Origin of the sequence: Micromonospora sp. RP3T, from assembly GCF_003027925.1 — a bacterium.
GTDB lineage: Bacteria > Actinomycetota > Actinomycetes > Mycobacteriales > Micromonosporaceae > Micromonospora.
On record NZ_PYPS01000001.1, the window covers coordinates 1 to 56,244 of the forward strand.

General features: G+C 71.4%; 57 protein-coding genes (1 of these 57 only partly in view). 38 read left to right on the top strand and 19 right to left on the bottom strand.

Going from position 1 to position 56,244, the window contains the following annotated elements; all coding sequences use genetic code 11:
* The first annotated feature begins 362 nt into the window (after positions 1–362).
* The 3 genes from C8054_RS31625 (at position 363) to C8054_RS31630 (ending at position 2,954) form a co-directional block, all read left to right on the top strand.
* Positions 363–971, top strand: coding sequence for a hypothetical protein (locus tag C8054_RS31625; RefSeq protein WP_146179823.1), 609 nt, complete (start codon positions 363–365; stop codon positions 969–971).
* The gene (locus C8054_RS00005) at positions 972–2,024 is read left to right on the top strand and encodes a DUF262 domain-containing protein (protein WP_107154581.1); all 1,053 of its coding nucleotides are present in this window, start codon (positions 972–974) and stop codon (positions 2,022–2,024) included.
* Between the two features lie 252 nt (positions 2,025–2,276).
* The gene (locus C8054_RS31630) at positions 2,277–2,954 is read left to right on the top strand and encodes a hypothetical protein (RefSeq protein ID WP_146179824.1); all 678 of its coding nucleotides are present in this window, start codon (positions 2,277–2,279) and stop codon (positions 2,952–2,954) included.
* Between the two features lie 97 nt (positions 2,955–3,051).
* Here the strand turns inward: C8054_RS31630 and C8054_RS33320 are convergent, their stop codons facing one another.
* A complete protein-coding gene (locus C8054_RS33320; RefSeq protein ID WP_158273770.1) occupies positions 3,052–3,462 on the bottom strand; it encodes a GntR family transcriptional regulator in 411 nt (136 codons plus the stop codon).
* Positions 3,463–4,000: 538 nt separating this feature from the next.
* Here C8054_RS33320 and C8054_RS32455 point away from each other — a divergent pair.
* The 4 genes from C8054_RS32455 (at position 4,001) to C8054_RS00030 (ending at position 6,398) form a co-directional block, all read left to right on the top strand.
* The gene (locus C8054_RS32455) at positions 4,001–4,342 is read left to right on the top strand and encodes a hypothetical protein (RefSeq protein WP_233219400.1); all 342 of its coding nucleotides are present in this window, start codon (positions 4,001–4,003) and stop codon (positions 4,340–4,342) included.
* Positions 4,343–4,376: 34 nt separating this feature from the next.
* Positions 4,377–4,679, top strand: a complete 303-nt coding sequence (locus C8054_RS00020) for a hypothetical protein (protein ID WP_233219401.1) — start codon at positions 4,377–4,379, stop codon at positions 4,677–4,679.
* Positions 4,680–4,818: 139 nt separating this feature from the next.
* Entirely contained in the window at positions 4,819–5,631 is an 813-nt protein-coding gene (locus C8054_RS00025; RefSeq protein ID WP_233219403.1) for a GntR family transcriptional regulator, read from the top strand.
* On the top strand, positions 5,619–6,398 hold the full coding sequence (locus C8054_RS00030) for a glycosyltransferase (protein ID WP_233219405.1): 780 nt from the start codon (positions 5,619–5,621) through the stop codon (positions 6,396–6,398). Before C8054_RS00025 ends, C8054_RS00030 begins: the two co-directional genes overlap by 13 nt.
* Here C8054_RS00030 and C8054_RS00035 read toward each other — a convergent pair.
* Positions 6,379–6,831 (bottom strand): hypothetical protein, encoded by a 453-nt coding sequence (locus C8054_RS00035; protein ID WP_107154919.1) that lies wholly within the window; start codon positions 6,829–6,831, stop codon positions 6,379–6,381. The genes C8054_RS00030 and C8054_RS00035 overlap by 20 nt on opposite strands.
* A gap of 727 nt (positions 6,832–7,558) precedes the next feature.
* On the opposite strand from C8054_RS00035, the gene C8054_RS00040 reads away from it, so the two are divergent.
* The 8 genes from C8054_RS00040 to C8054_RS00075 all read left to right on the top strand — a co-directional run bounded on the left by C8054_RS00040 (position 7,559) and on the right by C8054_RS00075 (position 13,974).
* The gene (locus tag C8054_RS00040; RefSeq protein WP_107154586.1) at positions 7,559–7,960 is read left to right on the top strand and encodes a transcriptional regulator; all 402 of its coding nucleotides are present in this window, start codon (positions 7,559–7,561) and stop codon (positions 7,958–7,960) included.
* 356 nt (positions 7,961–8,316) lie between these two features.
* Complete coding sequence (locus tag C8054_RS00045) at positions 8,317–9,855, top strand: FtsK/SpoIIIE domain-containing protein (protein ID WP_107154920.1); 1,539 nt, start codon at positions 8,317–8,319, stop codon at positions 9,853–9,855.
* Positions 9,852–10,106 carry a hypothetical protein gene (locus C8054_RS00050; protein ID WP_107154587.1) on the top strand — a complete coding sequence of 85 codons (255 nt, stop codon included), beginning with the start codon at positions 9,852–9,854 and terminating at the stop codon, positions 10,104–10,106. Before C8054_RS00045 ends, C8054_RS00050 begins: the two co-directional genes overlap by 4 nt.
* Positions 10,107–10,111: 5 nt before the next feature.
* Positions 10,112–10,303, top strand: coding sequence for a hypothetical protein (locus tag C8054_RS00055; RefSeq protein ID WP_089154624.1), 192 nt, complete (start codon positions 10,112–10,114; stop codon positions 10,301–10,303).
* Positions 10,300–10,845 (top strand): DUF2637 domain-containing protein, encoded by a 546-nt coding sequence (locus C8054_RS00060; RefSeq protein WP_107154921.1) that lies wholly within the window; start codon positions 10,300–10,302, stop codon positions 10,843–10,845. The genes C8054_RS00055 and C8054_RS00060 overlap by 4 nt, the downstream gene beginning before the upstream one ends.
* Positions 10,842–12,593, top strand: a complete 1,752-nt coding sequence (locus C8054_RS00065; protein WP_107154588.1) for a replication initiator — start codon at positions 10,842–10,844, stop codon at positions 12,591–12,593. Before C8054_RS00060 ends, C8054_RS00065 begins: the two co-directional genes overlap by 4 nt.
* The gene (locus C8054_RS00070; protein ID WP_069088959.1) at positions 12,590–12,772 is read left to right on the top strand and encodes a helix-turn-helix domain-containing protein; all 183 of its coding nucleotides are present in this window, start codon (positions 12,590–12,592) and stop codon (positions 12,770–12,772) included. Before C8054_RS00065 ends, C8054_RS00070 begins: the two co-directional genes overlap by 4 nt.
* On the top strand, positions 12,772–13,974 hold the full coding sequence (locus tag C8054_RS00075; RefSeq protein ID WP_107154589.1) for a tyrosine-type recombinase/integrase: 1,203 nt from the start codon (positions 12,772–12,774) through the stop codon (positions 13,972–13,974). The genes C8054_RS00070 and C8054_RS00075 overlap by 1 nt, the downstream gene beginning before the upstream one ends.
* 65 nt (positions 13,975–14,039) lie before the next feature.
* Here C8054_RS00075 and eis read toward each other — a convergent pair whose 3' ends face one another.
* The 3 genes from eis to C8054_RS00090 all read right to left on the bottom strand — a co-directional run bounded on the left by eis (position 14,040) and on the right by C8054_RS00090 (position 16,631).
* Complete coding sequence (eis, locus tag C8054_RS00080; protein ID WP_107154590.1) at positions 14,040–15,239, bottom strand: enhanced intracellular survival protein Eis; 1,200 nt, start codon at positions 15,237–15,239, stop codon at positions 14,040–14,042.
* Between the two features lie 51 nt (positions 15,240–15,290).
* Complete coding sequence (locus tag C8054_RS00085) at positions 15,291–16,010, bottom strand: PP2C family serine/threonine-protein phosphatase (RefSeq protein ID WP_107154591.1); 720 nt, start codon at positions 16,008–16,010, stop codon at positions 15,291–15,293.
* 93 nt (positions 16,011–16,103) lie between these two features.
* The gene (locus C8054_RS00090) at positions 16,104–16,631 is read right to left on the bottom strand and encodes a helix-turn-helix domain-containing protein (protein ID WP_107154592.1); all 528 of its coding nucleotides are present in this window, start codon (positions 16,629–16,631) and stop codon (positions 16,104–16,106) included.
* Between the two features lie 55 nt (positions 16,632–16,686).
* Here C8054_RS00090 and C8054_RS00095 point away from each other — a divergent pair, with 55 nt between their 5' ends.
* Positions 16,687–17,910, top strand: coding sequence for a benzoate/H(+) symporter BenE family transporter (locus C8054_RS00095; RefSeq protein ID WP_107154593.1), 1,224 nt, complete (start codon positions 16,687–16,689; stop codon positions 17,908–17,910).
* A gap of 359 nt (positions 17,911–18,269) precedes the next feature.
* Here C8054_RS00095 and C8054_RS00100 read toward each other — a convergent pair whose 3' ends face one another.
* The 4 genes from C8054_RS00100 to C8054_RS00115 all read right to left on the bottom strand — a co-directional run bounded on the left by C8054_RS00100 (position 18,270) and on the right by C8054_RS00115 (position 20,184).
* A complete protein-coding gene (locus tag C8054_RS00100) occupies positions 18,270–18,635 on the bottom strand; it encodes a hypothetical protein (protein WP_107154594.1) in 366 nt (121 codons plus the stop codon).
* A 29-nt stretch (positions 18,636–18,664) separates the two neighbouring features.
* On the bottom strand, positions 18,665–18,913 hold the full coding sequence (locus tag C8054_RS00105) for a hypothetical protein (protein WP_107154595.1): 249 nt from the start codon (positions 18,911–18,913) through the stop codon (positions 18,665–18,667).
* A gap of 77 nt (positions 18,914–18,990) precedes the next feature.
* The gene (gene mscL, locus C8054_RS00110) at positions 18,991–19,461 is read right to left on the bottom strand and encodes a large conductance mechanosensitive channel protein MscL (RefSeq protein WP_107154596.1); all 471 of its coding nucleotides are present in this window, start codon (positions 19,459–19,461) and stop codon (positions 18,991–18,993) included.
* Between the two features lie 39 nt (positions 19,462–19,500).
* Entirely contained in the window at positions 19,501–20,184 is a 684-nt protein-coding gene (locus C8054_RS00115) for a FadR/GntR family transcriptional regulator (protein ID WP_107154597.1), read from the bottom strand.
* A gap of 49 nt (positions 20,185–20,233) precedes the next feature.
* Here C8054_RS00115 and C8054_RS00120 point away from each other — a divergent pair, with 49 nt between their 5' ends.
* Positions 20,234–21,514: an MFS transporter gene (locus tag C8054_RS00120; protein WP_107154598.1), complete on the top strand. Its 1,281-nt coding sequence runs from the start codon at positions 20,234–20,236 to the stop codon at positions 21,512–21,514.
* A 10-nt stretch (positions 21,515–21,524) separates the two neighbouring features.
* Here C8054_RS00120 and C8054_RS00125 read toward each other — a convergent pair whose 3' ends face one another.
* Positions 21,525–21,881 carry an STAS domain-containing protein gene (locus tag C8054_RS00125; protein ID WP_053652127.1) on the bottom strand — a complete coding sequence of 119 codons (357 nt, stop codon included), beginning with the start codon at positions 21,879–21,881 and terminating at the stop codon, positions 21,525–21,527.
* A 159-nt stretch (positions 21,882–22,040) separates the two neighbouring features.
* On the opposite strand from C8054_RS00125, the gene C8054_RS00130 reads away from it, so the two are divergent.
* The 10 genes from C8054_RS00130 (at position 22,041) to C8054_RS00175 (ending at position 31,352) form a co-directional block, all read left to right on the top strand.
* A complete protein-coding gene (locus tag C8054_RS00130) occupies positions 22,041–22,901 on the top strand; it encodes an STAS domain-containing protein (RefSeq protein ID WP_107154599.1) in 861 nt (286 codons plus the stop codon).
* Complete coding sequence (locus C8054_RS00135; RefSeq protein ID WP_107154600.1) at positions 22,901–23,311, top strand: STAS domain-containing protein; 411 nt, start codon at positions 22,901–22,903, stop codon at positions 23,309–23,311. Before C8054_RS00130 ends, C8054_RS00135 begins: the two co-directional genes overlap by 1 nt.
* Complete coding sequence (locus tag C8054_RS00140) at positions 23,308–23,727, top strand: ATP-binding protein (RefSeq protein WP_107154601.1); 420 nt, start codon at positions 23,308–23,310, stop codon at positions 23,725–23,727. Before C8054_RS00135 ends, C8054_RS00140 begins: the two co-directional genes overlap by 4 nt.
* Positions 23,724–24,743, top strand: a complete 1,020-nt coding sequence (locus C8054_RS00145) for a SpoIIE family protein phosphatase (protein ID WP_107154922.1) — start codon at positions 23,724–23,726, stop codon at positions 24,741–24,743. The genes C8054_RS00140 and C8054_RS00145 overlap by 4 nt, the downstream gene beginning before the upstream one ends.
* Entirely contained in the window at positions 24,736–26,121 is a 1,386-nt protein-coding gene (locus C8054_RS00150; RefSeq protein WP_107154602.1) for a sensor histidine kinase, read from the top strand. The genes C8054_RS00145 and C8054_RS00150 overlap by 8 nt, the downstream gene beginning before the upstream one ends.
* 2 nt (positions 26,122–26,123) lie before the next feature.
* Entirely contained in the window at positions 26,124–27,662 is a 1,539-nt protein-coding gene (locus C8054_RS00155) for a SpoIIE family protein phosphatase (RefSeq protein ID WP_107154603.1), read from the top strand.
* A gap of 313 nt (positions 27,663–27,975) precedes the next feature.
* Entirely contained in the window at positions 27,976–28,542 is a 567-nt protein-coding gene (locus C8054_RS00160) for a TIGR03086 family metal-binding protein (RefSeq protein ID WP_107154604.1), read from the top strand.
* Between the two features lie 76 nt (positions 28,543–28,618).
* A complete protein-coding gene (locus C8054_RS00165; protein WP_107154605.1) occupies positions 28,619–29,155 on the top strand; it encodes a PadR family transcriptional regulator in 537 nt (178 codons plus the stop codon).
* Entirely contained in the window at positions 29,152–29,853 is a 702-nt protein-coding gene (locus C8054_RS00170) for an ABC transporter ATP-binding protein (protein WP_107154606.1), read from the top strand. Before C8054_RS00165 ends, C8054_RS00170 begins: the two co-directional genes overlap by 4 nt.
* Complete coding sequence (locus C8054_RS00175) at positions 29,850–31,352, top strand: FtsX-like permease family protein (protein ID WP_107154607.1); 1,503 nt, start codon at positions 29,850–29,852, stop codon at positions 31,350–31,352. The genes C8054_RS00170 and C8054_RS00175 overlap by 4 nt, the downstream gene beginning before the upstream one ends.
* Before the next feature lie 10 nt (positions 31,353–31,362).
* On the opposite strand, the gene C8054_RS31895 is transcribed toward C8054_RS00175, so the two are convergent.
* Positions 31,363–31,506, bottom strand: a complete 144-nt coding sequence (locus C8054_RS31895; RefSeq protein ID WP_158273771.1) for a hypothetical protein — start codon at positions 31,504–31,506, stop codon at positions 31,363–31,365.
* A gap of 123 nt (positions 31,507–31,629) precedes the next feature.
* Positions 31,630–33,723: a S9 family peptidase gene (locus C8054_RS00180; RefSeq protein WP_107154608.1), complete on the bottom strand. Its 2,094-nt coding sequence runs from the start codon at positions 33,721–33,723 to the stop codon at positions 31,630–31,632.
* Between the two features lie 99 nt (positions 33,724–33,822).
* Between C8054_RS00180 and C8054_RS00185 the strand changes: the two genes are divergently transcribed.
* The gene (locus C8054_RS00185) at positions 33,823–35,271 is read left to right on the top strand and encodes an FAD-binding oxidoreductase (protein WP_233219407.1); all 1,449 of its coding nucleotides are present in this window, start codon (positions 33,823–33,825) and stop codon (positions 35,269–35,271) included.
* Positions 35,272–35,289: 18 nt separating this feature from the next.
* Here C8054_RS00185 and C8054_RS00190 read toward each other — a convergent pair whose 3' ends face one another.
* On the bottom strand, positions 35,290–37,350 hold the full coding sequence (locus tag C8054_RS00190) for a SpoIIE family protein phosphatase (protein WP_107154610.1): 2,061 nt from the start codon (positions 37,348–37,350) through the stop codon (positions 35,290–35,292).
* Between the two features lie 181 nt (positions 37,351–37,531).
* Here C8054_RS00190 and C8054_RS00195 point away from each other — a divergent pair, with 181 nt between their 5' ends.
* A complete protein-coding gene (locus tag C8054_RS00195; RefSeq protein ID WP_107154923.1) occupies positions 37,532–41,896 on the top strand; it encodes a HAMP domain-containing protein in 4,365 nt (1,454 codons plus the stop codon).
* Entirely contained in the window at positions 41,893–42,450 is a 558-nt protein-coding gene (locus C8054_RS00200; RefSeq protein WP_107154611.1) for a two-component system response regulator, read from the top strand. The genes C8054_RS00195 and C8054_RS00200 overlap by 4 nt, the downstream gene beginning before the upstream one ends.
* Positions 42,451–42,454: 4 nt before the next feature.
* Here the strand turns inward: C8054_RS00200 and C8054_RS00205 are convergent, their stop codons facing one another.
* Positions 42,455–42,979 (bottom strand): GbsR/MarR family transcriptional regulator, encoded by a 525-nt coding sequence (locus tag C8054_RS00205; protein ID WP_233219408.1) that lies wholly within the window; start codon positions 42,977–42,979, stop codon positions 42,455–42,457.
* Between the two features lie 53 nt (positions 42,980–43,032).
* Here C8054_RS00205 and C8054_RS00210 point away from each other — a divergent pair, with 53 nt between their 5' ends.
* Positions 43,033–43,935 carry an ABC transporter ATP-binding protein gene (locus C8054_RS00210; RefSeq protein WP_107154613.1) on the top strand — a complete coding sequence of 301 codons (903 nt, stop codon included), beginning with the start codon at positions 43,033–43,035 and terminating at the stop codon, positions 43,933–43,935.
* The gene (locus C8054_RS00215) at positions 43,932–45,524 is read left to right on the top strand and encodes an ABC transporter permease (protein WP_107154614.1); all 1,593 of its coding nucleotides are present in this window, start codon (positions 43,932–43,934) and stop codon (positions 45,522–45,524) included. Before C8054_RS00210 ends, C8054_RS00215 begins: the two co-directional genes overlap by 4 nt.
* A 6-nt stretch (positions 45,525–45,530) precedes the next feature.
* Here the strand turns inward: C8054_RS00215 and C8054_RS00220 are convergent, their stop codons facing one another.
* Positions 45,531–45,848, bottom strand: a complete 318-nt coding sequence (locus C8054_RS00220; RefSeq protein ID WP_107154615.1) for an STAS domain-containing protein — start codon at positions 45,846–45,848, stop codon at positions 45,531–45,533.
* A 157-nt stretch (positions 45,849–46,005) separates the two neighbouring features.
* Here C8054_RS00220 and hemL point away from each other — a divergent pair, with 157 nt between their 5' ends.
* Genes hemL through ccsB form a run of 6 tightly spaced genes read left to right on the top strand, consistent with a single transcriptional unit; the run spans position 46,006 to position 52,025 of the window.
* Positions 46,006–47,346, top strand: a complete 1,341-nt coding sequence (gene hemL, locus C8054_RS00225; RefSeq protein WP_107154616.1) for a glutamate-1-semialdehyde 2,1-aminomutase — start codon at positions 46,006–46,008, stop codon at positions 47,344–47,346.
* Positions 47,347–47,349: 3 nt separating this feature from the next.
* On the top strand, positions 47,350–47,997 hold the full coding sequence (locus tag C8054_RS00230; RefSeq protein WP_107154617.1) for a histidine phosphatase family protein: 648 nt from the start codon (positions 47,350–47,352) through the stop codon (positions 47,995–47,997).
* Positions 47,997–48,572 carry a TlpA disulfide reductase family protein gene (locus C8054_RS00235; RefSeq protein WP_107154618.1) on the top strand — a complete coding sequence of 192 codons (576 nt, stop codon included), beginning with the start codon at positions 47,997–47,999 and terminating at the stop codon, positions 48,570–48,572. The genes C8054_RS00230 and C8054_RS00235 overlap by 1 nt, the downstream gene beginning before the upstream one ends.
* Positions 48,572–49,429, top strand: a complete 858-nt coding sequence (locus C8054_RS00240) for a cytochrome c biogenesis CcdA family protein (RefSeq protein ID WP_107154619.1) — start codon at positions 48,572–48,574, stop codon at positions 49,427–49,429. The genes C8054_RS00235 and C8054_RS00240 overlap by 1 nt, the downstream gene beginning before the upstream one ends.
* The gene (locus tag C8054_RS00245) at positions 49,429–51,048 is read left to right on the top strand and encodes a cytochrome c biogenesis protein ResB (RefSeq protein WP_107154620.1); all 1,620 of its coding nucleotides are present in this window, start codon (positions 49,429–49,431) and stop codon (positions 51,046–51,048) included. The genes C8054_RS00240 and C8054_RS00245 overlap by 1 nt, the downstream gene beginning before the upstream one ends.
* On the top strand, positions 51,048–52,025 hold the full coding sequence (gene ccsB / locus C8054_RS00250; protein WP_107154621.1) for a c-type cytochrome biogenesis protein CcsB: 978 nt from the start codon (positions 51,048–51,050) through the stop codon (positions 52,023–52,025). Before C8054_RS00245 ends, ccsB begins: the two co-directional genes overlap by 1 nt.
* A gap of 40 nt (positions 52,026–52,065) precedes the next feature.
* Here ccsB and C8054_RS00255 read toward each other — a convergent pair whose 3' ends face one another.
* The 4 genes from C8054_RS00255 to C8054_RS00270 all read right to left on the bottom strand — a co-directional run.
* Complete coding sequence (locus tag C8054_RS00255; protein ID WP_107154622.1) at positions 52,066–53,397, bottom strand: hypothetical protein; 1,332 nt, start codon at positions 53,395–53,397, stop codon at positions 52,066–52,068.
* Entirely contained in the window at positions 53,397–53,732 is a 336-nt protein-coding gene (locus C8054_RS00260) for a hypothetical protein (protein WP_146179825.1), read from the bottom strand. Before C8054_RS00260 ends, C8054_RS00255 begins: the two co-directional genes overlap by 1 nt.
* Positions 53,733–54,205: 473 nt before the next feature.
* Positions 54,206–55,552, bottom strand: coding sequence for a hypothetical protein (locus tag C8054_RS00265; RefSeq protein WP_107154624.1), 1,347 nt, complete (start codon positions 55,550–55,552; stop codon positions 54,206–54,208).
* A 76-nt stretch (positions 55,553–55,628) separates the two neighbouring features.
* Positions 55,629–56,244: the end of a DNRLRE domain-containing protein gene (locus tag C8054_RS00270; protein WP_107154625.1), read on the bottom strand. The gene runs 746 nt beyond the window's last position; 616 of the gene's 1,362 nt are visible here — the last part of the coding sequence; its start codon lies beyond the right edge, outside the window — the gene reads right to left on this strand; it ends in the stop codon at positions 55,629–55,631.

Genomic DNA, 56,244 nt, shown 5'->3' on the forward strand with positions numbered 1-56,244 from the left:
GACCCTGGCCATCGACCTACCCGACGGCGACACCAAGGTCATCCGACGCACGACCACCCAGCCAGTCCGTAGCATCAAGGGCCAGCGACCGCGGATCGCTACCCACGTTTCCTAGACCACCCGTCGCGCATCACCTGGCGGAGCTGCGTCGCACATCAACTGTCGGATCACAAGTGGGAGCGGGAGCGGGATGAAAAGCAATCTGGCCTGCTGAGGGCTGGTAGCCCCTAGCCGCTTCGATGACCATCCAACGGCCTCGCGACGGCCAGAGTGCCCCGAGGCGGCGTCGACACCTTTGAGGCGTTGAATCTATGGTTAGGATGGCGGTCACCCCTCAGCATGGCATGCCAAGGAGATCGCGAATGGTTTTCGCTGCGACTGTCGGTGCAGAGCCGGGGAGCAGAGTTGCCAGCTTCACCGCCGCTATGGGAACCACGCTCGACGATAGTGCCATAGTGGATCAATACGTTCTACATGGATCCTGCTATGCCATACAGGAAGAGCAGCACTATGCGCTTAAACGCGAAGTTGCGCATCAATTCAATCTTGAAGTGAGTCGAGACATATTTGTTGTCGGCTCCGCGAAACTTGGATTCAGCATCGCGCCCAACAAGCGCTACCGGTACTTTGGTGATCGCTCAGATATAGATATCGCAATCGTGAGCCACGACCTGTATCAAAAGGTATGGCACGAGGTGCACTCATATGCGGAGTCGGGCGCGGATTGGCCCCGCCGGGAATCTTGCGAAGGGTATCTTGCCTGGGGATGGATACGTCCAGACAAACTTCCTTCCGGAAGAAGTTTCACTTTTGCTTCTGAATGGTGGGAGTTTTTTCGGGCGCTGCAGCGCGGCGGGAAGTTTGGGCCCTACAAAGTGGCGGCCGGCTTGTATCACGATATTGAGTTTTTGCGTAGATACCAGATGCGCGCTGTCGGCTCGTGCCGAACGGCGTTAATTGAGGAGAATTAAGTGCAGACATCGGCGACCAACAAGAAGCTGCGCACTCTGTTGACGGGAATTCGCGATAAAACGCTTATTCCGAACCCTCACTTTCAGCGTCGACTCGTCTGGTCTAATGCTCACAAGTTGGCCTTTCTTTCAACGGTGCTAGATGGTTTGCCTTTCCCCGAGATTTTTATCTCTGCGGGTGAGGTGAACCCTAATACTGGTGATGGAACTGAACTAATTGTTGATGGGCAGCAGCGGATGACGACTCTCCATCAATACTTCACTGCCTCTGAAGAGTTGCGGCTCAGCCCAGGCGGCATAGTGCCTTACCGCGATCTAGAGGACCGGGAGAAGGTGCGGTTCTTGGAGTATGAGGTCGTTGTGCGCGATCTCGGTCCGCTGACTGAGGATGAAACCCGCGACATCTTCCAAAGGATTAACTCTACTAAGTATTCGCTGAATGCGATGGAGGTTAATAGCTCTCGGTTTGACGGAGAACTGAAGAGATTTGCCGAACGGCTAGCCGGAAAGAAATTCTTTGAGGATCACAAGGTCTTCTCGGGTCTTGATGGCCGTCGCATGAATGACGTGCGCTTCGCACTTACGATGGTGATTACGGCTTTAAGTGGATACTTTAACCGCGACGACGAACATGAATCATATCTGGAGCGCTACAACGATAGCTTCCCTGATGCGAATCGTCTTGAGTCAGAAATTGTCGCTGTCCTTCGATTCATTGAGGATTGCGACTTTGATGACAGGTCTCGGGTTTGGCAGAAGGCCGACCTTTTTACCTTGTTTGCTGAACTTTATCGACTGCTGATGATTGACAAGATGAAGCTTGACCCCCGAATTGTCGGTCGCACACTTGCCGACTTTTACGATGAGGTCGAGTCTGTTACGAGGTCTCCCGACCCTCGTCCTGACGCCGCTGAATATTTCCGTCGCATGCGTGCCGGGATCAATGATCGTATGAGTAGAATTAATCGGGGCCTAGTTGTCAGGGGGCGCATTACCGATGCTAGCCTGCTTGACCTCGATCCAGGAGCCCTTCTGCCTCGACCGCGACCGTAGTGCGGGGCCATCCCGACGATCCTGCAGATTGCCAAGCCGCTACTCGCCCACTAGGCAACCAATCGTCGCGGCACGCTATCGCTCCACGGGAGGTAGGTCGCTGCGATAAGTTCTCGGACCTCCGCGACAGTCTGCCAGTGCTCTTCTTCGATCGTCATCTAGCCCACCTGAATGCCTCCTAGTAGCAGCGTGCCGCGCGATTGTCCAACAGCCGACAATCTCAATAGGTCGCGGCTGCGGCATCATGTCGGGATGTTCTTCCATCGGCACCGCACGTCGCTCCTCTTGGGCAGCATTGCTGCAAGCTTGCTTGCTATGGTTTTAAGTGGGCTTGCCATCTTTGTCAAGTTTCGACCGGTTGCTGGTACTGAGAAGCCCAAAGTTACCGACTGGGTACAGGCTTGGGCCGGCGGTGCGAGCGCCCTCTTCACAGGCGCTGCGTTCGCAGCTGCCGCCGTTGCCCTACTGGTTGAGCGCAAGCGGCGGCGAGAGGATATTGAGAGGCTTGAGAAGCAGCGGGCGGAAGATGTCGCTCGACTAGAAGCGGATCAGGCTGACCGTGATGTAGCACAGGCGCGCCTTGTTATGACTACAGCCAACTTCGATGAGAGAACGATGCAGATCGTCTCGATGGAGGTGACTAATCATAGTCAATACACCATATTGGATGTTCAGCTATGGCTTGGTTTTCCGAGTGAAGCACTGAAGCCTGACAAGAACCGCTGGATGCATGTTATACAGGCGCTTCCGCCTGGAAAGACCTTTCAGCTGGTTGACCCCCCTCAAATCTTCCGAGCGGGCCCCATCGGTTCGGATCACTTCGTGCCTTGGGTTGAGTTCGTGGATGCGCGAGGGCTGCGTTGGCGTCGGTTCAATATCATGCGGCCAATCCGACTATTTGACGGGGCCTACGATATCTCATCTAAATGAGAATAGGGGTCTCGTCTGTCACCCACCGCGTTTCTTCGAAGCGCCGGCCGTCGTCCGAGTCGCCACGCACGGAGATGCAAGGAAGTCCTTGCTATTTCTAAGGGAGCTGGTAGATCCTCGCCACTGTTTTCACCGCTCCATCTGCTCGGGTAATGGTCTGTTCTTCGATTACGGGCGAGCCGACCTCGACGGCGAACAGTGAAGCTAGCTCGATGTCGGCGGCGACATGGCGTTTTTGCGTTTCTAACTGGGGCCCCTCGCCAAGCGCGCTCTCGCCTCGGCGGGGGGCCGCATAAGTGCCGCGACCGTGTTCGGTAGCGACTGTGCATTCCTCCCGCAGAACCGCAATGGCTTGGCGGATTGTGCCGCGACTGGCCCGAAACTCCGAAGTGAGGGCGCTCTCTGGCGGTAGTAGAGCACCCGGCGGGATGGCGCCGCTCGCTATGCGTTCTCGCAGCTCGTCGGCGATGGCGCGGTAGCGGGGCTGTCCGTAGTGCGGGGTGGGCACCTGCTCACCGTACCTGGCACTTGTCTTACCAAGTGCCAACCAGGCGATCTGTTTCGACGTCTAGACAACTCGTCCACTTGTAGATACGTTTCGTGGTGTGCGGCCAGGGTGACGGCTCGTGTCAGGGGTGGTCTCGCGCCGGCCCTGGTCGCACCTGACGCGCGGCGTCCTGTCGGACCGGTTGCGGTAGCCGCGCGGACAAGTTGGCTCGGCGATACCCGACCCGTCCCCGTCGGGCGGTGCGCCGTGCCTTCATCCGAGCCGGTGGCCGGCCGCATTCCCCCGTGGTCGGTCGCCGGCTCTCTTCTACCTGTGGAGGTGCGATGTCCAGCCGTCCCCATCGACGCCGCCGGCTCTCCCTATGGTGGCCCCGAAAGCGGTACCCGACGCGATCAGCCAAGGGCGATGTCCCACCGGATGCGTGCCCGGCGGTCCCGCTGCCGGCGCGATGGTCGGTCGAGCAGGCGCGGGAGTCGTCCGCGTTGCCGCCTACTCCGCCGATCACGCGAGTCCAGGTCTACCGGGGTGGTGCCGGGCGGTGGCCGCGGTGACGCCTACGAACAAGGGCGCCGACGTTACGAGCCACCCGGACTGGTGTGCCCCCGATCGCTGCGGGCACCTCGTGCCGCCGCTGATGGCGGAGATGACTCGCAGCCATCGCGGTGCGATGCACCGGATCGGGAGCGCTCGTGCGGGCGGCATGGTGGTCGCGTACCTCGTCGGCGTTGACGCTCGGACGCCCCTGATTGCGGTGCATGCGACGTGCCGGGCTGGTATCGGCTGGGCTGAGCTGTCCCCGGCACAGGTCGTTCGACTGGTCGATTGCCTGAGCGGCCTGGTGATCGAGGCGGGCGGAGATCCCGGGAGCCGTGATGACTGATTCAAGGAGCATGCCGGAATATGCCCTGGGGTCGGTGACCGGCGTCGTCGGATGCCCCGCGTGGTGCCAAGGGTGCGGACCGGACGACCCGATGCACCGGGGCTTCCTCGCCACCGTCGGCCAGGAGCGGACGGGCTGGGTCAGCGTTCAGATGCTGCTCGACCGGTTCGGGCGACGGGACCTGGTCGTGAAGCTCGACGCCACCCGCGACGGCGTGATCCAGCCCGTTCTGCTCGATCAGATCCGTCTGGACCGGCTCATCTACGAACTGACCTACGTCCGCCTGGTGATGATGACCAAGGGCCTACATCTGGAAGACCACGATGAGCACCCCTGAGCGTCGGCACAGTCGGACTCCCTCGCCGGCCGGGCGGCAGACCAGGCGGCCTGTGCCTCCGGTCGCCCCGGTCCCGGAACGTCCGGCTAGGGGGACCACCTGGCAGACGTTGGAACGTCTTGGGGGTACGGTGTCCGGTATGCAAGGTCGGGACTGGCGCCCTCGCTACCTGCAACTCGCGGAAGAGTTGCGGGCAAAGATCATGGGCGGTGAACTGGCCCCGGGCACTCTGATGCCGAGTGAGACCGAGCTTGCCGACTCATCCGGCCTGTCCCGTACCAGCGTGCGCAACGCGATCCGGCAGCTCCGCGAGTGGGGCCTGGTCCGCGCCGAACAGGGACGCGGCACCTACGTACGGGCACCCCGCCAACGGGTACGCCGACGCAACGCCGAGCGGTACCAGTGGGAGAAGAATCGGGTCCTGCTCGACGAGGGTGAGCGGTTGAAGACCGGTGCCACCGAGCACGACACCGGCCTGACCGTCGACGACCTCAAGTTCCACGCCGAGTACACGCGCGTGGAAGCCGATGCGGAGATGGCGGCGGCCTTGCAGGTCGACCCGGGTACGAAGCTGCTACGCCGCGTCTACTGGACGTCCTCCCGGCATGAGAACGCGCCGCTGACGGTGTCGTACTCATACCTGCCGTACGACCTGGTGGCCGCGAACCCGGACCTGCTCGACGAAAGCAAAGAGCCGTGGCCGGGCGGCACCCAGCACCAGCTCTACACCATCGGCATCGAACTGGACCGGATCGACGACCAGATCCGCGCACGCCCACCGTCGCCCGACGAGGCCGAACTCCTGGACATCGACCCGGGCGTCTCCGTCCTCACCGTCCGGAAAACCTCCGTCGACACCACCGGCCGCGTCGTCGAGGTCGCCGACATAGTGATGCCAGGTGACCGCGCCGAGCTTGTCTACTCCCACAAACTCCAGCGGTGGAAAACGTGACGCAGCTCGTCTCAGTCGTCACCCCCGTCCACGCGCCCAGTGTCGAGCACCTGGCTAGCGCTTATGAGTCGCTGGTCAAGCAGGAGATGCCACCCGGGTGGGACTGGCAATGGCTCGTCCAAGAGGACGGGCAGGCCGGCGCCCTGGTCGATAGGCTGCCGGACGACCCCCGGATCAGTCTCGGGACCGGTCGTCCCGGTGGGCCTGGCGTTGCCCGCACCCTCGCCCTTTCCCGAGTCTCCGGGCAACTCATCAAGGTCTTGGACGCCGACGACCAGTTGACGCCCGGGGCGCTCACGCGGGACATCGCCGCGTTCGACGCGCATCCGCAAATCGGCTGGACGACCTCGCGAGTGCTTGACCTGCTGCCCGACGGGTCTACCGCCGGCTGGGACAAGGACCCGGCCGTCGGCCTCGTCGCCCGCGGCTCCGTCCTGTCCTTCTGGCGGGCCAACGGCTACCGGGCTTCGGTGCACCCGGCGACCCTCTGCCTGCGGCGCGATCTCGTTTTGGCCCTGGGAGGCTGGATGGCGTTGCCCGCTTCAGAGGACACCGGCCTTCTCCTAGCGGCCAACGCGGTCACCGACGGCTACTTCACGCGGGAATACGGTCTGCTCTACCGGAAGTGGCCTGGACAGGTGACAAGCCAAACGGCACACCGGGAGCCCACCGAGTACCACGGACGCATGAAAATTATCGAGGCCAGAGCCGAAGCCCTGACCTCGATGCTGCCCGATGGGCTGCCGCTCATGCCTCTGCTGGCGTAGCTTCATGTCCCGGCATGCCATGAGTGCGGCGCCGCTGCTTCATCTCGGCCTCATAGATGTGCCGACGGCCACCGGCTAGCTCTTCCCGTGCGTCTCGCTCGATCTCCTGGAAGGCGGCGAAGTAGCCGTCGTCGAACTCCTCCATGATCTGGAACGTCCAGCGCCCGGGAAGGAGGTTCCGCCCCAACAGTTCGCGTTTCACGCGGTCAGCCACCTCATCGTGACCTGCCTTGCGCATCAGCTCGACCACCCGATCGAGAGTCAGGTCAGCGCCGCCGACCAACTGATGGGCAGAATAGAGGTGGCCCCGCACGCGGTGAACGGTCTCCAAAGCCTTGCTCAACTCGCCCAAGGCCTCAACCGTGGTGTCGTCGAGGCCGTCAGGGCGCCGGTGATCCTCCTGGACCGCTTGTTGCAACTCCTTGTCTGGCATGCTCACCAACTACCCTGCGAGGCGGATGCATCACGTCTTTCCTCGCAGGCGATCAAGCCGGTGAGCAACGGGCGCGCTAAGCCAGCAGGGGAAGACAGCCAACCCCGCCGATGATGACCAAGATCAGAACGATGACCCGGTAGAGGATCCCGCCCGGCATCTTGATGGTGAAGTTCAGCTCGAACACATCCGACTCCCTCGATAGCTGATGTCTCTCTGGAGAAAAACTGTAGCGATTGGTGCCAAGCCCTCGATGCCCGGAGTCGCTCTGCTGCATGGAGTATTTACTACACCCTTCTCCGGTGATACTGTCGCCGCAAGGTTGCGCCATTCATAACCACATGCTTGTCGTTATGAATCAGCGTTTTCCCAGCTTGGACCCTGTCTCGCCTGTTGCTTGAGTCGAGAGCTCCGGAACTAATCGGACCGATATCCGAAAGCGCTCAAACTCCTAGCTGTGTGTCAATCTGGGCGAGTATTCGTTAATTCGTGTTCCCCATCACATTGATCTTCGGGGTCAATTTTCGGGCACCGGCGACCCTGGGTTCGCGGTCCCGAAGTCCAAGTTGGCGCAGAGTTCCGCGCTCCTGGCCCGGCGAGGGTTCTGATCGGTCTGCTCACCTCTTGGGCGCCGACGTGTCGGCGGCGGTTGTTGACTTGTCTGCCAAGTGCCGTCTACCTTGGAGTCTCAACTTGGCAGACATGCCAACAACCCGGAGGTTGAGCGATGGCTCTGCGTGGCGGTACGAGGTTCGCCGTGCGTTGTGAGGACGTGTTCCCGGCGGGATGCGCCCTGGTCCCCGAGTCCCTGGGTGAGGTCGAGGACTTCGACGAGAAGACGGGCCGGCGCAGCCCGGCGAAGGACAAGTTGACCGGTCAGCGGGTGTGGCAGGTGCGGGTGATGGATCTGGACCCGGAGCTTGGGAAGCGCTCGCGGGAGACGACGGTGAAGATCTCGGCGGACTACCAGCCGGTGCCGCCGACGGGTGCCCCGTTCGAGGCGGTGGAGTTCGACGGGATGACGGTGACGCCGTACGTGGCGAACAACGGCCGGATGGCGTACTCGCTGCGGGCGACCGGCATGCGCGCTCCGGCAGGTGTGGCCAGCAACAAGAAGGCGGCGGCGTAGCCGCATTTGGTGGGGGCGGGGCTGTCAGGTCTTGGCGGACGGCAGCCCCGCCCCTGTGTCTCTTTCCCCTGCTCTGTCGAGAGAGGTAGTGACGTGTCCAAGCGTAGGCGTTCGGCTGCCCCGGCCCAGCCTCGGTGCGGCGTGTGTCAGTCCCGGTTCGATCCGGCCACGGGTGCCGATGGCCGGTGTGAGGGCTGCGTGGGGCAGCTCGTGCTTCCGTTTCCTCCGGTGCGGGATGCGTCGGGTCGGTTCGTGTCGCTGCGGGGTGCCAAGTGATTGGGCGGCCTCGCGGTGAGGTGGTGTCGACCTCGGCCGGTGACCTGATCGTGTTCCGTCCGAGGCGCTTCGAGCTGCCGATGTGGCTGGTGGTGCTCGGCCTGGTGCTGCGCTGGTCCGGGCGGGTGCTGTGGTGGTGCCTGCGTCATCCGGTGGCAACCGGCTCAGTGGTCCTGGCGCTGTGGCTGTACGTCGAGTTCGACTGGCTCGGCCTGGTGGTGCCGCTGGTGATCGCGTCGGCGGTGTCGGCGGTGTGGCGCTGGCGCGATGAGTCGTCCTGGTGGGCGTGGCTGGCGGGCCCGCTGCTCGGCTCCTTCCGGCGGGTGTTCGTCTACCGGCGGGTGTGGCGTGAGGCCATGACGCTCTGCGGGCTCGCCGAGACGTTCGACCGCCGGCACGTTCTCCCTGAGCTGCTGCGGGTCCGCTCGGATCAGGCCCTCGACGTGCTGACGGTCCGGATGGTGCGGGGGCAGACGCCGGAGCAGTTCCAGCGGATGAGCGCGAACCTGGCCTACGCCTTCGGCCGGCGCCACGCCCGGGTCTACGCGGAACGTCCCGGCGACCCGCCGACCCGGACTGGTCGGGGTGCGTGGGTGTTGCGGTTGGTGGATCGGGTGCGGTATCGGGACCGGCCGACGGTGGTCTACGTGGCGTTGGTGCGGAGCGATGCGTTGCGCACGCTGGTGCCGCCGTTCCCGGTGCCGGCGGTGCCGGACTTCACCGCGCTGCCGTTGGCCCGGCGGGAGGACCTGCGGACCTGGTCGCTGCATCTGCTCGCGACTCACGTGCTGGTGGGCGGCGCCACCCGGTCGGGGAAGGGCTCGGTGCTGTGGTCGCTGGTCCGGGTCCTCGGCGGCGGGGTCGCCTCCGGGCTGGTGCGGCTGTGGGTGGTCGACCCGAAGGGCGGGATGGAGTTCGCGCTCGGCCGGCCGATGTTCGCCCGGTTCGCGTGCAAATCGTTCGAGGCGATAGCGGACCTTCTCGACGAGGCCGTGACCGTGCTGCGGGAGCGTCAGACCCGCCTGGCGGGAACGGTGCGGGTGCACACGCCGACCGAAGTGGACCCCCTGGTCGTGGTCGTCGTCGACGAGATGGCGGCGCTGACCGCCTATTTGCAGGATGTCGAGCTGCGTAAGCGCATCGCCGCCTCGCTCGGGGTGCTGCTGTCGCAGGGTGCCGGCGTCGGTGTGCTGGTGGTGGCGGCGTTGCAGGACCCGCGTAAGGAGGTGCTGCCGTTTCGGGACCTGTTCCCGACCCGCATCGCGCTCGGCCTGACCGAGGCGTCACAGGTCGACATGGTCCTCGGCGACGGTGCCCGCAACCGTGGCGCGCTCGCGGACCAGATGCCCCGGTGGGCCAAGGGCGTCGGCTACGTGATCCTCGACGGCACCCCCGACCCGATGCGGGTCCGGTTCTCCTACGTCACCGACGACGACATCCGCGACATGGCCCAGCGGTTCCCGGCACCGGCTGACGCATCGGACATCCTCGCCCAGGTCGGCCGGGAAACCGCCACCGAACCGGTACGCCTTCCCTTGCCGCGTAAGCCGTCCGGGCCGCTGCTGCCCGACGCGCTACGCAACCTCCTCGACTCCGACGGCGGGGGTGAGCCGCGGTGACCACCCCTGCGAACGGTCGCCGGTTCTACCGGCTGCGCACCCCCGAACCCGTCACCGCCGTGTCCGTCCGCGTCGACCCGCAACGGCCCGACCCGTACCCGGTCTATCTCGCGGTCGGTGCCGGCCGGCGACGGATGTCCCTGACCCCCGACGAGGCATGGGCGCTGTGGCGCTGCCTCTCCGAAGCCGTCGCCGCCCTCGGCGCCCCTCCCGACTACATCCGCACCGACATCCGACCGGCCAGGAGGTAACCGCGATGACCACCCTCACCCGCATCGTCAACCGGCTCCGCCGCCCGCTGCGCATCCGCCTCGTCGGCCCGGCCGACCAGACCGCCGCCGCCCTGCACGGCCTGGCGCACATGGTCAACCGCCGCCCCGACATGGCCGACCGGCGAATCCGCATCGACCTGACCATCCGCGACAAGCCCATGCGGGAGTGGCGATGACCGAGCGCACCGAATCCGCCATACGCCTGGTGATCCTGCTCGCCATCGCCGCCATGGCCGGCGCCGCCGCCTTCACCCACGTCCACGACCTGTCCGTCACCCACGGCCAACCCGACTGGATCGGCTGGGCCAACGCCGTAGCCGTCGAGCTGATGACCATCTACCTCGGCCTGGAACTACGCGCCCGACGCCGCGCCGGTCGACCCGTCGGCCTGGTGGGCTCGCTGCTGGTGGCGTTCGCGTTGCTGTCCCTCGCCGCTCAGGTCGCGGAAGCCCATCCGTCGGTGTGGGGCTGGGTCGTGGCGGCGGTGCCGTCACTGGCCTTCCTCGCCCTGGTCAAGGTCGTCCTGTCCAACGCCCCGGTCACGCCGCCGGCTGTCGAGCCGAACCAGCCCGACGCGTACCGGTACGAAGAGCCAGAGCAGGCCACCGAGGTTGAGCCGGTCCGCCCGACCGCGCCGGCGTCGCCCGTCGTGCCGGCGGTGCTGCCTCCGCGTGCTGTCCCGCCTAACCGGCCGCACGTCGTCGGAATCATCCGATGACCGCGCCGACCCTGCCCGGCCTTGCCCCCGTCCCGACCCCGGCTGCTGCTCCTCGGCCGGGGTCGCGGGCGGCCCGCATGGCGCTACCCCGCTCCGTCGATGTGCTCAAGGAGATCGCCGCCGAGTACGGCGTCTGCGTGCGCCCCCTGGCCATGCGCCGCACGGACCTCGACACCGGCCTGACCGAGGTCATCGACCTGCCCTGCGGCGCGACCCGGGAAGACAAGTGCGCGCCGTGCGCGAAGAAGAACCGCCGGCTGCGCCAGGCCCAGATCCGGGAGGGCTGGCACCGCGACGACGAACCGCTACCGCCCCCGCAGCCGGCGACCGAGGAACAGTCGTCCCTGATCCTCTTCCGCGCACACCTGGAGTTCTCCCGTGACGAGGCTTCTCGGGCGTGCCAGTGGGACCAGGTGGAAGACCTCGACGAGGCGATCCGCGAAGTGGAAGAGGCGATCGCGGCCGAAGGGCTCCGGGGACGGGTCGCCCCGCCGCACGCGACCGGCGACGAGGACCAGGGCGACGACGACACCGGCCCGCGCCGCAAGCGCTCCACCCGACGGCGGCAGGACGCCCCGGAACTGCCTCGCCGCAAGGTGGAGGCGCGCACGGTCGGCAGGACGTACACCGCTGCGGACGGGGCCACCTACCGGCCGTCGATGTGGCTGACGCTCACCCTCGACTCCTACGGCCCCGTCCGCCCCGACGGCACCCCGCTCAACCCCGACCGGTACGACTACCGCCGGGCCGCGTGGGACGCGGTGCACTTCCCTCGGCTGCTCGATCGGTTCTGGCAGAACCTGCGGCGGTGTGAGGGCTGGAACGTCCAGTACGCCGGCTGCGTCGAGCCGCAACGCCGCCTCGCCCCACACGCCCACTTCGCCATCCGGGGCACCATCCCCCGGGACATCCTGCGCACCGTCGCGGCGGCCACCTACCACCAGGTGTGGTGGCCGGCGGTCGACGCCCAGCGGTACACCGTCGACCGGCCCCCGGTCTGGGACGAGGACGCCTCGGCGTGGGTCGACCCCGACACCCGCCAGCCGCTGACCACCTGGACGGAAGCCCTCGACACCATCGACGCCGACCCGGACGCGGAACCGGTGCACGTGGTCCGCTTCGGCGCCCAAGTCGACGCCCGCGGCGTCATGCCCGGCACCGCCGACGCCGAACGGACCATCCGGTACGTCACGAAGTACATCACCAAGCACACCGGCGACTGCCACAAGGCCACCACCGACCGGCAACGGGCACACCTGGACCGGCTGTGGCGGGAACTGCGCGTGACCCCCTGCACCGACCGTTGCGCGAACTGGCTGCTGTACGGCGTCCAGCCGAAGAAGGCACACGCGAAGCTCAAGCCGGGCCGCTGCAAGGGAAAGGTCCACCAGCGCGACACCCTCGGCATCGGCGGCCGGCGCATCCTCATCTCCCGCGACTGGTCCGGCAAAACGCTCTCCGACCACAAACACGACGTGCGGGCCTGGGTGCGGGCGCTGCTCGGCGTCACCGTCGGCCTTGATGGCGTCGACGACCAGGGCGCCGCCGTCGAACCGGTCCGGCACGCCTGGGAACTGGCCCGCCCCGATGATCCGGACGTGCCGGCGATGGCGCACCGGCTGCTGCGGTCGATCAGCGAACGCGCCCGCTGGCGCTCCGAACTGCTCGCCGCCAAGGACCGCGCGGCCCAGCTCCCCGACAACGCCTCGACGACGGAAGCGCACTACAAGACGGGGGAGGGGCTGTGATGGCCAAGGACGAGCTGTGGACGGTTCGGGACGTGTCGGCGTACCTCCGGGTCCCGCAGGAAACGCTGTACCGCTGGCGCAAGGTCAAGTACGGTCCGCCGGCGGCCCGGGTCGGCCGACACCTGCGCTACGAGCCGGAAGCGGTCCGGGCCTGGGTACGCGAGCAGGCGGCGGCCTGATGGGACACGTCGAGGACCGCTGGTACAAGACGCTGCGCCACGAGGGCGGACGAAAGGAGCGGATCAAGACGCAACTGTTCGGCAAAGGGCTGCGCTACCGGGTCCGCTACATCGGCCCGGACGGCAAGGAACGCAAGAAGTCCTTCCCCGACCGGGCCAAGCGCGAGGCTGACGCCTTCCTCGTCTCCACCGAGACGGACAAGCTACGCGGCTCCTACGTCGACCCGGTCGCCGGCCGGATCACCTTCGCCGAGTACACCGAACGGTGGCTCACGACGCGCTCGGTCGACGAGTCGACTCGCGAGACAACCGAGTTCCGCGTACGCAAGCACCTGCTGCCCTTCTTCGGTGCTCGGCAACTGGCGTCGATCAAGCCCGGTCACATCCGGGAGTGGAACGCCGCGATGGTCGGCAAGCTGGCCCCGGCGACCCGGGCCGTCGTCTTCGCTCACCTGCAAACCATCCTCGCCGCGGCTGTCGACGACGAACGGATCGCGAAGAACCCGTGTTCGGCAACGTCGGTCAACCCTCCTCGTCCGGCTCAGCGCCGGGTAGTGCCGTGGCGGTACGACCAGATCTCGGCAATCCGCAGCGGCCTCGCCCCGCGGTACCGGGCGATGGTCGACCTCGGCGCTGGCTGCGGTCTGCGGCAGGGGGAGATCCTCGGCCTCAGCATCGACGACATCGACTTCGACAACGGGTGGATCCACGTCTCGCGACAGGTCAAGATCGTCCGGTGCCGGTTGGTGTTCGGGCTGCCCAAGAACGACCGTGACCGCCGGGTGCCGCTGCCGGACTCCGTCGGCCAGGCGCTCCGGCAGCACATCGAGGCTCGCTACTCGCTGACGCTCACCCTGCCGTGGGAGCACCCCGCCAACGAGGAGCAGGTCACGGCGCGACTGTTGTTCACCACCACCCACCGCAACGCGATCAACCGCTGCCGGTTCAACGAGACGAGCTGGCGGCCGGCTGTCGTGGCGGCCGGCATCACGCCGACCCGGGCGACCGGCATGCACGCGCTACGGCACTTCTACGCCTCCTCGCTGCTCGACGCGGGAGAAAGCATCAAGGCTGTCGCGTCGTACCTCGGCCACGCCGACCCCGGGTTCACGCTCCGGGTCTACACGCACCTGATGCCGGCCAGCGAGGAACGCACCCGGAACGCGATCGACGGCCTGTTCGGGACGCCGCCAGAGTCCTGACGCCCTGGCGACGCCCTGCGGGGCTTTCCGGGACACATAGCGCCTGATCAGAGCGGGTGTCGGGATCAAAAGTCGGCGAACAGGTACGGCAGTTCACGTGGGAAGAGTCGACGCAGCTCGACGGCGGCGTCCACCGGCACCTCGCCCAGCCCGCGTACCGCCACCTCGACCGGGTCGAGCACGCCGTACGCCAGGGCGGACAGTCCGGCGGCGGTCAGCCGGGTCGCCGGCACGGTGCCCTCGGCGGCGCTGTCGGCCGGCACCACCGCCAGTTTGCCGGTGGTGCCGTCGAGCAGGTGCCGGCCGGCGAGCCAGCGGTCGCCGACCAGCTCGACGAGCACCCGGCCCACCCCGACCGGCTGGTCGGCCAGCGCCTCCAGGCTGAGCAGCCGGGCCATCGGCGCGGAGGAGTCGGGCCGGTGCGCCCGCGTCTCGACGCGCACGTCGAAGTCGGTGAGCCACACCTCGGGCAGCTCGTCGGGGCCCAGCTCGACGCTGACCCGGTTCACCTGGTCGACGTGCCGGGCGAAGAACTGGAGCAGCGACGCCCGGGCGTACGGGTCGTCGAAGAGCAGGTCGTCGGCGACCAGCGTGCCGGCGTGGTCGTCGATCCGGTAGGTCACCGCGCCGACCGTCTCGCCGTCGCGTACCACGCTGAGCAGCCAGCGGTCGTCCCGCTCGCGCAGGCCGACCGCCCGGAAGTCGGGGAAGACCGCGAAGCCGTGGCGCTCGCGCAGGCACCTGTCGGTGTAGGCGCGCCACCGCGGGTAGCCCGCCCCGATCCGCTCCCAGACCAGCTCGTCGGGCAGCTCGGCGCGCAGCAGCGGCGCCAGCTCCGCGGGGGCGAACACCGCGGTACGCCGCCGGGGCAACCCGGCGTAGCCGAAGCGCTCGTAGAACGAGGGCCGGAACGGGTACAGCGCGCTGAGCTGGTGCCCCTCGTCCCGCATCCCGTCGAGGAGCTGGTGCATCAGCGTCCGGACGTGCCCGCGCCGGCGGGCCAGCGGATGGGTGGCCACCCCGGCGACGCCGGCCATCGGCAGCACCGCGCCGCGCAGGTTCTGCCGCATCGGGATCGCCGAGGCCGCGGCCGTGGTGACGCCGTCCTCCTCGACCACCAGCGTGGTGTTCCCCGCGTTGGTCGGCAGGTAGGCGCGGAACTCGTCGGTCCGGGCCGGCGTCATCGGCGACGCCTCGAACGCGTACGCCTGGAGCGGGAAGCTGGTGGTCGGGCGTTCCTCGGCGCTCAGCCGGCGAATGTGCATTCGTTCATCCCAACGTGCCCGTCCCCGGGTCGCAACCCGAATGGGTCGCCGTCAGGCCTCGGCGACGTCGGAGATGACCACCGTGACGTTGTCCGGTGCGCCGGCCTGGTGGGCCAGCTTCACCAGCTGCTCGCCGCACTGCTGCCGGTCCCCGTAGGTGGCGAGCGCGGCGGCGATGGCGGCGTCCTCCACGTAGTCGGAGAGGCCGTCGCTGCACAGCAGCAGCCGGTCGCCGGGGAAGACGGTGAGCGCACCCACCGCCGGCGGCGCGTCCTGGCCCTGCACCGCGCGGGTGACAAGCGAGCGCTGCGGGTGGTGCCGGGCCTGGTCGCGGGAGAGCGCGCCCTGGTCGACGAGCGCCTGCACGAACGTGTCGTCGCGGGTGAGCTGGGTCAGCTCGTGGTCGCGCAGCAGATAGCAGCGGGAGTCACCGACCTGGGCGAGGACCAGCCGGTCACCGGCCAGCAGCGCCGCGGTCAGCGTCGTGCCCATGCCGTCGCGGGCCGGGTCGACCGTGATGGCCGCCCGGATCCGCTGGTTGGCGGTGCTGACCACGGCGCGCAGCGCGTCGGCCGCCTCCTCGGCGCCGGTGGGCGGCGTCAGTTCGTCCAGGATCCGGATGACGATCTCGCTGGCCACCTCGCCGGCCGGAAGGCCGCCCATGCCGTCGGCCACCGCCACCAGGCGGTCACCGGCGAGGGCGGAGTCCTCGTTGTTGGTCCGGACGAGGCCGACGTCGTTGAGGATGGCCGAGCGGAGGATGAGCGTCATGGGGACAAGCTTGCCAAGAAGACCCGCTCCGCGTCTCTACGCGCTGCCGGGTCGGTGGAAAGAAATGTCACCGACTTGCATCCCGGGTATCCGTCAACCGTCCTTCCCGGATGGACGCGGATAGCGCAACAGCAGGCTGGCCCGGACCTGCTCCTCGCCCACCGCGGCGTAGCTGTGCGGCACGTCGGAGGTCCAGCGCAGATACTCTCCGGGGCCGCCGGTGAGCGGGGCGTCCACCGGGCCGGCCCGGAGCACGCCGGAGAAGACGGTCACGTGTTCGGTGACGCCGGTCTGGTGGGCGGGGGAGAGCTGCGCCGGCCCCGGGCTGACCCGCATCCGGTACAGCTCGTACGTCGCGTCGCGGTCGTGGAACACCTCCAGCAGCGTCGCGCCGACCGCTGCGCCGCGTACGGTCGGCGTCTGCTCGGGGGCGGAGAGCACGGCGGTCAGCGGCACCCCGAGCTGTGCGGTGATCGCGTACAGCGTCTCCAGGGTGGGGTTGCGGACGCCGTTCTCCAGACCGGAGAGCGTGGCCTTGCCGACGCCGGCCAGCCGCGCGAGTGCGGAGAGGGAGATCCCCCGTTCCATCCGGAGGGCGCGGATCCGCGGGCCGACGTCCATGGGGCTATCGTGCTACATCATGTCGTTCCGTAAACGGAACACCGGAGGAGGAAGCGTGGCTGGTCGACTCCAACCCGTACTGGCCGGCGTGGTGACCGCCCTGGTCGGCTTCGCCAGCTCGTTCACCGTCGTGCTGGCCGGGCTGCGCGCGGTCGGCGCCGACCCGGCCCAGGCCGCCTCCGGCCTGCTCACGCTCTGCGTGGCCAGCGGCGCCTGCGCGGTCTGGCTCGGTCTGCGGCACCGGCTGCCGCTCGCCGTCGCCTGGTCCACGCCGGGCGCGGCGCTGCTGGTCGCCACCGGGCCGGTCCCCGGCGGCTGGCCCGCCGCCGTGGGCGCCTTCCTGCTCACCGGTCTGCTGATCATCGCCGCCGGGCTGATCCCCGCGCTCGGCCGCGCGGTCGCGGCGATCCCCGCCCCGGTCGCCTCCGCCATGCTCGCCGGGGTGCTGCTGCCGCTCTGCACCGCGCCAGTACGCGCCCTGGTGGAGGTGCCCCGGCTGGCCGGGCCGGTGGTGCTCGTCTGGCTGCTGCTGCACCGGTTCGCGCGTCGCTGGGCGGTGCCCGGCGCGCTCGCGGTGGCCGTGGTGGCGATCGCGCTGACCACCTCCGGCCCGGCCCGGCTGGACGTCGCCCCGGTCGTCGCGCTGACCGCGCCGACCTGGACGCTGCCCGCCGTCGTCGGGCTCGCGCTGCCGCTGTTCCTGGTCACGATGGCCGCGCAGAACGTGCCCGGCACCGCCGTGCTCGCCGGCTACGGCTACCGGGCGCCGCTGGGCTCCGCGCTACGCGTCACCGGGCTCGCCACCACGCTCGGCGCGTCGGCCGGCGGGCACGCGGTGAACCTGGCCGCGATCACCGCCGCGCTCGCCGCCGGCCCGGACGCCCACCCCGACCCGGACCGACGCTGGATCGCCTCGGTCACCGCCGGGATCGGCATGGCGCTGCTCGGCCTCGGCGCCGGCGTGGCGACCGCCCTGGTGCTGCTCTCCCCGCCGGTGCTGGTCGAGGCGGTGGCCGGGCTCGCGCTGCTCGCCGCGCTGGCCGGCGCGGTGTCGGCGGCGGTAGCCCGGCCGGAGACCCGGGAGGCCGCCGTGGTCACGCTGGTGGTCACCGCGTCCGGGGTCAGCCTGCTCGGCATCGGCGGCGCGTTCTGGGGCCTGGTCGCCGGCTGCCTGATGCTCCTGCTCTTCCGCCGCCCGCCGGCCGCCTCGCCGCCGGCTGATCCCGACGGACGTCCCGAAGTCGGCCCCGATCTGGCAGTGTCACATCGGCCGGGCTGACCATCCGGCCGGCTCGCGCCACAAGGGCCTGGCCGCGTCCTGGCTCCCGGCCGCGTCCTGGCGCTGGGCTCGTCGACCGCCGGTCACGGGTCCTGCTTCCCGACGCGCTGAAGTGTGCCCGAAGCGCCTACGAACTTGATGGCGTGAACGGTTCACCGGTCGTGAGCCATCTACGCCATCAAGTTTGTAGCAGTCACGAGCAGGTGTCCGGGGCCGTGCGGAACTGGCTCGGATGAGCCGACCCATGCCGCCGCATCGCGGCCACCCCGACTCCGACCCGCGCACTGGTCCGTGACCTTGCGGCACCTCGCGAAGGCTTGCGGCACCTCGCAAAGGGAGACGTCGGCGCCTATGCGGTGTCACTCCTCGGCGGGCAGTTCCGCGGCCGGGACGGTGAGGCGGACCGCGCCGTCGGCCACGGCCGCGATCCGGTCGGCCAGCACGTAGACCGCGCCGGTGTCGGCCAGCTCGGTGGAGACCTTGAGGTAGCCCTCGCGCAGCAACCGGGCGGCCAGGTCGGCGGGCACGTCCGGCTCGTCGACGGCGGCCGACTCGATCAGCTCGTCGAGGCTGCTGCCCGGGTCGACCGGGGCGGGCGCCTCCACTGTCACCGCGGCGGGGTCGCCGCGCTGGACGAGATCCACGGTGCCCACCTCGACGCCGGTGGAGTCGACCACCCGCATGCCGGTGGTGACCCGGGAGACGGTGTCCTGCTGCTGGCTCATGCCGAAGCGGTTCCCGGGGCGCGTGGGCGCTAAACGGAGGGGGCCCAGCCGCCCGGCGGGCGGGGGGACAGCTCGCGCCAGGTGTCCGGCCCGTCGAGCAGCGCCCGGACCGTCTCCTCGGCCTCCTCGACACTGGTGTGCTCGTAGAAGCGGGAGACGCCCTCGGCGCCACCGGCGCGCTGCTCCACGTGCCAGCGGTCGCCGTCCACCCGGAGGAAGACGTCCCGCCGGGCGAGCCGGCCCCATTTCCCGTTCCACCAGTGCCTACGCTGCTCCATGCCGGGACTCTATCGAACATGTGTTCGATTCGGGTCGGCCCCCGCGGAATCTCCGCGGGGGCCGGTGGGCTATGGCGTCAGCGCGGGGCCGGCGGCTCCTGCCGGCGGCCGAGCACGTCGTCCAGCGCGCCGCGCTGGGCGGGCGTGCCGTGGTTGCCGGCGAGCAGCGCGTCCCGGATCTCGGTGAGCAGCTTCACCTCTTCGCTGGGCGCGGAGGGCGGCGGCTCCTCGCCGCGCTTACGCCGCTCGGCGAGCTTGTTCATCGGGTAGACGACCAGGAAGTACAGCGCCGCCGCGGTGAGCATGAACGTGATCAACGCGTTGATGAACGCCACCCAGTCGAACGGGATGCCCCGGAAGCTCGGGGTCGAGCCGGTGAGCCCGTTCTTGTTGCCGGTGATCAACACGATGAACACGCGGACCAGTGGTTCCAGGAACGACTTGGTCAGCTGCGTGACCACGCCGGTGAACGCGGCACCGATGACGACGCCGACCGCGAGGTCGACGACGTTGCCGCGCATGATGAAGTCTTTGAAGCCCTTGAGCATCCGCTCTCCCGTGCTGTCCGAATCTGCGTCCGGCACAACCTATGCCTCGGCCGGCCCCTCGAGAAACGCACCGGCCTCGATCGCTGCCCGCGTCGGGTCGCCGGCCCGGATCGCCGCCACCAGCCGGCCGTGGTCGACGTACCGCTCGGCGGTCAGCGCCGGCCCCATCGCCTGCGCGACGGTGCGGCGCAGCGCGGCGCCGACGGAGGCGTACAGCTCGGCGAGCATGGCGTTGTGCGCGGCGGCCACCACCACCGTGTGCAGCGCGGCGTCCGCCTCCACGAACTCGTCCACCCGGCCGGAGCGCCACGCGGCCTCCCGGGCGTCGAGCGCGGCGTCGAGCGCCGCCAGGTCCTCGGGGGTACGCCGCAGCGCGGCGAGCCGGGCGGCCTCCACCTCGAACGCGCGCCGGACCTCGACCACCTCGGTCGTCCGGTCGTCGGTGAGCCGGCGGGCCACCACCGGGGCCAGCTCGTCGGTCGACACCACGTAGGTGCCGGAGCCCTGCCGGCACTCCAGCACGCCGGCGTGCACCAGGGCGCGGACCGCCTCGCGGACCGTGTTCCGCCCCACGCCGAGCGCGGCCACGAGCTGCGGCTCGGTGGGGATGCGGGCGCCCACCGGCCACTCGCCGCCCAGGATGCGCGCCCGGAGCTGCTCGATCGTCCGGTGGACCCGGTGACCGCGCGGCGGCACGACGACGGAATCCACGGCGGGTGTCACCGGTTACACCTGCTGCCGAAATTCATCCCATGATTGTAGGTTCGAGGTCATGACGCCGCCACCCCCGCCCACCGCGACCGCGCCCACCGCCGACGTCACCCCCGGGCCGGCCCCGGCGGCCACCCCGGACCCGCCGGGGGTCTCCCCGGCGCGCGGCGGACTCCTGGTACTGGTCGGGATGCTGCTTGTCGCGTTGAACCTGCGGGCGGCGGTGACCAGCCTCGGCGCGCTGCTCGACGAGATCCGCGTCGGGCTGGGCCTCTCCGGCACCATGGCCGGCCTGGTCACCACGCTGCCCACCATCGCGTTCGCCGGGCTCGGCGCGCTCACCCCGTGGCTGGTCCGCCGCTGGGCGGCGCCCCGGGTGCTGGTGCTGGCCATGATCGCGCTCGCCGCCGGGCAGGTGCTGCGCGCGGTCACCGGCTCGGCGGCCGTCTTCGTGCTCACCAGCGCGCTCGCGCTGGCCGGCATCGCGGTGGCGAACATCCTGCTGCCGATGCTCGTCAAACAGCACTTCCCGCACCGCACCGGGCTGGTCACCGGTGCGTACACGATGGCGCTGACGGTGGGCACGACGGTGGCCGCGGCCTCCGCGGTGCCGGTGGCCCACGCCTTCGGCTCCTGGCGGGCCGGGCTCGGCGTCTGGGCCGGGCTGGCCGCGCTGGCCGTGATCCCGTGGGTGCCGCTGGCGCTGCGGGCGCGCGCCGCGCGCCGGGCCGCTACCCCGGCGGTCGTCGCCGCCCCGGCGCGGGTACGGCCCGGCCGGACCCGGCTCGGCTGGGCGATGGCGGTCTACTTCGGGGCGCAGTCGCTCAGCGGGTACGCGATCATGGGCTGGCTGGCCCAGCTCTTCCGGGACGCCGGCTACCGGCCCGAGGCGGCCGGCCTGCTGCTCGCCGGCGTGACCGCGCTCGGCGTGCCGGTGGCGCTGACGATGCCGGCGCTGGCCGGCCGGCTGGCCACCCTGCGTCCGCTGGTGCTGTCGCTGACCGCGTTCTCCACCGCCGCGTACGTCGGCCTGGCGCTCGCCCCGCGCGGCCTGGCCCCGCTCTGGGTGCTGCTGCTCGCGCTCGGCCAGGGCGCGTTCCCGCTCATCCTGACCACGATCGGGCTACGGGCCCGGACCGCCGAGGGCACCGTGGCGCTCTCCGCCTTCGCGCAGAGCACCGGGTACGTCATCGCCGCGCTCGGCCCGCTGCTGGTCGGCATCCTCTACGAGGCGACCGGCGGCTGGACCGCCCCGCTCGGCTTCCTGCTGGTGGCACTCGCCGTGCAGACGACAGCGGGCATGGTGATCGCTCGTCCCCGCTACATCGAGGACGAGCGCTGAGCGGAGTCGGTCAGGAGGAGGCCGGGGTGGGTTCGCCCGCGACGGCCTCGTCCACCGTCGGGTACGTGTGCAGCACCTCGACCAGGCCGCTGACCTCGAGGATGCGCAGCACGCCGCGCTGCGGGGCGGCCAGCCGGACCACGCCGCCGGCCTCGTCGCAGCTGTTCTTGGCGCGGACGAACACCGACAGCCCGGTCGAGTCGCAGAACGACACCTCGGCCAGGTCGAACACGAGGCGGCTGCGCCCCTTGTCGAGCAGGTCGGTGATCTGATCCTGGAGCTGCGGTGCGGTGGCCATGTCCAGCTCGCCCGCGACCGACACCACGACCACGTCGCCGCGCTGTTCCGTGTGCACCGTCAGGGACATTCGTCGACCTCCTGTGTTCGGGGGAACGGTATCCCACAATGACCGCGCCGCGCAGAACGGGAGCCGGCACAGGTGCTGTCGATCATTTCTTTGTCCCGTGGCAAGTAGTGCGGCAACCCCCGGTGATAGAGTCCGCCCGTCCAGATCTGGGAGGTCAACGTGGCATTGGGCGCAGAGCAGGGCGGTCGGCTCGCCGAACTGCTGAGTCAGCACGAGGACCGGTTGACCAACCGCTGGATCGAGATCGTCGCCGGCTCGTTGCGCGGCCGGCTCAGCCGGGCCGAGCTGGCCCGCCAGGTGCAGGAGCTGCACCGCGCGGTGGCCGACGCCGGCCGGCAGGGCATCGGCGACCTGGCCGACGAGCACGGCGGGGAGCTGCGGGCGGTGCTCGCCGAGATCTCCACCAACCGGGCCCGCCAGGGATTCAGCGCCACCGAGACCGCGATCAGCGTGTTCGCGATCAAGGACGCCCTGCTGGAGTTGATGGAGCAGGAGCGGGGCGAGGACACGCTCCGCGACTTCGTCGCGTTCTCCTCGCTGATCGACCAGATGGGGCTGTTCACCTTCGAGACGTTCGTCCGGGCCCGGGAGAGCCTGATCGCCGACCAGGCGGAGCAGTTGCTGGAGCTCTCCACCCCGGTGGTCAAGCTCTGGGAGGGCGTGGTCGCCGTCCCGCTGGTCGGCACACTCGACTCGGCCCGTGCCCAGGTGGTGATGGAGCGCCTGCTCCAGACACTCGTCGACACGGGTTCGCCGTACGCGATCATCGACATCACCGGCGTGCCGGCGGTGGACACCCAGGTCGCCCAGCACATCCTCAAGACCGTGGTGGCCGCCCGGCTGATGGGCGCCGACTGCATCATCTCCGGCATCCGCCCGCAGATCGCCCAGACGATCGTCGCGCTCGGCATCGAGTTCGGCGACATCGCCACCAAGGCGAGCCTGGCCGACGCGCTCCGTCACGTGCTGCGCCTGACCGGGGTCGAGACCACCGCCCGCCGCGCCCGCCGGGAGTCGTGATGGAGCGGGTGCCGATCCTCAAGATCGGCGACATCCTGCTGGTCTCCATCCTGGTCGACATGTCCGACCAGACGGCGGTCCAGCTCCAGGAGGACCTGGCCGAGCGGATCGTCGCCACCGGCTGCCACGGCGTCATCATCGACATCACGGCGCTGGACATCGTCGACTCCTTCGTCGGCCGGATGCTCTCCACCATCGCGTCCATCTCGAAGGTGCTGGACGCCGAGACGGTGGTGGTCGGGATGCGTCCCGCGGTCGCCATCACGCTGGTCGAGCTGGGACTGTCGCTCAACGGCATCCGGACGGCGCTGAACGTCGAGCGCGGCATGGAGCTGATCGCGGCGAGTCGCGCCGACGACTGGGACGCGGTCCTCGTCGACGACGAGGACACCGAGACGGCGACGCCATGACCACGGGCGTCGACCTGGGGGTGCCGGCGACGCAGGCGATCCGTAGCGACGAGGACGTGGTGCGGGTCCGGCAGTTGGTACGGACCACCGCGGTCGCGGTCCGGCTCTCCCTGGTCGACCAGACCAAGCTGGTCACCGCCGCCAGCGAGCTGGCCCGCAACACGCTGATCTACGGCGGCGGGGGCAGCGCCGAGGTGACCACCGTCTCCGACGGCCGTCGGCGCGGCGTCCGGATCGTCTTCGCCGACCAGGGCCCGGGCATTCCCGACCTCGACCTGGCCCTCACCGACGGCTACACCACCGGCGGCGGGCTGGGCCTCGGCCTCAGCGGCGCCCGTCGGCTCGTCGACGACTTCGACATCCGGACCGCCGTCGGCGAGGGCACGGAGATCACCATCACCAAGTGGTCGCGATGAGCACCGACGTGGTCCCCGACCACGGCGTGTGGTTCCGGGTCGACAACGGCGCCACCGCCGGCGGCGTACGCCGGGTGGCCGAGCGGCTCGGGCGGCAGCTCGGGCTCAGCACGGAGCGCATCGCGGACCTCGCCATCGTCACCGCCGAGATCACCAGCAACCTGGTCAAGCACGCCCGCGAGGGCGCCCTGCTGCTCCGTCCGGCGCGTCGGGACGGGCGGGCCGGGGTGGAGCTGGTGGCCATCGACTCGGGCCCGGGCATGGCCGATCTCACGGTCTCCTCGGCCGACGGGCACTCCACGGTCGGCACGCTCGGCATCGGCCTCGGCGCGATCGCCCGCCAGTCGAGCCGGTTCGACGCCTACTCGCGACCCGGCCGGGGTACGGTCCTGACCGCCCAGCTCTGGGACGGTCCGCCACCGGCGCCGGACTGGGCCGGCGGGTTGGCCCGGCCGATCACCGGCGAGCAGGACAGCGGCGACGGGTACGCGGTCCGGCTGGTCGAGGGCCGGCGGCAGGTGCTGGTCTGCGACGGGCTGGGGCACGGCCCGCTCGCCGCCGCCGCCACCGGTGCCGCGGTCGCCGCGTTCCGTTCGGCCCCGGCCGGCCCGCCGGACACCGTGGTGCGGCACCTGCACGCCGCCATCTCGCACACCCGTGGCGCGGCGCTCGCGGTGGCCGAGCCCGATGCCGGGACCGGGCAACTGCACTACGCCGGCCTGGGCAACATCGCCGCCATGATCGTGACCACCGGCGAGCGGCGGCGCGGCCTGGTGTCGCTGCCGGGCATCGCCGGGCACCAGCGCCCCACGGTTCGTGGGTACGACTACCCGTTCCCGCCCGGCGCGACGCTGGTGATGCACAGCGACGGCGTGGTGGACCGCTGGGACCTGGACGACTACCCCGGACTGGTCGCCCGCCCGCCGCTGCTGGCCGCCGCCGCGTTGCTCCGCGACGCCGGGATCCGCCGTGACGACGCCTGCGTCCTGGTCGCCCGGCCGGCACGGCATGAGTGAGCGCAGCGAGCGGAGCGAGGGCCGTGAGCGCAGCGAACCGCTCCTGCACCTGGCGCTCCGGGTCGAGCAGGACATCTTCCTGGTCCGGCAGCGGGGCCGGGAGGTGGCCGCGGCGATCGGGCTGGAGCACCAGGACCAGGTCCGGATCGCCACCGCGCTCAGCGAGGTGGCGCGGGAACTGCTGCACGGGGTGGCCGGCGCCGACGTCACGTTCGCCGTCGACCGGGCCGGCCCGGCCGGTCGGGCGGAGCTGCGGGTGGACCTGTCGCCGGTCCGTCCGTTCCCCGGCGGCCGGTACGAGCCGCGGTCCGGCGCGGTCGCTCGTCTCGTGGACTCGTTGCGGGTGATGTCGGTCGAGGGCGTTACCGTCGTGAGGATGTCCCGACGAGTACCGGACCACGCCGAGGAGCTGACGCCGGAACGCGCCGACCAGCTCCGCGCCGAGCTGGCGGAACGCGCTCCGGGTTCCGCGCTGGACGAGTTGGCCGCACAGAACGCGCAGCTCATCGCCGCGCTCGACGAGGTGCGCTCGCAGCGGGACGAGCTGGCGGTGCTCAACGCCGAGCTCCAGGAGACCAACCAGGGCGTGATGGCGCTCTACAACCAGCTCACCGAGGAGCTGGAGGAGACCAACCGTGGCGTGGTGGCGCTCTACGCCGAGTTGGACGAGAAGTCCGCCCAGTTGCGGGCCGCCAGCGAGTCGAAGAGCCGGTTCCTGGCCAACGTGAGTCACGAGCTGCGGGCCCCGGTCACCGCGATCATCGGTCTGGGGCGGCTGCTGGCCGACTCCGCGTCCGACCCGCTGACCGGCGAGCAGGCCCGCCAGGTGGGGCTGATCCGGTCCTCCGCGGGTGACCTGCTGGCCCTGGTGAACGAGCTGCTCGATCTGGCGAAGGCCGAGTCGGGCCGGATCGAGCCGGACTGGTCCGAGGTCGACCTGCGGGCCGTGTTCGGGCAGCTGCGCGGCACGCTGCGGGCGTTGGCCACCCGGCCCGAGGTGGAGCTGGTGGTGGAGGAGCCGCCGGCCCCGGCGACGGTCCGCTCGGACGAGGTGCTGCTCGCCCAGGTGCTGCGCAACCTGTTGCACAACGGCCTGAAGTTCACCGAGCGGGGCGAGGTGCGGCTGCGCGCCGAGCGCCGGGACGAGGTGTGGTCGCTCGCGGTCACCGACACCGGCGTCGGCATCCCGCCCGAGTTGCACGAACGGATCTTCGAGGAGTTCTACCAGGTGCCGGGCACGACCCGGGTCGGCGGCACCGGCCTCGGACTGCCGTACGCCCGGCGGCTGGTCGCCCTGCTCGGCGGCACGCTGAAGCTGACCAGCGAAGCGGGCCGGGGCAGCACATTCACCGTGGTCCTACCCGTGGGCGGAGCGTGACGGTGGAGGGCGGGCCGGCGACGGTGCTGGTGGTCGACGACAGCGGCCCGAAGCGTTACCTGCTGGTGAACTGGCTCACCCGGGCCGGGTTCGTGACCGTGGAGGCCGAGAACGGCACGGCGGCGCTGGAGCGGGTGGCCCGGGAGCCGGTCGACCTGGTGGTGCTCGACGTGCGCCTGCCGGACATGAGCGGCTTCGAGGTCTGCGAGCGGATCAAGGAGGCGCATCCGTCCGTGCCGGTCATCCACGTCTCCGCGCACGCGGTGGACGTGGTCGACCGGGCGCAGGGGCTCACCCGGGGCGCGGACGCGTACCTGGCCGAGCCGATCGAGCCGGAGGAACTGGTCGCCACCGCGCACGCGGTGCTGCGCTACTACCAGGCCCGGCGGCGGGCCGAGCAGCTCGCCGAGCGGTTGGCCGCGCTGGCCGACGCCACGGTGGAGATGCACGCGTCGCCGAACTTCGTCCGGCTGCTGGAGGCCGCCGCGTCCGGCGCCGCGCGGATCTTCCGGTCGCCGGCTGCGGTGGTCGCCGAGACGTTCGACGGGGACTGCCTGGCTGGCGTGGCCGCCGACCCGCACACGCCGGCCGGGATCGTGCCGTGGGTGGTGGACGACACCGGCGTGCCGATCGGCACCCGGGTGTGGGTGGATCAGCCGGGCAACTGGCCGTTGACCGACTGGCCGGAGGGGGACACGGTGACCGTGGCCGCCTCGCGGCTGCGGGAGGACCGGGCCCCGCTCTACGTGGTGGTGCCGACCGCCACCCAGACCGTGCGCACGCCGGTGCTGGTGCAGCTCGCCCAGGCGGTGGCGTCGGCGGTGGAGGCGCAGCGCTCCTTCGACGAGGAGCATCGGATCGCGGTGACGCTCCAGCGCAGCCTGCTGCCGCGGCGGCTGCCCGAGGTGGCCGGCCTGGACCTGGCCGTCCGCTACGAGCCGGCGAGCGCCCAGACCGAGGTGGGCGGGGACTTCTACGAGCTGGTGATGCTCGACGGGCACCTGCTGGTGGCGATCGGCGACGTGGCCGGGCACTCGCTGCACGCCGCCACCGTGATGGCCGAGCTGCGGCACGCGGTCCGGGCGTACGCGGTCGAGGGGCACCAGCCGGGCGTGATCCTGGACCGGGTCAACGAGCTGATGCGGACGCTGCTGCCGACCGAGCTGGCCACCATCTGCGTCCTGCTGCTCCACCCGGGCACCGGGCTGATCCGAATGGCCAGTGCCGGGCACCTGCCGGCGCTGTTGAGTCGGGACGGGCGGGTCGAGTTCGTCTCGCAGTCCGCGGCGTTGCTCGGCGTGCGCGCCCCCCGCCCGCCCGACCTGGAATTCGTGCTGCCGGCCGGCGCCACGCTCGTCCTCTACACCGACGGGCTGATCGAGCGTCGGGACGCCACCATCGACGACGGGATGGCCGCGCTCGCCGTGGTGGCCACCCGGGTGGACGACGACCTCGACCAGTTCTGCCAGCGGCTGCTGATCGAGCTGGCGCCGCCGGAGATCCACGACGATGTCGCGGTGGTGGCGGTCCGCCGCCGCTGACTCCCGGTCGACCACTCACCGTAGTTGTCGGCGTGGTTGCTGACGGTGTCCGTCGCCTCGGGCGGTGGATGAGGGCTTCCGCCGCCTTTGCTCTGCAGCCACCGACGCAGCTCGGTCTTGAGCAGGGCTTGCGCGCCGAGTGATGCTGCGACGATCGGGCCGGCGTCGTCACCTTCCGTGCCTGATGCCTCTGTGGCTGCAGAGCAAAGGCGGTTCGCGGTGACCTCGACGGTGCCGGCCGCAGCCACGCAGCGCAACGCGTTGGCCGGTTCGTGTCGCAATTCTTCAAGACCGCCCTCATACCCTGGGTCCTATGAGTACGAAAACTAGTGAGCTGCTGGCCCTCACCGAGCCGGGCACGGTGGCGGTGGTGCGCGGCATCTCCGACGACCACCTCGACCGACCCACGCCGTGCCGTGACTACACGGTGCGTGACCTGCTCAACCACCTGTTCGACGTGGTGGTCAACTTCGAGGCGCTGGCCCGGCGCGAGGAGGTCGACTGGTCGGTCCGGACCGATCATCTGACCAGCGGCTGGCGGGACCGGTTCCCGAAGGAGGCGGCGCGGCTGATCGAGACGTGGTCGGATCCGGCCGTGCTGGAGGGCGTCTCGGCGGGCATGGGCGTGCCCCAGAAGACGATCGGGTCGATGGCCCTGATCGATCTCACCGTGCACGGCTGGGACCTGGCTCGCGCCACCGACCAGGAGTTCACCATGGACCCGTCGGTGGTGGCGGCCCTGCACGAGTTCCTGGACGAGCGGGGCGACATGGGTCAGCGGATGGGTGTGTTCGCCGCGCCGGTGCCGACCGACGCGGCCCCGGGCACGGTGGACGCGCTGCTGGGCCGGACCGGGCGCGACCCGGCCTGGAGTCGCTGAACCGACCGGCCCGTGTCGGCCCGGGCCGACACGGGCCGCTCTTGACACTGCTATTCGCTCAGCGAATAGTGATGCCGTGTCCACTCAGCACGTTCTGCTCGGGCTGCTCGCCGCCGGCCCACGCCACGGCTACGAGCTGAAGCGCGCCCACGACGAGCGGCTGCCCCGGGCCCGGCCGCTGGCCTTCGGCCAGGTCTACGCCACACTGGCCCGGCTGCACCGGGACGGCCTGGTGACGCCGGCCGGCCAGGGCCGGGAGGGCGGCCCGGACCGCACCGCCTACGCGCTCACCGACGACGGACGGGCCACGCTCGAGGCGTGGCTGGCCACCGTCGAGCCACCGATGCCGTACGTGGCCAGCACGCTCTTCGCCAAGGTGGTGGTCGCGTTGCTGGTGGCCGACGCCGACCAGGCCCGCGCCTACCTCATCGCCCAGCGCCGGGCGCACACCGCACGGCTGCGCGAGCTGACCGCTGTCAAGACCGCCCCCGGTGCCCACCTCGACGAGGTGGTCGCCGCCGACTTCGCCATCGCTCACCTCGACGCGGACCTGCGGTGGCTGCACACCACCCTGGACCGGGTCGCCGACTGGCACCGGGAGGTGCACTCGTGACGTTCCTGGAAGCACGCGGCGTGGTCCGGGCGTACGGTCCGACACCGGCGCTGCGCGGCGTGACGCTCGACGTGGCCGAGGGCGAGATCCTCGCGGTGACCGGTCCGAGCGGCTGCGGCAAGTCCACGCTGCTGCACTGCCTGGCCGGCATCCTGCGCCCCGACGCGGGCCAGGTGACCTGGCGGGGGGAGCGGATCGACACGTGGTCGGAGTCGGCCCGCTCCCGGCTGCGCCGTACCGAGTTCGGGGTGCTGTTCCAGTTCGGTCAACTCGTCGCCGAGCTGACCGCGGCGGAGAACGTCGCGCTTCCGCTGCTTCTCGCCGGCACGGGACGACGGGCGGCGCGGACGGCGGCGCTCACCTGGCTGGACCGGCTCGGCGTGGCCGAGGTCGCCGACGTCCGACCCGGCGAGATGTCCGGCGGGCAGCAGCAGCGCTGCGCGCTGTCCCGGGCGCTGGTCACCGAGCCGCGGGTGCTCTTCGCCGACGAGCCCACCGGCGCGCTCGACACGCTCGCCGGCGAGCAGGTGCTCACCCAGTTGGTCCGGCTGGCCCGGGAGCAACGCACCACGGTCGTGCTGATCACGCACGAGCCGCGGATCGCCGGGTACGCCGACCGGGAGGTCAGCCTGCGCGACGGCATGGTCGACCACAGCGGGCTGGGTCTCGATCCGGCGTTGCCGGGCGGCACGCGGTGAGGCCGGGCACGCTGCTGCGGCTCGCGCTGGCCGGCACCCGCACCGACGGCGCGCGGGTGGCACTGACCGGGTTGAGCGCCGCGCTGGCGACGCTGGCCGGGCTGGCCGCGCTGACCGTGCTGGCGGTGACGAAACCGCCCGGTCACGACTGGACGGAGTCCGAGCAGTACACCAACGGGCTGCTGCGCGAGCCCGGCCTGCGGCCCGGCGTGGCGTTCGCGTTGCTGCTGCTCTGCGTGCCGGTGCTCGGGCTGGCCGGGCAGTGCGCCCGCCTCGGTGCGCCGGGGCGCGACCGGCGGCTGGCCGCGCTGCGGCTGGCCGGGGCCACCCCGGGCCAGGTCACCGGGCTCGCGGTCGCCGAGACCGGGATGGCGAGCCTGCTCGGCACCGGCACCGGCCTGGCCGTGTTCGAGGTCGGCCGTCGCCTGCTGCACCGGCCGGACGCCGAAGGGCGGCTGCCGCTGCCCACCGACGTGCACCCCGGTCCGGGCGCCGTGGCCGCCGTGGTGCTCGGCCTGCCGTTGGTCGCCGCGCTGACCAGCGCGTTGCTGCTGCGCCGCGTCACCACCACCCCGTTCGGCGTGGTACGCCGGGTCCGCACGCGGGTGCCGTGGCCATGGCCGGGCCTGCTCATCCTGGTCGCGTTGGCGTCGTTCGCCGCGATCCGGCCGATCGGGCTGTGGTACGAGCGGCGCGACCAGGCGCCGCCCGACTCGGTGGTGCCGCTGCTGCTGACGCTCGGCGGGCTGACCGCCATGATCGGCGTGGTGTCGGGCACCGGCTGGATCTCGTACACCACCGGGCGGCTGCTGCACCGCCACGGGCGCGGTCCGGCCGCGCTGCTCGCCGCGCGCCGGCTCACCGCCGACCCCTGGGCCGGCAGCCGCACCTTCGCCGCGCTGCTGGCCGCGCTGATCTTCGGGGCCGGGGCCGCCGGGGTACGGGCCGACTTCCAGGCCGAGGCGGAACTGTTCCGTCGCACCGGCGGCGGCCTGTCCAACCCGGACTTCTATGTCGGCGCGATGGACCTGGTCGACCTGGCCGTCGCGGTGGCCATGGCGATCGCTGCGGGTGGGCTGCTGGTGGCCGTGGTCGAGGGCATCACCAGCCGACGGCGGGCGTACGCGGCCCAGGTGGCCACCGGCGTGCCCCGCGCCACCATCGGTCGATCGCTGCTCTGGGCGGCGCTCGCCCCGGCGGTGCCGGCGATCGGGCTCGCGCTGGCCGTCGGCTACCTGCTGGTCGCCGGCCTGATGCCGGCTCCCAGTGGCGGCGGCTTCGTGCAGCAGGTCTGCGCCGCCGGCACACCGGGGTGCGGCACGAACGGCGGCGAGCCGCGTACCGAATGGGTGCCGAAGGTGACGGTCACGCCGGACGTACCGTGGGAGCAGCTCGCCTGGTTCGCGGCGGGTGGGCTGGCGGCGGCGTTGGTCACGGTCGTGGCCGGCCTGCTCTTCCTGCGCGCCGCCACCTCGGTGGAGGAGCTGCGCACCACCTGAGCCGGCGAGGTCAGCGGCCGAGCAGGCCGGCGGGGCCGGCGACGGCCAGGCCGATCGCGGTCGAGCAGCAGCAGACCACCAGCGCGGCGGCGACGACCGCGAGGATCAGCCAGGTCGGCCCGCGTCGCGCCACCGGCTGATCTTCCCCGCTCACCCGGGCAGTCTAGGGCCGGGCTCGACCGCACGTGCTGTCCGCGGCGCTGAGGGCCCCTTCCTCACCGGCAGGTGTCAAGAAGGGGCCCGGCCTATGCAGAAGGCGTCAAGAAGGGCCCCCTCCTTACGCGCGGCCGAGGCGGTCCAGCGTCCACGCGTTGACGAACGCCTCCTCGCGCCAGGAGTCGTACCGGCCGCTGGGCCCGCCGTGGCCGGCGCCCATCTCGGTCTTGAGCAGGTAGTCGCCCTGCGGGGCGAGGGCGCGCAGGCGGGCGATCCACTTGGCCGGCTCGTGGTAGAGCACCCGGGTGTCGTTGAGGCTGGTCACCGCCAGGATCGCCGGGTAGTCGGCCGACGTCACGTTCTCGTACGGGGTGTACGACTTCATGTACGCGTAGACCTCGGGGTCGTCCAGCGGGTTGCCCCACTCCTCCCACTCGGTGACCGTCAGCGGCAGCGACGGGTCGAGGATCGAGGAGAGCGCGTCCACGAACGGCACCTGCGCGACGATCCCGGCGAACGCGTCCGGGGCCAGGTTGGCCACCGCGCCCATCAGCAGGCCACCGGCCGAGGCGCCCCGGGCGACCAGCCGGTCGCTCGCCGTCCAGCCGGCCTTGACCAGGTGCCGGGCGCAGGCCACGAAGTCGGTGAACGTGTTCTTCTTGGCCAGCAGCTTGCCCTCGTCGTACCAGCGGCGGCCCAGTTCGCCACCGCCGCGGATGTGCGCGACCGCGAAGACGACGCCGCGGTCGAGCAGGCTCAGCCGGGCGATCGAGAACCACGGGTCCATGCTGGCCTCGTACGAGCCGTAGCCGTAGATGACCGCCGGCGCGGAACCGTCGCGCGGGGTGTCCCGGCGGCAGACCAGCGAGATCGGCACCCGGGTGCCGTCGTCGGCCAGTGCCCAGTCCCGGTGCTGCTCGTAGTCGGCCGGGTCGTACGCCCGCCCGTCCGGGCCGGGGCGTACCGGCTTGCGTCGCAGCAGCGTCAGCTCGTGGCCGGCCAGGTCGTAGTCGTAGATCGACTCGGGCGTGACCAGTGAGGCGTAGCGCAGCCGGATCGCGCCGGTGCGGTATTCCGGGTTCGCGTCCAGCCCGACGCTGTAGATCGGCTCGGGAAAGTCGATGTCCCAGCTGTCGTCGCTGCCGACCGGCACCACCCGCAGCCCGGTGAGCCCGTTGCTGCGCAGCGAGACCACGAGATGGTTCTCGAACGCGTCGACCGACTCCAGCCGGGTGCCCGGCGTGTGCGGGATCAGCGGCGTCCAGTCGCCCGGCGCGTCGGCCGAGGTGTACGCCAGCGCGAAGTCCTCCGCGCCGTCGTTGTGCAGGATCAGGAAGCGGTGGCCATGGTGCTCGACCGCGTACTCGACGCCCTGTCGCCGCGGGGCCACGATCGCCGGCTCGCCGGTGGGGTTGGCCGCCGGGATGACCCGGACCTCGCTGGTGATCTTGCTGTGGATGTCGATGAGCACGAAGCGCTCGGAGCGGGTCAGTTCGACGCCCACCCAGAACCGCTCGTCGTCCTCCTGGTGGACCACCACGTCCTCGTCCGGGCCGGTGCCGACGGTGTGCCGCCACACCCGGTTCGGCCGCCAGGCGTCGTCCACAGTGACGTAGAACAGCGTGGAGGCGTCGCCGGACCACGCCGTGCCGTAGAACGTGTCGGGCACCTCGTCGGGCAGCAGCTCACCGGTGGACAGGTCCTTGATCCGCAGCGTGAACCGCTCGTCGCCGGAGAAGTCGGTGGAGTAGGCCAGCCAGCGACCGTCCGGGCTCACGTCGAACGCGCCGAGCGAGAGAAAGTCGTGCCCCTCGGCGAGCTGGTTGCCGTCGAGCAGCACCTCCTCGCCGTCGAGTGGGGCGCCGTCCGCGCTGACCGGGGGCGTGGTCTCACCGGGGCGGACGGCACGCCGGCAGCGCACGCCGTACTGCTGCCCCTCGACCGTGCGGGTGTAGTACCAGTGGCCGTCCTTGCGGGTCGGCACCGACAGGTCGGTCTCCTGGGTGCGTCGGCGCGTCTCCTCGAACAGCTCGGCCCGCAGCCCGGCCAGGTGCGCGGTGCGCGCCTCGGTGTAGGCGTTCTCGGCCTCCAGGTAGGCGATCGTCTCCGGGTCGTCCTTGGCGGCGAGCCAGGCGTACTCGTCGACGACGGTGTCACCGTGGTGGGTCCGCTCGGCCGGAACGCGCTTCGCCGTGGGCTGTGGGGTCGTGGTCACGGCGTCACGTTACCGGTCGGCGGACCGCCGCCGGGCTCCGCGCCGCGCGGAGCCCGCGACGCGCCGCCAGCGTTTTCGAACATGTGTACGATTGCCGCCATGGCGGCTGCTGCGCGTTCCACCGACCGACCCGGAGCCCTCGAGATCACCCGGAAGCTGGCCGAGATCTGCGGCCGTCCGTTCGCCCGTTTCGCCGGCCCGGCCGACGAGGTGGCCGGCCGCACCGCCCGCTGGGTGGCCGTGCCGGGCGGCCCGCGTGCCGCCGCCGAGGTGCTCCGGCTGGCGGCGGCGCACGACCTGACCGTGGTGCCGCGCGGCGCCGGCACGAAGATCGACTGGGGTGCCGCCCCGGGCCGGGTCGACATCATGCTCGACACCGGCCGGCTGGCCGGCGTCTGGCACGAGCCGAGGGACGCCGCGGTGGCCGAGATCGGTGCCGGCACGCCGCTGCGGGCGGTCCAGGCCACGTTGGGCCGCACCGGCCGGCGGCTCCCGGTCGACGCGCCCTCGCCGGGGGCGACGCTGGGCGGGGTGCTCGCCGCCGACGAGGCCGGCCCGTTGCGCCACCGGCACGGCAGCCCGTGCGCACAACTCGTCGGCGTGCGTTACCTCGACGCCGACGGCGAGCTGGTCAGCGTCGGCGAGTCCGGCACGGCACGCCTCGAACGCGCGGCCCCGACGGGTGGCTTCGACGGTCTGTTCGCCGCCGGTTCCGCCGGTGGCGGTGACGCGGTCCTCGGGCGCGGCGACCTGCCGGGGCTGGACGTGGCCCGGCTGCTCTGCGGCTCGCAGGGCGGCCTCGGCGTGCTGGTCTCGGCCACCATGCGGGTGCACGCGGCGCCGGCCGACCGGGTCTGGGTGTCCCGCCCGCTCTGGTCGCCGTTGGAGCTGCCCGACCTGGTCCGTGCGGTGCACGCCGCCGGGGTCGACCCGGCCGCCGTCGAGCTGGACGTGCCGGTGCCGGTCCCCCTGCCCCGCCGCCGGATCCCCGCCAGCCATCCCTCGGTGGCCGGCCGTCCCGACCATCCGGCGGTGACCGGGCGGCCCGCGGTGGGCAGCCTGGTGGTGCTGCTGGAGGGCGGCCCGTCCGACGTGGCGGGACGCGCCGAGCGACTGACCGCCGTGCTCGGCGGTGGGGCCGTGGTCAACCACCAGGCACCCGAGTGGTGGGGGCGCTACCCGTTCGCCCCGGGCGACACGGCGCTGCGCATCGACGTGCCGGCCACGGACCTGCACTCCGCGGTCTACGCGCTGCGCGACGCCGCCGGCGCCTCGATGCCGGTGCGTGGCTCCGCCGGGATCGGCTCCGCCTACGCCGCCCTGCCCGGTGGGTTGTCGCCGGAGCGGGTCGCCTCGATCCTCACCGCGGTCCGCGACGTGCTGATCGCCCGGCAGGGGCGGTGCGTGGTGGTGGCGGCGCCGGCCCCGGTGCGCCGCAGCGTCGACCTCTGGGGCGAGCTGCCCGCGCTGCCGCGACTGCGCAGCGCCAAGGCGCACCTGGATCCGCACCGTCGACTGGCCCCCGGCCGCCTTCCCGGCGGCCTCTGACCCGAGCCGCGTGGGCGGTCAGGGGATGTCGTTGCGGAGCACCAGGACGGCGATGTCGTCGCGCGGAGGCTCGGCGGAGAACGCGATGGTGGCGGCGCGCAGGCGGGCGGCGACCACGTCGGCGGAATAGCCGGCCAGCGGCGCCGCGGACTCACGTAGCCGCTCGGTGCCGAACAGCTCCCGGCCGCGCCGCCGCTCGGTCACCCCGTCGGTGTAGAAGATGAGCGCGTCGCCCGGCTTGAGCGCCAGCTCGGCCGTCGGGGTGGTGATGGCGTCGAGCAGGCCGAGCGCGGTGCCGCTGGCGCCGACGAACGTCGCGCCGCCACCGCCGTGCAGCAGCACCGGCCGGTCGTGGCCGGCCAGGTGCAGGGAGACGTCGAGCAGGTCACCGTCGCCGGGCGTGACCGCCGCCAGCGCGAGCGTGCAGTAGCGCCCGCCGCCCCGCTCGACGAGCGTCTCGTTGAGTCGGCCGAGCACCTCCGGCAGCGGCTTGCCGTCGCCCACCAGCACCCGGATCACGTCGCGGACCAGGCCGGTCACGGCGGCGGCCTGCACGCCCTTGCCGGAGACGTCCCCGACCACCACCAGCCAGCGACCGTCCGGCAGCGGCACCACGTCGTAGAAGTCGCCGCCGACCTCGGCGTCGTCGCCGGTCGGGACGTACTCGGCGGCGAAACCGATGCCCTCGACCACCGGCAGCACCGGCGGCAGCAGCGACTGCTGGAGCGTCTGCGCGACCCGGCGGCGCTCGGCGTGGATGCGGGCGTTCTCGATGGCCAGCGCGGCACGCCGGGCCACGTCCTCCAGCACCGAGACCTCGTCGGGGTCGTGCCGGTGCCGCTGGTGCCGGCCCACGGCGAGCGTGCCGAGCCGCTGCCCGCGGGCGATCAACGGGACGGCGAAGCCCTCCATCGGCCCGCCCAGCGGCACCTGCGTCTGGCTGCGGGACGCCTCGCGCAGCCGGGACTGGATCGAGTCCGGGCCGGTCTCGGCGAGGACCCGGTGCAGGTGGGGCAACATCGCCTCGTCGGCGTGGCTGGACGCGGCGAGACGCAGCCGCCCCCATTCGTCGGTGGTGTGCACCGCGCACCACCGACCGAGCCGGGGCACCACGAGCTGCGGCACGAGCGCCATGGTCAGCTCGACGTCGAGCGACTGGGCGAGCAGCTCGCTCGCCTCGGCGAGGAAGGTCAGCCAGGCGGACCGACGGACGTCGGCGCGACGCAGCCGGTCGTTCTCCAGGTGCAGCGACAGCCGCTCGGCGGCCAGCACCGCGAGCGGCCGGGCGTACGCCGAGGGCGCCGCGTCCAGCTCCAGCTCGCCGGCGTACGGGCGGTGCACGGCGAGTGGGACGCGCAGCAGCTCGTTGCCCTCCCGGGGGGCCCGGCCGTAGCGGGCGAACACCTGGGTGCCCAGCCCGTCCCCGCGGTCGAGTCGGACCGTGCCGCCGGCCGCGCCCACCATCTCGCCCACCCGGGTCAGCAGCCCGGCGGCGAACTCGGGCAGCGGATCGTCGGCGTACGCGTCGGGGGTGGTCTGCATCAGTTCGCTCATCGCCGCGGCGCTCGGCGTGCCCTGGTCCGGGCGTTCCGTGCCGGCCCGGGCCGGTGCGGCGGACAGCCGGGCGGGCCCGCCCCGACCGGGCCGGTCCAGGCGGAACCAGACGCCCTTGCCGGTGGGGAGGTACGTGGTACCCCACCGGCTGGCGAAGTGGTCGACGAGCAGCAGGCCACGACCGCGCGCGGCCACCTCGGTGATGTCGGCGGTGGTGTTGCGCACGCCGACGACCAGTTCGTCGACCGGGCCGGAGGCGAAGTCGGTGACGGTGACGGTGAACCCGGCGGGGTCGGCCTCGACCTCGATGTCCAGTTCGGTGCGGGCGTGCTCGACCGCGTTGGTGGTCAGCTCGGTGGTGAGCAGCAGTGCCTCGTTGAGCAGTTCGGGCAGGTCGGCTTCGAGGAGCATGGCCCGCACCAGCGCCCGGGCCGCCGCGGGGGTGCGCCGGTCGGCGGGGAGGCGGACGCGACGGACGTGCTCGTCCGCGCCGCCGCTCAGGGCCGGCCCTGCCTCCGCTGACACCTCCGTATCCTCTACCGCCGCCGCCCCGGGTGCCAAGCGCCTCGGCCGAACCCGGAAACTCGGGCGGATACCGTCCGTGACGCGCCCCGAGCCCGCCGTGACCTCGACGGATCGCGCGGCAGAATGATGGGATGGCCGCGTGTCGGCACGAGCCGGTGGGCCCCGAGCTGAGCGAGGAATGATGACCACGGCGAAACAGTCGGTGAGCGCGGATCCGTCCGCCACCGACCACGAGGTGCTCCTCGGCGAGCTGGTCGAGGCGTTGCAGCGGGTGGCTCGCGGCGACCTCCGGGTCCGCCTGCCGCGACGGGCGGGGCGCTCCGGCGAGGTGGCCGACGCGTTCAACGACGTGGTGTCGCTCCAGGAACGGCAGCAGCTGGACCTGCGCCGGATCAGCCGGATCGTCGGCCGGGACGGCCGGCTGACCGAGCGCCTCGACGACGAGGGCCTGGAGGGTTCCTGGGCGGAGGGGCAGCGGGCGGTCAACTCGCTGATCGACGACCTGGGCCGGCCGGCCACCGAGATCGCCCGGGTCATCGTGGCGGTGGCCGACGGCGACCTGTCCCAGCACATGGCGTTGGAGATCGACGGGCGTCCGCTGCGCGGTGAGTACCTGCGGATCGGCCGGACCGTGAACACCATGGTCGACCAGCTCTCGTCGTTCGCCGACGAGGTGACGCGGGTGGCCCGGGAGGTGGGCACCGAGGGCAAGCTGGGCGGCCAGGCCGACGTGCGAGGCGTCGCCGGCACCTGGAAGGACCTCACCGACTCGGTGAACACCATGGCGTCGAACCTGACCGGCCAGGTGCGGTCGATCTCCCAGGTGGCGACCGCGGTGGCGAAGGGCGACCTGTCGCAGAAGATCACCGTCGGCGCGCGCGGCGAGGTGGCCGAGCTGGCGGACACCATGAACTCGCTCACCGACACGCTGCGGCTGTTCGCCGAGCAGGTGACGCGGGTGGCGCGTGAGGTGGGCACCGAGGGCAAGCTGGGCGGGCAGGCGCAGGTGCCGGGCGTGGCCGGCACCTGGAAGGACCTGACCGACAACGTCAACTCGATGGCGTCGAACCTGACCTCCCAGGTCCGCAACATCGCCCAGGTCTCCACGGCGGTGGCGAAGGGCGACCTCAGTCAGAAGATCACGGTGGCGGCGCAGGGCGAGATCCTGGAGCTGAAGGACACCGTGAACACGATGGTGGACCAGCTCTCGTCGTTCGCCGACGAGGTTACGCGGGTGGCCCGCGAGGTCGGCATCGAGGGCAAGCTCGGCGGCCAGGCCCAGGTACGCGGTGTCTCCGGCACCTGGCGCGACCTCACCGAGAACGTCAACCAGCTCGCCGGCAACCTGACCAGCCAGGTCCGGAACATCTCCCAGGTGTCGACAGCGGTGGCGAAGGGCGACCTGGGCCAGAAGATCACGGTGGACGCGCAGGGCGAGATCCTGGAGCTGAAGAACACCGTGAACACGATGGTGGACCAGCTCTCGTCGTTCGCCGACGAGGTGACCCGGGTGGCGCGTGAGGTGGGCACCGAGGGCAAGCTTGGTGGTCAGGCGCAGGTGAAGGGCGTCTCCGGCACGTGGCGGGACCTGACCGACAACGTGAACTCGATGGCGTCGAACCTGACCAGTCAGGTCCGCAACATCGCGTCGGTGACCACGGCGGTGGCGAAGGGCGACCTGTCGCAGAAGATCACCGTGGACGCCCGGGGCGAGATCCTGGAGCTGAAGTCCACGGTGAACACGATGGTGGACCAGCTCTCGTCGTTCGCGGACGAGGTGACGCGGGTGGCGCGCGAGGTGGGCACCGAGGGCAAGCTCGGCGGTCAGGCCCAGGTACGCGGCGTGGCCGGCACCTGGCGGGACCTCACCGACAACGTGAACTCGATGGCGTCCAACCTGACCGCCCAGGTGCGGAACATCGCCCAGGTCTCCACTGCGGTCGCCAAGGGCGACCTGTCGCAGAAGATCACGGTGGACGCGCAGGGGGAGATCCTGGAGCTGAAGTCCACTGTGAACACGATGGTGGACCAGCTCTCCTCGTTCGCGGACGAGGTGACCCGGGTGGCGCGTGAGGTGGGCACCGAGGGCAAGCTTGGTGGTCAGGCGCAGGTGAAGGGCGTCTCCGGCACGTGGCGGGACCTGACCGACAACGTGAACTCGATGGGGTCGAACCTGACCAGTCAGGTCCGCAACATCGCGTCGGTGACCACGGCGGTGGCGCGGGGCGACCTGGGTCAGAAGATCACGGTGGACGCGCAGGGCGAGATCCTGGAGCTGAAGAACACCGTGAACACGATGGTGGACCAGCTCTCCTCGTTCGCCGACGAGGTGACCCGGGTGGCGCGTGAGGTGGGCACCGAGGGCAAGCTTGGTGGTCAGGCGCAGGTGAAGGGCGTCTCCGGCACCTGGCGCGACCTCACCGAGAACGTCAACCAGCTCGCCTCGACGCTGACCACGCAGCTCCGCGCCATCGCGCAGGTCTCCACGTCGGTGACCCGTGGCGACCTGACGCAGCGGATCAACGTGAAGGCGCAGGGCGAGGTCGCCGAGCTGAAGGACAACATCAACCAGATGATCGTCACCCTCCGGGAGACGACCAAGAAGAACGCCGAGCAGGGCTGGCTCGACTCCAACCTGGCCCGCATCGGTGGCCTGCTCCAGGGCCAGCGGGACCTGGGCGAGGTCTGTCGCATGATCATGATGGAGGTGACCCCGCTTGTCGACGCGCAGCTCGGCGCGTTCTTCCTGGCGGACAGCTCCGAGGGCAGCATGCGACTGCGGCTCACCGCCTCCTACGGCTACGTGGCCCGGGGCCACGACGTCACGTTCGGCCCCGGCGAGGGGCTGGTCGGGCAGGCCGCGCTGTCCCGGCGCACCATCCGGGTCAAGGCGCAGCCGGGCGGCCGGCTGGTGGTCCGCTCCGGGCTGGCCGACACGCCCCCGGCCGACCTGGTGGTGCTGCCGGTGCTGTTCGAGGGGGAGCTGCTCGGCGTGATCGAGTTCGCCGGCGTGACCACCTTCTCCGAGCTGCACCTGTCGTTCCTGGAGCGGCTGGTGCTGACCATCGGCGTCGCGGTCAACACCATCCAGGCCAACCGGCGTACGGAGGAGCTGCTGGCGCAGTCGCAGCGGCTGGCGCACGAGATGCAGGACCAGTCGGCGGAGTTGCAGCGCACCAACGCCGAGCTGGAGGACAAGGCGAAGCTGCTGTCGGAGCAGAAGGCCAACATCGAGACGCAGAACCGGGAGATCGAGCTGGCCCGGCTCGGCCTGGAGGAGAAGGCGCAGCAGCTCACCCGCGCGTCGGCGTACAAGTCGGAGTTCCTGGCCAACATGAGCCACGAGCTGCGGACGCCGCTGAACTCGCTGCTGTTGCTGGCGCGGCTGCTGGCGGAGAACCCGGAGCGGAACCTCAGCGCGAAGCAGATCGAGTTCGCCCGGACCATCCACGGGGCCGGGTCCGACCTGCTGTCGCTGATCGACGACATCCTGGACCTCTCCAAGATCGAGGCGGGCCGGATGGACGTGGAGCCGGCCGAGATCCAGTTTGCCGAGATCCGCAGCTACGTCGAGCAGGCGTTCGCGCCGCAGGCCGAGGAGAAGGGGCTCGACTTCCAGGTCCGGGTGAGTCGGGAGCTGCCGCCGGCCCTGGTCACCGACGCCCAGCGGTTGCAGCAGATCCTGCGCAACCTGCTGTCGAACGCGGTGAAGTTCACCGACAACGGGGCGGTGACGTTGCGCATCGGGCCGGCCGCCGAGAACGCGGTCTTCGACGTGCCGGCGCTGACCAACGCCCAGCGGGTCATCGCGTTCACCGTCATCGACACCGGGATCGGCGTCTCGGACGACAAGCTCTCGCTGATCTTCGAGGCGTTCCAGCAGGCCGACGGCACCACCAGCCGGCGCTACGGCGGGACCGGGCTGGGCCTGTCGATCAGCCGGGACCTGGCCCGCCTGCTCGGTGGCACGATCACCGTGTCGTCCGCGCCCGGCCAGGGCTCGACGTTCACGCTCTTCGTACCGGATGTGCTGGCGCCGGACGCGGTGGTGGCGCCCGCGCCGCCGTCGCCGAGCCGCGCGGGCCTGTCGTCGTCGCTGCTCATGCCGATGGAGCTGCCGCAGCCGCAGGAGACACCGGCGACCCGCCGGCTGGACGGCGTGACCGTGCTGATCATCGACGACGACGTCCGGAACGTGTTCGCGCTGACCTCCGCGTTGGAACTGCACGGGATGACCGTGTTGTACTCGGACAACGGGGTGGACGGGGTGCGCCAGCTCGCCGAGCATCCGGAGGTGGACATCGTGCTGATGGACGCGATGATGCCGGATCAGGACGGCTACGAGACGACCGCGCAGATCCGTCGTAACCACCGGTTCGCGGACCTGCCGATCGTGTTCCTGACCGCGAAGGCGATGCCCGGCGACCGGGAGTCGGCGCTCGCGGCCGGCGGCAGCGACTACATCACCAAGCCGGTGGACCTGGACGAGCTGATCGGGCTGATGGCGTCCTGGATCGGCCGCAGCAGAGGCGAGGAGAACGCGTGACGCAGACGGCCAAGGCCCTGCTGGTGGACGACCGGCGGGAGAACCTGATGGCGTTGGAGGCCATCCTCCAGGGGCTCCCGGTGCAGTCGGTCGCGGTGGAGAGCGGTGAGGCCGCGCTCAAGCAGTTGCTGGTGGACGACTTCGCGGTGATCCTGCTCGACGCCCAGATGCCGGACATGGACGGCTTCGAGACCGCCACCCACATCAAGCGGCGGGAGCGCACCCGGCACGTACCGATCATCTTCCTCACCGCGGCGGACAAGGACGCCCAGCTCGCGCTGCGCGGCTACGCGGTCGGTGCGGTCGACTACCTGACCAAGCCGTTCGATCCGTGGGTGCTGCGGGCCAAGGTGACCGTCTTCGTCGAGCTGTGGGTGAAGACCCGGCAGCTCGCCGCCCAGTCGGACCTGGTGCGGGAGCGGGACCTCCAGTGGCGTCGCCTCGCCGAGGCGGTGGACACCGCGACCGCGCTGTTGCGCGCCGACGACGACCCGGCGGCCCGGGAGCGGGCGGCCGACCTGCTGGAGCAGGCCCGCTGGGGCAACACCCGCTGAGCGGTCAGCCGCCGGCCGGGCCGCCGTGCCCGGTCGCGGCACGCCGGGCCCGCCACCGGTCGCCGAGCGACTCCACCTCTTCCTGTACGAAGAGGAAGAAGTCCCGCATCTCGGCGACGCGTTCCCCGGCCGGCGTGCTCCGCCCGCGCAACGCGTCGACGCCACCCCCGGCGATGTCGATGAAGTTCTTGTAGAGGTTGGTCTTGGTGATGGTCGCCTCGTACCAGGGGTTGTCCGGCATCCGGTAGCGGTCGCGCCGGGAGCCCTTGACCGGTTCGCGGACCAGCATGGCGAACTGGGTGAGGTAGCGGACCGCGCCGCTCACGGCCGCCGCGCTGACGCCCAGCCGGTCGGCGATCTCGGCGGCGGTCAGCGGGTCGTCGGCGCTCATCACGGTGAACAGGACCCGGGCGGCCATCCGGGGGAAGCCCACGTCGGCGAAGGCCATGGCCATCCGCTCGACGAAGAGGTGGACCTCTTCGTCGTCGTGGTGGGACAGCCCGGTCATGGTCGGCTCCTCGACACTCACACTGTGACCCTACAGTCTTCACAAGTTTCTGAAACGAGCGTAACTTCCGAAGTATGGAAAACACCATTGAGGTGTCCGGCCTGGTGAAGACGTTCGGCCGGACCCGGGCGCTCGACGGGCTCGACCTGAGCGTCCGCGCCGGTGAGGTGCACGGCTTCCTCGGCCCCAACGGCTCCGGCAAGTCGACCACCATCCGGGTGCTGCTCGGTCTGCTGCGGGCGGACGCGGGAGCCGCCCGACTGCTGGGCGGCGACCCCTGGCGGGACGCCGTGGCCCTGCACCGCCGCCTCGCGTACGTGCCCGGCGACGTCACGCTCTGGCCCAACCTCAGCGGCGGTGAGGTGATCGACCTGCTCGGCCGGATGCGCGGCGGGCTCGACCCGAGGCGCCGCGCCGAGCTGCTGGAGTCGTTCGAGCTGGACCCGCGGAAGAAGGGCCGGACCTACTCCAAGGGCAACCGGCAGAAGGTCGGCCTGGTGGCCGCGCTCGCCTCCGACGTCGAACTGCTCATCCTCGACGAGCCGACCTCCGGGCTCGACCCGCTGATGGAGGAGGTGTTCCAGCACTGGGTCCGCCGGGCCCGCCACGACGGCCGCACCGTGCTGCTCTCCAGCCACATCCTGGCCGAGGTGGAGGCGCTCTGCGACCGGGTCACCATCATCCGGGCCGGCCGCGCGGTGGAGTCCGGCACGCTCGGCGACCTGCGCCACCTGCACCGCACCGCGATCGACGCCGAGGTCACCGCCCCGCTCGACGGGCTGGCCGACCTGCCCGGCGTGCACGACCTGCGGGTGGACGGGCACCGGGTGCGCTTCGACGTGGACGCCGCCGCGCTGGACGCCGCGCTGCGCCGCCTCACCGAGCTGGGCGTCCGCAGCCTGGTCAGCACCCCGCCGACACTTGAGGAGCTGTTCCTGCGGCACTACGAGACCGCCCCGGAAAAGGTCGCCTCATGAGCGCGCTCACCGGGACCCGGCACCTGGCCCGGCTGATCCTGCGCCGGGACCGCGTCCTGCTGCCGCTCTGGGTGCTGGTCCTCGCCGTGCTGCCGATGTCGTACGCGACCAGCTTCTTCGAGCTGTTCCCCACCGCCGCCGAGCGGGCCGCGTACACCGAGGGGACCGCCCGCAACCCGTCCATCGTCGCGCTGCTCGGCCCGGTCTACGGCGACAGCGTCGGCGCGCTGACCGCCCAGCGCAGCGGGTTCCTGCTGGTGATCGTGGCGCTGGCCAGCCTGCTCACGGTGATCCGGCACACCCGCACCGAGGAGGAGGCCGGCCGGCGGGAGCTGCTCGGCGGCAGCGTGCTCGGCCGGTACGCCGGGCTGACCGCCGCGCTGCTCGTCACGTACGCCGCCGACCTGCTGCTCGGGCTGCTCACCGCCGCCGGGCTCGCCTCGACCGGGCTGCCGGCGGCCGGCTCGTACGCGTACGGCCTGGCCGCGGCGCTCACCGGGATGGTCTTCGCCACGCTCGGCGGGCTGGCCGCGCAGCTCACCGAGACGGCCGGCGGGGCGCGGGGCATCGGCCTCGCCGGCCTCGGCGCCGCGTTCGGGCTGCGCCTGGTCGGGGACACCGCCGGCGACGACTGGCCGAGCTGGCTGTCGCCGCTGGGCTGGGCGGCCCGGGTACGGGCGTACGAGGGGGACCGGTGGCTGGTGCTGCTGCTGCCGTTGGTCGCCACGGTGCTGCTGTCCGCGCTCGCGTACCCGGTCTCGGTCCGCCGCGACCTCGGCGCGGGCCTGCTGCCGCCTCGCCTCGGGCCGGCCACCGACGACGGGGCGCTGTCCGGCCCGGTCGGCCTGGCCTGGCGGCTGCACCGGGGGCAGCTCCTCTGGTGGTCGGTCGGGTTCGGCCTGCTCGGGCTGATCCTGGGCGGCGCCGCCGAGGCGGCCGGCCGCTCGGTGGAGGGGAACCCGCGGCTGGAGGAGATCATGGCCCGGATCGGCGGGGCGTCCGGGCTGGCGGACGCCTACCTGGGCGCCACGCTCAGCCTGGCCGGGCTGGCCGCCGCCGGGTACGGCATCCAGGCGGCGTTGCGGATGCGCGCGGAGGAGTCCGCCGGGCGCGCCGAACCGGTGCTCGCCACCGGCACGCGCCGCTCGACGTGGCTGCTTTCACACGTGGCGTTTGCGCTGCTCGGCCCGGTGGTGGTGCTCGCGGTGACCGGCCTGGCCACCGGCCTGACGTACGGCTTCAGTGTGGGCGACGTGCCCCGGCAGGTGGGCCGGATGCTCGGCGCCGGGCTGGCCCAGGCGCCGGCGGCCTGGGTGCTGGCCGGGCTGGCCGTGCTGCTGCACGGACTGCTGCCCCGGTTCGCGTCGGCCGCGTGGGCGGTGCTGGCGCTCTGCGTGCTGCTCGGTCAGCTCGGCGCGGTGCTGAACCTGAACCAGTGGCTGCTGGACCTGTCCCCGTTCACGCACACCCCCCAGGTGCTGCGCGCCACCTGGACCCCCACCCCGCTGTTCCTGCTCACCGCCCTGGCCGTCGCCCTGACCCTGGCCGGCCTGCAAACCTTCCGCCGCCGCGACGTCCCGATCACCTGAGTCGGGTCAGCGGATCATCAGGGCGCTGCGGAGGCCGGTGATGTCGAGGACGCGGAGCAGGAAGTCGCCGACGTTGCTCAGCATCAGCACGCACTGGGCGTGGCTGGCCTTGCGGCTGAGCACCACGAGCGTGCCGAGGCCCTGTGAGTCGCAGAAGGTGACGCCGCCCAGGTCGAGCACGATGCGCGGCGGCGGATCCGCCAGCACCTCGTTGACCACCGTGGAGAGCTGGGCGGCCGTGAGCATGTCGATCTCACCGGCCAGGCGAAGCACGGCTTCGTCACCCGTCCGGTGCACGGTGATGGACAGTTCGGCACGATCCACCCGGTCAGCCTATCGCGATCCCCACGAACGGGCCCGTCGAGCGCTTCCCGCCCCACCCGCCCCACCTCCGGGCGCACCGCACGGGGGGTGAGGCGGGTAACGCCCGGGGCGGGGTGCTGGTCGGGGAGGGGTCGGGCGCTGACACAATGGGGGCATCGTGACCGAGACGTTTTCCGCCGGATCCGGCCGTTACCCGGCCGACGCTCCGGCCTCCGAGGCCCTGTTCGACCGCGCCAAGGCTCTCGTGCCCGGCGGGGTCAACTCCCCTGTGCGTGCGTTCCGCGCGGTCGGCGGCACCCCACGCTTCATGGTCCGGGGGGAGGGGCCCTGGCTGTTCGACGCCGACGGGCGGCGCTACGTCGACCTGGTCTGCTCCTGGGGCCCGCTGATCCTCGGCCATGCCCACCCCGCCGTGGTGGAGGCGCTGCGCGAGGCCGCCACGCTGGGCACCAGCTTCGGCACCCCGACCCCGGGCGAGGTGGACCTCGCCGAGGAGATCGTCGCGCGGACGCCGGTCGAGCAGGTGCGCCTGGTCAACTCCGGCACCGAGGCGACCATGTCGGCGATCCGGCTGGCCCGCGGCTTCACCGGTCGCGCCAAGATCATTAAGTTCGCCGGCTGCTACCACGGCCACTCCGACGCGCTGCTCGCCGCCGCCGGCTCCGGCGTCGCCACGTTCGGGCTGCCCGACTCGCCCGGCGTGACCGGCGCGGCGGCCGGCGACACCATCGTGCTGCCCTACAACGACCTGGGCGCGGTCGAGGCCGCCTTCGCCGCCGAGGGGCAGCACATCGCGGCGATCATCACCGAGGCGGCGGCCGGCAACATGGGCGTGATCGCGCCCCGCGACGGCTTCAACGCCGCGCTGGCCCGGATCGCCCACGCGCACGGCGCGCTGCTCATCGTCGACGAGGTGATGACCGGGTTCCGGGTCTCCCGCGCCGGCTGGCACGGCCTCGACGCCTCCGACGCCGACCTGTGGACGTACGGGAAGGTCATGGGTGGCGGCCTGCCCGCGGCGGCGTTCGGCGGGCGCGCGGAGATCATGGCGAAGCTGGCCCCGGCCGGCCCGGTCTACCAGGCCGGCACGCTGTCGGGGAACCCGCTGGCCTGCGCGGCCGGCCTGGCCACGCTGCGGCTCGCCGACGACGCGCTCTACCGGCGCCTCGACGAGACGTCCGCCGCGCTGGGCAAGCTCGCCACCGAGGCGCTCTCCGAGGCCGGCGTGCCGCACCGCCTCTCCACCGCCGGCAACATGTTCTCGATCTTCTTCACCGACGCCGACGTGCGCGACTACGACAGCGCCCGCACCCAGCAGGTGGCGGCTTTCAAGGCGTTCTTCCACGCGATGCTCGCCGGTGGCGTCTACCTTCCGCCGAGCGCGTTCGAGTCGTGGTTCGTCTCGGCGGCGATCGACGACGCCGCGTGGGAGCAGATCGCCGCCGCCCTGCCGGTGGCGGCGCGGGCGGCGGCAGCGGCGGCGGGACACGGGGGGTAACCAATGGCGGAGACTGTGGTGCACGTGCTGCGGCACGGTGAGGTGCACAACCCGGACGGCATCCTCTACGGCCGGCTGCCCGGTTTCCGCCTCTCCGAGCTGGGCGTGCAGATGGCCAAGGCGGCGGCCCAGGCGCTCGCCGAGCGGACCGTGGTGCACGTGGTGGCCAGCCCGCTGGAACGCGCCCAGCAGACCGCCGAGCCGATCGCGGCGCAGTTCGGCCTCTCCGTCGGCGTCGACGAGCGGCTGATCGAGAGCGCGAACTGGTTCGAGGGCAAGAAGGTCTCGCCGGGGGACGGTTCGTTCCGCGACCCGCGCAACTGGTGGGTGCTGCGCGACCCGGTCACGCCGTCCTGGGGCGAGGCGTACCAGGTGATCGCGGAGCGGATGTTCGCCGCGCTGCACGCCGCCCGCGTCGCCGCCGAGGGGCGCGAGGCGGTGCTCGTCTCGCACCAGCTCCCGATCTGGACGCTGCGCCGCTACGTCGAGCGCAAGCGGCTCTGGCACGACCCGCGTCGCCGGCAGTGCGGCCTGGCCAGCCTCACCTCGTTCCACTTCGACGGCGCCCGGATCGCCGGCATCGGCTACTCCGAGCCGGCGGCCCACCTGATCGCGATCTCGCCGACCGCCCGGACGGCCAAGGGGGCCTGATGCTCACCCGGAGGCTCGCCGCCGCCCTGCTCGCCGCCGTCACCGCCGGTACGGCGCTGGTCGGCTGCTCCTCCGGCAGCCAGGAGAGCCGGTGCGCGGCCGACGGGCTCACCGTGACCTGCGCCCCGGAGCAGCGGTCCAAGACCCCGAAGGTGAGCGGTGAGCTGCTCACCGGCGGAAACTACGACGTCGCCCGCGACCGTGGGCAGGTCGTGGTGGTCAACTTCTGGGGCTCCTGGTGCGCGCCCTGCCGGGCCGAGGCGGACGACCTGGAGGCCACCTACCAGGCCACCAAGGGCGTCGGCGTGACGTTCCTCGGCATCAACGTGCAGGACAGCAAGGACAAGGCGATCGCCTTCGAGGAGGGCCGGGTCACCTACCCGAGCATCTTCGACCCGTCCAGCCGGCAGGCGCTCAACTTCGACATCCCGCCGAACAGCACCCCGGCGACCGTGGTGCTGGACCGGGACGGACGCATCGCGGTGGTGATCCGCCGCGCGGTGACCCGGGACGAGCTGCGGCCGATCGTGGAGAAGGTCGCCGCCGAGCGGCCGGCGCCGAACGGCTCCCGCTGATGGGCGAGACGTTCGCCCGGCTCGCCGCGTCCGGCCCGCTGCTGCTCGCGATCGGCGCGGCGGCGCTGGCCGGCCTGGTCAGTTTCCTGTCCCCCTGTGTGCTCCCCCTGATGCCCGGCTACCTCTCCTACGTCACCGGCCTGGCCGGCACCGACCTGGAGGGTGCAAGGAGGGGCCCCCGGTTAACGCCTCCGGTAGAGGAGGGGCCCCCTGTTAACAGCGGCGGCGGCGGTGTGGGCCTGGCGGAGCGGGCGGCGCCGGCACGGACCGCCGCCGCGGTGAAGGGGCGGGTGCTCGCCGGCACGCTGCTCTTCATCGCCGGCTTCACCGCCGTGTTCGTCTCCACCGCCATCCTCTTCTCCGGCGTCGGCAAGCTCTTCTTCCGGTACGAGCGCACGCTGGAGATCGTCATCGGCGCGCTGGTGGTGGTGCTCGGGCTCGGCTACCTCGGGGTGATCCCCGGCATGCAACGCGAGTTCCGCATCCGCGCGCTGCCCGCCGCCGGCCTGCTCGGCGCGCCGGTGCTCGGCGCGGTCTTCGCGTTGAGTTGGCTGCCCTGCACCGGGCCGACGCTCGGCGCGGTGCTCGGCCTGGCGGCCACCGAGGGGAGCGCCGACCGGGCCGTGGTGCTCGCCGTGGCGTACTGCCTCGGGCTGGGGGTACCGTTCGTCGTCTTCGGGCTGGGCTTTCAACGCCTGCTCGGGGTGTTCCGCGCCGTCCGGCGCAACAGCCGGTGGGTCACCCGCGTCGGCGGGGCCCTGCTGATCGTGATCGGCCTGGCGCTGGTCACCGGCGGCTGGACGAACGTGGTGATCTGGTTGCAGACGCACGTGGGCGTGGGTGAGGTGAGCATCTGATGACGTCCGTGGACGACCGACCGGCCACCCCGCCGGCGGAGGCGCCCCGGCGGCGGGTCAACCCGGTGCTGGCCCTGCTGCGCAACTCGTGGCGGCAGCTCACCAGCATGCGTACCGCGCTGATCCTGCTGTTCCTGCTCGCGATCGCCGCCATCCCCGGCTCGGTGCTGCCGCAACGCGGGGTCAACCCGGAGAACGTCGACAAGTGGTTCGTCGACCACCCCGACCTGGCGCCCCGGCTCGACCAGATCGGCATGTTCGGCGTCTTCGGCTCGGTCTGGTTCTCCGCGATCTACGTGCTGCTGTTCACCTCGCTGATCGGCTGCATCCTGCCGCGTACCCGCGACCACGTCCGGGCGTTGCGGATGCGCCCGCCGGCCGCGCCGAAACGGCTGGAGCGGCTGCCGCAGCACGCGGTGCTGGAGGCCCCGGCCGCCGCCGACCCGACGGCGATCGCGGCGGTGCTGCGCCGCCGCCGGTGGCGGGTCACCGTCCGGGGCAACGAGGTCTCCGCCGAGAAGGGCTACCTCAAGGAGACCGGCAACCTGCTGTTCCACACGTCGCTGATCGCCGTCCTGCTCGGGGTCGCGGTCGGTTCCTGGTACGGCTGGCACGGCAACCGCATCCTGGTCGCCGGCGCGGACAACGCGTTCTGCAACACCCGCCAGCAGTACGCCGAGGCGTCGCTCGGCCCGCGGGTGGACAGCGCCGACCTGCCGCCGTTCTGCCTCACGCTGGAGAAGTTCGAGGCCGACTACCTGGACTCCGGGCAGGCGTCCCGCTTCTGGGCCACGGTCAGCGTCGACGAGCCCGGTGGCACGCCCCGCACCGCCGGCTTCTCGGTCAACTCGCCGCTGCGGCTCGACGCGGCGAACGTCTACCTGCTCGGCAACGGCTACGCGCCGGTGCTGAAGTACACCGACCGGTTCGGCACCAGCCAGACCAGCGACGACCCGTTCCTGCGCACCGGCGACCCGAACGCCACCGAGGAGGGCGTGGCGGTCTTCCCGGACGCGAACGTCGACCCGAAGACCGGCACCCGCGCTCCGGACCAGCAGGTCGCCTTCGACGGGCTCTACCTGCCCACCGCCGGGGACCGCGCGCCGTACGTGGCGTCGCAGTTCCCGGCCGAGCGGAACCCGGCGCTGAACCTGACCGCCTACCGGGGCAACCTGGGGCTGGACGCCGGCATCCCCGGCTCGGTCTACCAACTCGACCAGCGGCAGGTCGACAACGGCAAGCTGAAGCAGGTCGGCACGAAGCTGCTGCGGCCGGGCGAGACGTGGACCCTGGACGACGGCAGCACGCTGGAGTTCGTCGGCACCCGGCCGTACGTGACGCTGGCGATCCGGCACGCACCCGGTCAGACGCTGCTGCTGGTGGCCAGCGGCACGCTGCTGCTCGGGCTGATGGGCTCGCTCTTCGCCCGGCGGCGGCGGGTCTGGTTCCGGGTGTCGCCCCCCGCCGGTGGATCTCCGACGGGCGGTAGTAGCTTGGTGGAGGCCGGTGGGCTGCCGCGCACCGAGCACCCAGGGTTCGCCGACGAGTTCGCGCAGCTCGTCGCCGCGGTCAGCGGCGGCGGGCCGGAGCAGCGGCGGGCGCGAGAAGGAGACGAGTGATGTCCGCACTCTCGGATCAGCTGGTCACGTTCGCGATCCTGACGTACCTGATCGCGATGATCAGCCACGCCGTGGAGTTCGCGTTGGGCAACGCGCGGAAGGTGGCCGTGGCCACCCCGGCCCGCGAGCTGGTCGGCGCGGGCGTCGGCAGCACCGGGGGGACCGTCGACGAGCCGGTCGCGCCGGTCGCACCGCCGCGTCCCGACCGTTCGGCCGCACGGGCCGCGCTCGCCGGGCGGATCGCCGCCTGGCTCACCGCGCTCGCCGCCGCGCTGCACCTGGGCGCGGTGGTCACGCGGGGCATCGCCGCCGAGCGGATGCCCTGGGGCAACATGTACGAGTTCGTACTGACGGTCACCTGGATCGGGGTGGCCGCGTGGCTCGTGGTGCTCTGGAAGCAGCCGTCGTTGCGCCGGCTCGGGCTGTTCCTGACGCTGGTGATGGTGCTGCTGCTGGCGTTCGCCGAGCTGAAGCTCTATGTCCAGGTCGTGCCGCTGATGCCGGCGCTCCAGTCGTACTGGTTCATCATCCACGTGTCGACGATCATCTTCGCCTCGGGCATCTTCCTGCTGGGCGTGGTGCCGGCCGCCGCGTACCTGATGCGGGCCGGTTGGGAGCAGGGGCGGCGTAGCTTCCCGTACACCCTGGCCCGCCGGCTGCCGGCGGCGGCCGGGCTGGAGCGGCTGACCTTCACGACGCACGCGTTCGCGTTCCCGATCTTCACGTTCGCGGTCATCGCGGGCGCGATCTGGGCCGAGGCGGCCTGGGGTCGCGCCTGGGGCTGGGACCCGAAGGAGACCTGGGCGTTCATCTCGTGGGTGGTGTACGCCGGTTACCTGCACGCGCGGGCCACGCCGAGTGTGAAACGCAACGTGGCCACTTGGATCGCGGTGGTGGGCTTCCTGACCATGCTGATGAACCTGTTCGGGGTCAACTTCTTCTTCACCGGCCTGCACTCGTACGCCGGGGTCAACTGACGCGGGGCCGCGGCCGGCCGGGGGTGCCGACCGCGGCGGTCTAGCGTCCCGCCTCGTCCAGTTGGCGTCGGATGAGTCGTTCGGTGGCGGTGGCCCCGGTGGGTTGCAGCCCGGTGCCGGTGCCCTGTTCGGTGACGTCGATGGTGACGGCGATCCGGTCGGTGCCCGCGATGATCATTTCGAAGATCTTGTTGAAGTGGACCGGGACGTCCTGTCCGTCCTCTCCCTTGATCACGAGCTGGCTACCCTCGGTCGCCCCGTGCAGTTGCCGCATCCGCAGGCCGGTGATGTCGCGGTAGCGGAAGTCGAACGCGTCGGTGTTCGACACGATGCAGCGGATGAAGTCCCACTCGCAGGAGAACACCGAGATCCGGCTCTGCCCCAGGAGCAGGATGACGATCTTGTAGCGCGAGAAGCGCAGCACACCGTCCTGGCCGCGCGCCTGCTGGGTGGGGGACGCCGGCCCGATGACGAGCTGCGGCTCGCAGACGAGATCGTCCAGGGCGGTGTCCAGGTGCCGCAGCGCGTGGTCCCTGATGCCGAACTTGTCGAAGTACAGCCAGAGGTCCATCTGCTCGTCGGTCGGCCTGGGCTGCGACGCGGCCAGGTCGCGTTGGTAGGCCGACGTCAACGACGTGTACTCCTGGAAGCCCTTGACCAGCATGACCGCGCCGCCGATGCCGAGCGGCACCGCCAGGCAGCACAGCACCGTCTCCTTCAACGCGATCAGCAGCAGGATCAGGCCCAGCCCGGCCAGCACCCCACCGATGATCATCATCGTCTTGGCGGTGCCGAGTAGTGGTGGCTTCGGGATACGGATGAAGTAGCGGTGCACGTTCGGCCGGCGCGCCTCGATCCCGGCCCGGGCCACCGCCAGCGTGGCCTGCCAGAGCGGGTCCTCCCGGCTCTCCGTGAAGGGGGTGATCTCGGCGGCGTGCACCGGGGCCACCGCGCCGAGACCGGCCTGGAGTTCCTCCACGCTCGGCCCGTGGTCGATGCGGTCGGCGTAGTGGTCCCGTTTGAGCGCGATCCAGAGCGCGCGGACGTGGGCGGCGGTCGGCTCGATCTGGAGGGCCCGACCGAGGTGTTCGTCCACCTGGTCCATGGTCCGTTGGGCACCGCTTCCCATCCGGCTGGGCTTGCGACCGCCGAGCAGTGCGAGCGCCAGATAATAGTGCGGGTCCGCGCCGGCCGCGCCCTTGGCGATCGCCTCGGTGAAGAACTCGACCGCCTTCGGGTAGAGCCCTTCCGCAATGGCACGCCGGCCGTAGCCCATCAACTCGTCCGGGCTCGTGGTCATGCCGGCGATGACCGTTTCGGCGTTGATCTGCGCGCCGAAGACCCGTTGGTTGCGCTGGTCGTAGCCGGCCATCAGGAGATCCCGCCGAGCGCGTTCCACACGGTCACCAACGCGGCGCCGATGGCCGCCACGGGCGCCGCGACCTGAAGCGCCTCGGTGGCCCGGCGGACCCGGGTCGACGCTTCCGCCCGGTCGTCGCGGGCGATGCTCGCGGCGGCGACCCGCAGCTCCTCGCTGATCGCCGCGCCGGCCGACGGGGCGATGACGCCACGCTCGATCGCCTGCGCGACGGCGGCGCGGACGGCGTCGAGCCGGTGGAGGAGCGTGGTCGGGTCGTCGTCCGGCAGGCCGGTGAACGTGGCGTCGCTCAGGTCGATCCGGTCGGCGTTGAATTGGTTGCCACGCACGGTCTGGTGTTTCTGGTCGAATGTTGCCATGGCCGTTGTCACCCACCAATTCGCGAAAGAATTGTTTCGGTGAACTGACCGAACCATTCGCCGAGGGGGCATCGCAACGTCGGAAAACTTACTTGCCCGACGGCGACTGTCCGCAGTGGTACGAACTGTGCAGGTGGCTCGGTCCAGACGGGTGACGCGTTTCCCGGGAATTCGTGTTGGCGGGTCCGAACAGGCAATGCGGAAACGGGCTGCCGGGGGGCGTGTCGTGGCCCCGTCGGGGTGCCCGGACTGCCGAACGTGCGCGGAGACGGGCCGTTCGGTCTTCGGCCGTCCGGCCGATCACCGTTCAGGGGTCTTGACGGCGGCGGCTCCTCCGGGGCGCGCACCGCCACGTCCCTCGCCGACCGGGGCGCGGCATCGACTTGGGCGCGGCATCGACCGCCGGGAGTCGGGCGACTCCCGGCGGTCGCGTCGTCGCCCGGTCAGCCGATGACGACCGGGGCGGTGTCGTTCGTCGGGTCGTCGTCGGGCCGGGGGTAGCTGTAGGGCACGGCTACCGAGCCTGGCGCGCCCAACGGGCCGTCGATCCGCAGGTCCACGTCGACCAGGAAGGCGTCACCGGCCGGGAAGACCGCGTCCGGCAGCGTGCAGAACCAGGCGATCGGCGCGCCCGGGTCCTCCTCGTCGCCGTAGCCCGAACAGTGCTCCGGCGCGTTCGTCACCACCGTCCCGGCCGGTGGGGTGAACGTGAAGTGGGCGGCGTCGCCGCCGGAGACGGTGCCGTCCGGCACGCCCGGCCCGTCGTTGCGCAGGCCGACCCGGACCCGCACCGTGTCGCCGGTCGCCCCGGCGGCCCTCGCGCCGAGCGCGACCACGTCGAACGCCCCGCGGACGGCGCGGAGATAGAACTGACCGGAGGCGTACTGCTGATCCGGGCCGAGCACGTCGACCGTGCCGCCGACCGGACGCAGCCGCAGCGCCGCGTCCGCCGGGCGACGCCGCAGCACCACGCCCTCGGGCAGCGGACCGGCGGTGGCCTCGGGCGCCACGGTCTGCACGATGCGTTTGTCGCCGACCGCGGCGGGGCCGACAGTGGTCGGGAGACCACCGGGCACCTCGTAGCGCCGGCCCGGCGTCAGCTCGCGGCCGAAGTGGCAGACCACGACGGTGCTGAGTTGGCCACCCGTGCCGTACCGGCAGTTGCGGAACGCCGCCGGCTCCAGCCCCACCGGGAAGCGGAACGTGGCCCGCAGGCCGGTCACCGGCTGGTCGCCGGCGCTGACCAGGGTCACCGGCACGGCCAGCCGGTCGCCGGTGCCGGCGCCTTCCACGTATGCGTCGACCAGGTCGACGGCGTCGGGCCCGGTGCGCACCGTGACGGCCGCCTGCTGGGCCTCGCCGTCGACGCCGTCGGCCAGCGTCGCCCAGGCGATCGTGCCGGCGGCGCCGTCGACCGCACCGGCCACCGTGCGGAGCACGATCGGGACGGTGCCGGTCACGCCGCCGAACTCGTCGGTGGTGGCGTCGGCGGGCATCGGGCAGGTCGCCACCGCGCCCACCCGGTCGCAGCCGGCCGGGAACGTGGCGGTGGCGACGTCGGCGAGGCCGCTCACGTCGATGCGGACGCGCGGGTGCGTCGCGTCGGCGTCGCTGCTGAGCGAGAAGGCGGCGGTGCGGGCGGGTGCGCCCGGACCGCCGAGGGTGGTGTCGCCGAGCCAGCCGCCGACCCAGCCGGGACCGGGGTCGGCGGTGGCCGGGGCCGGCAGCGCCGCGACCACCCCGAGCGTGGCCAGCGCCGCCGCGCCGGCCGAAACGCGCAGACGTCTCATCGAACTCCTTGCGGACGGGGACGCCGGCCCGAGCGGGCCGGCGTCCGCGATCCTATGAGGAGGGTGTGACGCCGACTCAGTGGCAGCTGTCGACGCCCGAGTCGGTGAAGGTTCCGCCGGTCACCGGTAGGAACTGCCACGTGTAGGCGTTCGGGGAGAGCGTCAGCTTGAGCACTCCGAACGTGTTCCCGTTCTTTGCCTGGCTGTTCGCGGCCGGCTCGGGGAACGTCTTCATCAGCGGCCGGCCGCCGGTGCCGACCACGAACTCCCGGATGCCGCGGGTCGGGTCGGCCACGCCGGACGGGTTCTGCGGGGCGAACCGCTCGTACTGGTGGTTGTGGCCGTTGATGACGATCTCGGCGCCCGCGTCGTAGAGCGCCTGGAACAGCGGGCGTACGTTCGACGACGTCCGGCCGCCGGAACTGAACAACGGGTGGTGGTACTGGGCCAGCGTGCAGCGGTTCGGGTGTGCGGCCAGGTCCGCGCGCAGCCATTTCTCCTGGGGCGAGCCGGCCTGGCAGCCGCCCACGTGGGAGCAGTTGGTGTTCAGCACGATGATGTGCCAGCCGGCCTTGTCGAAGGAGTAGTAGCCCTTGCCGGGTGGCAGGACCGGGCCGAAGTAGTCGAACGTGGGCTTGGCGTTGGCGGTGAGGTAGTCGTGGTTGCCGAGGATGGGTTTCGTGCGGCTCTTG

Coding starts and splice junctions, on each gene's coding strand:
- C8054_RS00240 (WP_107154619.1), top strand. CDS start 48,572: ATGGGCGAGACGTTCGCCCGGCTCGCCGCGTCCGGCCCGCTGCTGCTC.
- C8054_RS00185 (WP_233219407.1), top strand. CDS start 33,823: ATGGCGGCTGCTGCGCGTTCCACCGACCGACCCGGAGCCCTCGAGATC.
- ccsB (WP_107154621.1), top strand. CDS start 51,048: ATGTCCGCACTCTCGGATCAGCTGGTCACGTTCGCGATCCTGACGTAC.
- C8054_RS00135 (WP_107154600.1), top strand. CDS start 22,901: ATGGAGCGGGTGCCGATCCTCAAGATCGGCGACATCCTGCTGGTCTCC.
- C8054_RS00150 (WP_107154602.1), top strand. CDS start 24,736: ATGAGTGAGCGCAGCGAGCGGAGCGAGGGCCGTGAGCGCAGCGAACCG.
- C8054_RS00255 (WP_107154622.1), bottom strand. CDS start 53,397: ATGGCCGGCTACGACCAGCGCAACCAACGGGTCTTCGGCGCGCAGATC.
- C8054_RS00105 (WP_107154595.1), bottom strand. CDS start 18,913: ATGGAGCAGCGTAGGCACTGGTGGAACGGGAAATGGGGCCGGCTCGCC.
- C8054_RS00065 (WP_107154588.1), top strand. CDS start 10,842: ATGACCGCGCCGACCCTGCCCGGCCTTGCCCCCGTCCCGACCCCGGCT.
- C8054_RS00230 (WP_107154617.1), top strand. CDS start 47,350: ATGGCGGAGACTGTGGTGCACGTGCTGCGGCACGGTGAGGTGCACAAC.
- C8054_RS00120 (WP_107154598.1), top strand. CDS start 20,234: ATGACGCCGCCACCCCCGCCCACCGCGACCGCGCCCACCGCCGACGTC.
- C8054_RS00075 (WP_107154589.1), top strand. CDS start 12,772: ATGGGACACGTCGAGGACCGCTGGTACAAGACGCTGCGCCACGAGGGC.
- C8054_RS00090 (WP_107154592.1), bottom strand. CDS start 16,631: ATGGACGTCGGCCCGCGGATCCGCGCCCTCCGGATGGAACGGGGGATC.
- C8054_RS31630 (WP_146179824.1), top strand. CDS start 2,277: ATGTTCTTCCATCGGCACCGCACGTCGCTCCTCTTGGGCAGCATTGCT.
- C8054_RS00025 (WP_233219403.1), top strand. CDS start 4,819: ATGCAAGGTCGGGACTGGCGCCCTCGCTACCTGCAACTCGCGGAAGAG.
- C8054_RS00195 (WP_107154923.1), top strand. CDS start 37,532: ATGACCACGGCGAAACAGTCGGTGAGCGCGGATCCGTCCGCCACCGAC.
- C8054_RS00055 (WP_089154624.1), top strand. CDS start 10,112: ATGACCACCCTCACCCGCATCGTCAACCGGCTCCGCCGCCCGCTGCGC.
- mscL (WP_107154596.1), bottom strand. CDS start 19,461: ATGCTCAAGGGCTTCAAAGACTTCATCATGCGCGGCAACGTCGTCGAC.
- C8054_RS31625 (WP_146179823.1), top strand. CDS start 363: ATGGTTTTCGCTGCGACTGTCGGTGCAGAGCCGGGGAGCAGAGTTGCC.
- C8054_RS00145 (WP_107154922.1), top strand. CDS start 23,724: ATGAGCACCGACGTGGTCCCCGACCACGGCGTGTGGTTCCGGGTCGAC.
- C8054_RS00245 (WP_107154620.1), top strand. CDS start 49,429: ATGACGTCCGTGGACGACCGACCGGCCACCCCGCCGGCGGAGGCGCCC.
- C8054_RS00045 (WP_107154920.1), top strand. CDS start 8,317: ATGTGGCTGGTGGTGCTCGGCCTGGTGCTGCGCTGGTCCGGGCGGGTG.
- C8054_RS00140 (WP_107154601.1), top strand. CDS start 23,308: ATGACCACGGGCGTCGACCTGGGGGTGCCGGCGACGCAGGCGATCCGT.
- C8054_RS00035 (WP_107154919.1), bottom strand. CDS start 6,831: ATGCCAGACAAGGAGTTGCAACAAGCGGTCCAGGAGGATCACCGGCGC.
- C8054_RS00040 (WP_107154586.1), top strand. CDS start 7,559: ATGGCTCTGCGTGGCGGTACGAGGTTCGCCGTGCGTTGTGAGGACGTG.
- C8054_RS00160 (WP_107154604.1), top strand. CDS start 27,976: ATGAGTACGAAAACTAGTGAGCTGCTGGCCCTCACCGAGCCGGGCACG.
- C8054_RS00235 (WP_107154618.1), top strand. CDS start 47,997: ATGCTCACCCGGAGGCTCGCCGCCGCCCTGCTCGCCGCCGTCACCGCC.
- C8054_RS00060 (WP_107154921.1), top strand. CDS start 10,300: ATGACCGAGCGCACCGAATCCGCCATACGCCTGGTGATCCTGCTCGCC.
- eis (WP_107154590.1), bottom strand. CDS start 15,239: ATGCACATTCGCCGGCTGAGCGCCGAGGAACGCCCGACCACCAGCTTC.
- C8054_RS00215 (WP_107154614.1), top strand. CDS start 43,932: ATGAGCGCGCTCACCGGGACCCGGCACCTGGCCCGGCTGATCCTGCGC.
- C8054_RS00265 (WP_107154624.1), bottom strand. CDS start 55,552: ATGAGACGTCTGCGCGTTTCGGCCGGCGCGGCGGCGCTGGCCACGCTC.
- C8054_RS00210 (WP_107154613.1), top strand. CDS start 43,033: ATGGAAAACACCATTGAGGTGTCCGGCCTGGTGAAGACGTTCGGCCGG.
- C8054_RS00085 (WP_107154591.1), bottom strand. CDS start 16,010: ATGACGCTCATCCTCCGCTCGGCCATCCTCAACGACGTCGGCCTCGTC.
- C8054_RS00100 (WP_107154594.1), bottom strand. CDS start 18,635: ATGAGCCAGCAGCAGGACACCGTCTCCCGGGTCACCACCGGCATGCGG.
- C8054_RS00125 (WP_053652127.1), bottom strand. CDS start 21,881: ATGTCCCTGACGGTGCACACGGAACAGCGCGGCGACGTGGTCGTGGTG.